At 71.8% G+C, this 57280-nt stretch carries 51 protein-coding genes and 1 riboswitch (1 of these 52 cut by a window edge); of the genes, 34 read left to right on the top strand and 17 right to left on the bottom strand.

Annotation, left to right across the window (positions count from 1 at the left end):
- Both AC07DU_RS23990 and AC07DU_RS23985 read left to right on the top strand, forming a co-directional pair.
- Positions 1-1051, top strand: the 3' portion of a protein-coding gene (locus AC07DU_RS23990) for an RNA polymerase sigma factor (RefSeq protein WP_479113486.1). It extends 539 nt beyond the left edge of the window; the window shows 1051 of its 1590 coding nt (coding positions 540-1590); its start codon lies beyond the left edge, outside the window; it ends in the stop codon at positions 1049-1051.
- 106 nt (positions 1052-1157) lie between these two features.
- Positions 1158-2084 (top strand): serine protease, encoded by a 927-nt coding sequence (locus AC07DU_RS23985; protein ID WP_479113484.1) that lies wholly within the window; start codon positions 1158-1160, stop codon positions 2082-2084.
- Between the two features lie 100 nt (positions 2085-2184).
- On the opposite strand, the gene AC07DU_RS23980 is transcribed toward AC07DU_RS23985, so the two are convergent.
- Positions 2185-2418 carry a DUF7455 domain-containing protein gene (locus AC07DU_RS23980; RefSeq protein WP_030028922.1) on the bottom strand — a complete coding sequence of 78 codons (234 nt, stop codon included), beginning with the start codon at positions 2416-2418 and terminating at the stop codon, positions 2185-2187.
- A 447-nt stretch (positions 2419-2865) separates the two neighbouring features.
- On the opposite strand from AC07DU_RS23980, the gene AC07DU_RS23975 reads away from it, so the two are divergent.
- The 3 genes from AC07DU_RS23975 (at position 2866) to AC07DU_RS23965 (ending at position 7249) form a co-directional block, all read left to right on the top strand.
- Positions 2866-4986, top strand: coding sequence for a DNA gyrase/topoisomerase IV subunit B (locus AC07DU_RS23975; RefSeq protein WP_479113482.1), 2121 nt, complete (start codon positions 2866-2868; stop codon positions 4984-4986).
- A gap of 188 nt (positions 4987-5174) precedes the next feature.
- Positions 5175-5660, top strand: a complete 486-nt coding sequence (locus AC07DU_RS23970) for a DUF485 domain-containing protein (RefSeq protein WP_453286305.1) — start codon at positions 5175-5177, stop codon at positions 5658-5660.
- On the top strand, positions 5657-7249 hold the full coding sequence (locus tag AC07DU_RS23965; protein ID WP_453371871.1) for a solute symporter family protein: 1593 nt from the start codon (positions 5657-5659) through the stop codon (positions 7247-7249). Before AC07DU_RS23970 ends, AC07DU_RS23965 begins: the two co-directional genes overlap by 4 nt.
- A 22-nt stretch (positions 7250-7271) precedes the next feature.
- On the opposite strand, the gene AC07DU_RS23960 is transcribed toward AC07DU_RS23965, so the two are convergent.
- The 3 genes from AC07DU_RS23960 to AC07DU_RS23950 form a co-directional block, all read right to left on the bottom strand.
- Positions 7272-7982, bottom strand: a complete 711-nt coding sequence (locus tag AC07DU_RS23960) for a response regulator (RefSeq protein ID WP_479113480.1) — start codon at positions 7980-7982, stop codon at positions 7272-7274.
- A complete protein-coding gene (locus tag AC07DU_RS23955) occupies positions 7979-9580 on the bottom strand; it encodes a sensor histidine kinase (protein ID WP_479113478.1) in 1602 nt (533 codons plus the stop codon). Before AC07DU_RS23955 ends, AC07DU_RS23960 begins: the two co-directional genes overlap by 4 nt.
- Positions 9581-9744: 164 nt before the next feature.
- Entirely contained in the window at positions 9745-10983 is a 1239-nt protein-coding gene (locus AC07DU_RS23950; protein ID WP_453371868.1) for a citrate synthase, read from the bottom strand.
- Between the two features lie 80 nt (positions 10984-11063).
- Between AC07DU_RS23950 and AC07DU_RS23945 the strand changes: the two genes are divergently transcribed.
- Both AC07DU_RS23945 and AC07DU_RS23940 read left to right on the top strand, forming a co-directional pair.
- On the top strand, positions 11064-12215 hold the full coding sequence (locus AC07DU_RS23945; RefSeq protein WP_479113475.1) for a citrate synthase: 1152 nt from the start codon (positions 11064-11066) through the stop codon (positions 12213-12215).
- A 26-nt stretch (positions 12216-12241) separates the two neighbouring features.
- Complete coding sequence (locus tag AC07DU_RS23940; protein WP_479113473.1) at positions 12242-13351, top strand: CobW family GTP-binding protein; 1110 nt, start codon at positions 12242-12244, stop codon at positions 13349-13351.
- Here the strand turns inward: AC07DU_RS23940 and AC07DU_RS23935 are convergent.
- Positions 13348-15441 carry a restriction endonuclease gene (locus AC07DU_RS23935; protein ID WP_479113471.1) on the bottom strand — a complete coding sequence of 698 codons (2094 nt, stop codon included), beginning with the start codon at positions 15439-15441 and terminating at the stop codon, positions 13348-13350. The genes AC07DU_RS23940 and AC07DU_RS23935 overlap by 4 nt on opposite strands.
- A 108-nt stretch (positions 15442-15549) precedes the next feature.
- Positions 15550-18006, bottom strand: a complete 2457-nt coding sequence (locus AC07DU_RS23930) for a DNA gyrase/topoisomerase IV subunit A (protein WP_479113469.1) — start codon at positions 18004-18006, stop codon at positions 15550-15552.
- Positions 18007-18280: 274 nt separating this feature from the next.
- Between AC07DU_RS23930 and AC07DU_RS23925 the strand changes: the two genes are divergently transcribed.
- From AC07DU_RS23925 to AC07DU_RS23910, 4 genes are all read left to right on the top strand, one after another.
- Complete coding sequence (locus AC07DU_RS23925; RefSeq protein WP_360892655.1) at positions 18281-19660, top strand: M16 family metallopeptidase; 1380 nt, start codon at positions 18281-18283, stop codon at positions 19658-19660.
- Positions 19661-19680: 20 nt separating this feature from the next.
- Positions 19681-21048: a M16 family metallopeptidase gene (locus AC07DU_RS23920; protein WP_479032540.1), complete on the top strand. Its 1368-nt coding sequence runs from the start codon at positions 19681-19683 to the stop codon at positions 21046-21048.
- Between the two features lie 238 nt (positions 21049-21286).
- A riboswitch (cyclic di-AMP (ydaO/yuaA leader) is annotated at positions 21287-21445 on the top strand.
- A 13-nt stretch (positions 21446-21458) separates the two neighbouring features.
- Positions 21459-22259, top strand: a complete 801-nt coding sequence (locus AC07DU_RS23915; RefSeq protein WP_479032365.1) for a M23 family metallopeptidase — start codon at positions 21459-21461, stop codon at positions 22257-22259.
- A gap of 202 nt (positions 22260-22461) precedes the next feature.
- A complete protein-coding gene (locus AC07DU_RS23910; protein ID WP_479113467.1) occupies positions 22462-23139 on the top strand; it encodes a GntR family transcriptional regulator in 678 nt (225 codons plus the stop codon).
- Between the two features lie 310 nt (positions 23140-23449).
- On the opposite strand, the gene AC07DU_RS23905 is transcribed toward AC07DU_RS23910, so the two are convergent.
- The gene (locus AC07DU_RS23905; RefSeq protein ID WP_360892417.1) at positions 23450-23731 is read right to left on the bottom strand and encodes an HPr family phosphocarrier protein; all 282 of its coding nucleotides are present in this window, start codon (positions 23729-23731) and stop codon (positions 23450-23452) included.
- A 183-nt stretch (positions 23732-23914) separates the two neighbouring features.
- Between AC07DU_RS23905 and AC07DU_RS23900 the strand changes: the two genes are divergently transcribed.
- The 6 genes from AC07DU_RS23900 (at position 23915) to AC07DU_RS23875 (ending at position 30855) form a co-directional block, all read left to right on the top strand.
- Positions 23915-26674: a bifunctional acetate--CoA ligase family protein/GNAT family N-acetyltransferase gene (locus AC07DU_RS23900; protein WP_479113465.1), complete on the top strand. Its 2760-nt coding sequence runs from the start codon at positions 23915-23917 to the stop codon at positions 26672-26674.
- 65 nt (positions 26675-26739) lie between these two features.
- A complete protein-coding gene (locus AC07DU_RS23895; RefSeq protein WP_453371860.1) occupies positions 26740-27336 on the top strand; it encodes a DUF5998 family protein in 597 nt (198 codons plus the stop codon).
- Positions 27336-28538, top strand: a complete 1203-nt coding sequence (locus AC07DU_RS23890; protein WP_479032358.1) for an alkaline phosphatase family protein — start codon at positions 27336-27338, stop codon at positions 28536-28538. Before AC07DU_RS23895 ends, AC07DU_RS23890 begins: the two co-directional genes overlap by 1 nt.
- Before the next feature lie 64 nt (positions 28539-28602).
- Positions 28603-29253, top strand: a complete 651-nt coding sequence (locus AC07DU_RS23885) for a thymidine kinase (protein ID WP_453371859.1) — start codon at positions 28603-28605, stop codon at positions 29251-29253.
- A gap of 102 nt (positions 29254-29355) precedes the next feature.
- A complete protein-coding gene (locus tag AC07DU_RS23880) occupies positions 29356-29961 on the top strand; it encodes a DM13 domain-containing protein (protein ID WP_479113462.1) in 606 nt (201 codons plus the stop codon).
- A gap of 267 nt (positions 29962-30228) precedes the next feature.
- Positions 30229-30855, top strand: coding sequence for a hypothetical protein (locus tag AC07DU_RS23875; protein WP_479113461.1), 627 nt, complete (start codon positions 30229-30231; stop codon positions 30853-30855).
- Positions 30856-30897: 42 nt separating this feature from the next.
- Here AC07DU_RS23875 and AC07DU_RS23870 read toward each other — a convergent pair whose 3' ends face one another.
- Positions 30898-31683, bottom strand: a complete 786-nt coding sequence (locus tag AC07DU_RS23870) for a VOC family protein (RefSeq protein WP_479113458.1) — start codon at positions 31681-31683, stop codon at positions 30898-30900.
- A gap of 176 nt (positions 31684-31859) precedes the next feature.
- On the opposite strand from AC07DU_RS23870, the gene AC07DU_RS23865 reads away from it, so the two are divergent.
- Positions 31860-32705, top strand: a complete 846-nt coding sequence (locus tag AC07DU_RS23865; RefSeq protein ID WP_479032345.1) for a sulfurtransferase — start codon at positions 31860-31862, stop codon at positions 32703-32705.
- Positions 32706-32769: 64 nt separating this feature from the next.
- Here AC07DU_RS23865 and sepH read toward each other — a convergent pair whose 3' ends face one another.
- From sepH to AC07DU_RS23850, 3 genes are all read right to left on the bottom strand, one after another.
- A complete protein-coding gene (gene sepH, locus AC07DU_RS23860; RefSeq protein ID WP_479032342.1) occupies positions 32770-33846 on the bottom strand; it encodes a septation protein SepH in 1077 nt (358 codons plus the stop codon).
- A gap of 452 nt (positions 33847-34298) precedes the next feature.
- Entirely contained in the window at positions 34299-35630 is a 1332-nt protein-coding gene (locus tag AC07DU_RS23855; RefSeq protein WP_479113456.1) for a D-arabinono-1,4-lactone oxidase, read from the bottom strand.
- Entirely contained in the window at positions 35578-36837 is a 1260-nt protein-coding gene (locus AC07DU_RS23850; RefSeq protein WP_479113454.1) for an MFS transporter, read from the bottom strand. Before AC07DU_RS23850 ends, AC07DU_RS23855 begins: the two co-directional genes overlap by 53 nt.
- A 168-nt stretch (positions 36838-37005) precedes the next feature.
- Between AC07DU_RS23850 and AC07DU_RS23845 the strand changes: the two genes are divergently transcribed.
- Positions 37006-38160 (top strand): ferrochelatase, encoded by a 1155-nt coding sequence (locus AC07DU_RS23845; RefSeq protein WP_360892384.1) that lies wholly within the window; start codon positions 37006-37008, stop codon positions 38158-38160.
- 11 nt (positions 38161-38171) lie between these two features.
- A complete protein-coding gene (locus AC07DU_RS23840; protein ID WP_453371851.1) occupies positions 38172-38975 on the top strand; it encodes an inositol monophosphatase family protein in 804 nt (267 codons plus the stop codon).
- A gap of 118 nt (positions 38976-39093) precedes the next feature.
- Here AC07DU_RS23840 and AC07DU_RS23835 read toward each other — a convergent pair whose 3' ends face one another.
- The gene (locus AC07DU_RS23835; protein ID WP_361943002.1) at positions 39094-39273 is read right to left on the bottom strand and encodes a hypothetical protein; all 180 of its coding nucleotides are present in this window, start codon (positions 39271-39273) and stop codon (positions 39094-39096) included.
- A gap of 248 nt (positions 39274-39521) precedes the next feature.
- On the opposite strand from AC07DU_RS23835, the gene AC07DU_RS23830 reads away from it, so the two are divergent.
- From AC07DU_RS23830 to AC07DU_RS23815, 4 genes are all read left to right on the top strand, one after another.
- On the top strand, positions 39522-40175 hold the full coding sequence (locus AC07DU_RS23830) for a response regulator transcription factor (protein WP_360892379.1): 654 nt from the start codon (positions 39522-39524) through the stop codon (positions 40173-40175).
- Between the two features lie 5 nt (positions 40176-40180).
- A complete protein-coding gene (locus tag AC07DU_RS23825) occupies positions 40181-41428 on the top strand; it encodes a sensor histidine kinase (protein WP_360892376.1) in 1248 nt (415 codons plus the stop codon).
- Between the two features lie 382 nt (positions 41429-41810).
- Entirely contained in the window at positions 41811-42107 is a 297-nt protein-coding gene (locus tag AC07DU_RS23820; protein WP_030036261.1) for a DUF4193 domain-containing protein, read from the top strand.
- A gap of 10 nt (positions 42108-42117) precedes the next feature.
- The gene (locus AC07DU_RS23815; RefSeq protein WP_479113452.1) at positions 42118-42969 is read left to right on the top strand and encodes a hypothetical protein; all 852 of its coding nucleotides are present in this window, start codon (positions 42118-42120) and stop codon (positions 42967-42969) included.
- Between the two features lie 36 nt (positions 42970-43005).
- Here the strand turns inward: AC07DU_RS23815 and AC07DU_RS23810 are convergent, their stop codons facing one another.
- Positions 43006-43485 (bottom strand): DUF3093 domain-containing protein, encoded by a 480-nt coding sequence (locus AC07DU_RS23810; protein WP_360892370.1) that lies wholly within the window; start codon positions 43483-43485, stop codon positions 43006-43008.
- A 58-nt stretch (positions 43486-43543) separates the two neighbouring features.
- Between AC07DU_RS23810 and AC07DU_RS23805 the strand changes: the two genes are divergently transcribed.
- The 8 genes from AC07DU_RS23805 to AC07DU_RS23770 all read left to right on the top strand — a co-directional run bounded on the left by AC07DU_RS23805 (position 43544) and on the right by AC07DU_RS23770 (position 48554).
- A complete protein-coding gene (locus AC07DU_RS23805) occupies positions 43544-44128 on the top strand; it encodes a PaaI family thioesterase (protein WP_453371849.1) in 585 nt (194 codons plus the stop codon).
- Positions 44128-44664: a dUTP diphosphatase gene (gene dut, locus AC07DU_RS23800; RefSeq protein ID WP_360892364.1), complete on the top strand. Its 537-nt coding sequence runs from the start codon at positions 44128-44130 to the stop codon at positions 44662-44664. The genes AC07DU_RS23805 and dut overlap by 1 nt, the downstream gene beginning before the upstream one ends.
- A 1-nt stretch (position 44665) precedes the next feature.
- On the top strand, positions 44666-45451 hold the full coding sequence (locus tag AC07DU_RS23795; protein ID WP_360892361.1) for a DUF3710 domain-containing protein: 786 nt from the start codon (positions 44666-44668) through the stop codon (positions 45449-45451).
- Between the two features lie 205 nt (positions 45452-45656).
- Complete coding sequence (locus AC07DU_RS23790) at positions 45657-45860, top strand: hypothetical protein (protein ID WP_479113557.1); 204 nt, start codon at positions 45657-45659, stop codon at positions 45858-45860.
- Positions 45763-46638, top strand: coding sequence for a sensor histidine kinase (locus AC07DU_RS23785; protein WP_479113555.1), 876 nt, complete (start codon positions 45763-45765; stop codon positions 46636-46638). The genes AC07DU_RS23790 and AC07DU_RS23785 overlap by 98 nt, the downstream gene beginning before the upstream one ends.
- A complete protein-coding gene (locus tag AC07DU_RS23780) occupies positions 46635-47321 on the top strand; it encodes a response regulator (protein ID WP_479113450.1) in 687 nt (228 codons plus the stop codon). Before AC07DU_RS23785 ends, AC07DU_RS23780 begins: the two co-directional genes overlap by 4 nt.
- A 25-nt stretch (positions 47322-47346) precedes the next feature.
- Positions 47347-47766 carry an OB-fold nucleic acid binding domain-containing protein gene (locus AC07DU_RS23775; RefSeq protein WP_360892353.1) on the top strand — a complete coding sequence of 140 codons (420 nt, stop codon included), beginning with the start codon at positions 47347-47349 and terminating at the stop codon, positions 47764-47766.
- 2 nt (positions 47767-47768) lie between these two features.
- Positions 47769-48554: a DUF3159 domain-containing protein gene (locus AC07DU_RS23770; RefSeq protein ID WP_479113448.1), complete on the top strand. Its 786-nt coding sequence runs from the start codon at positions 47769-47771 to the stop codon at positions 48552-48554.
- A gap of 95 nt (positions 48555-48649) precedes the next feature.
- On the opposite strand, the gene AC07DU_RS23765 is transcribed toward AC07DU_RS23770, so the two are convergent.
- The gene (locus AC07DU_RS23765) at positions 48650-49312 is read right to left on the bottom strand and encodes a potassium channel family protein (RefSeq protein ID WP_360892350.1); all 663 of its coding nucleotides are present in this window, start codon (positions 49310-49312) and stop codon (positions 48650-48652) included.
- A complete protein-coding gene (locus AC07DU_RS23760; protein ID WP_360892347.1) occupies positions 49309-49977 on the bottom strand; it encodes a potassium channel family protein in 669 nt (222 codons plus the stop codon). The genes AC07DU_RS23765 and AC07DU_RS23760 overlap by 4 nt, the downstream gene beginning before the upstream one ends.
- A gap of 222 nt (positions 49978-50199) precedes the next feature.
- Here AC07DU_RS23760 and AC07DU_RS23755 point away from each other — a divergent pair, with 222 nt between their 5' ends.
- Both AC07DU_RS23755 and AC07DU_RS23750 read left to right on the top strand, forming a co-directional pair.
- Positions 50200-52254, top strand: a complete 2055-nt coding sequence (locus AC07DU_RS23755) for an APC family permease (protein WP_479032322.1) — start codon at positions 50200-50202, stop codon at positions 52252-52254.
- A gap of 92 nt (positions 52255-52346) precedes the next feature.
- On the top strand, positions 52347-53684 hold the full coding sequence (locus AC07DU_RS23750; protein WP_479113446.1) for a class I SAM-dependent RNA methyltransferase: 1338 nt from the start codon (positions 52347-52349) through the stop codon (positions 53682-53684).
- Between the two features lie 1069 nt (positions 53685-54753).
- Here AC07DU_RS23750 and AC07DU_RS23745 read toward each other — a convergent pair.
- On the bottom strand, positions 54754-54912 hold the full coding sequence (locus AC07DU_RS23745) for a hypothetical protein (protein ID WP_479113444.1): 159 nt from the start codon (positions 54910-54912) through the stop codon (positions 54754-54756).
- 497 nt (positions 54913-55409) lie between these two features.
- Positions 55410-57158 carry a condensation domain-containing protein gene (locus AC07DU_RS23740; protein WP_479113442.1) on the bottom strand — a complete coding sequence of 583 codons (1749 nt, stop codon included), beginning with the start codon at positions 57156-57158 and terminating at the stop codon, positions 55410-55412.
- Between the last annotated feature and the right edge of the window lie 122 nt (positions 57159-57280).

Below are 57280 nucleotides of genomic sequence, written 5' to 3'. Positions count from 1 at the left end.
AGGGGACGACGAGACCCGCGACGGGGGTCCCGACGCCGTCAAGGCCGAGGCCGACGAAGAGGAGGAGGGCGGCGAGAACAAGGGCTTCGTCATCTCCGACGACGAGGACGACGCCCCCGCCCAGCAGGTCGTGGTGGCCGGCGCCACCGCCGACCCGGTCAAGGACTACCTCAAGCAGATCGGCAAGGTCCCCCTCCTCAACGCGGAGCAGGAGGTCGAGCTCGCCAAGCGCATCGAGGCGGGCCTGTTCGGCGAGGACAAGCTGGCGAACTCCGACAAGCTGGCGCCCAAGCTCAAGCGCGAGCTGGAGATCATCGCCGAGGACGGCCGCCGGGCCAAGAACCACCTGCTGGAGGCCAACCTCCGCCTCGTGGTCTCCCTCGCCAAGCGCTACACCGGCCGCGGCATGCTCTTCCTGGACCTGATCCAAGAGGGCAACCTGGGCCTGATCCGCGCGGTCGAGAAGTTCGACTACACCAAGGGCTACAAGTTCTCCACGTACGCGACGTGGTGGATCCGCCAGGCGATCACGCGCGCGATGGCCGACCAGGCCCGCACCATCCGCATCCCGGTGCACATGGTCGAGGTCATCAACAAGCTCGCCCGCGTGCAGCGCCAGATGCTCCAGGACCTGGGCCGCGAGCCCACCCCGGAGGAGCTGGCCAAGGAACTGGACATGACCCCCGAGAAGGTCATCGAGGTCCAGAAGTACGGCCGCGAGCCGATCTCCCTGCACACGCCGCTCGGCGAGGACGGCGACAGCGAGTTCGGCGACCTCATCGAGGACTCCGAGGCCGTCGTCCCGGCCGACGCCGTGAGCTTCACGCTCCTGCAGGAGCAGCTCCACTCGGTGCTCGACACCCTGAGCGAGCGCGAGGCCGGCGTGGTCTCCATGCGCTTCGGCCTCACGGACGGCCAGCCCAAGACCCTCGACGAGATCGGCAAGGTCTACGGGGTGACGCGCGAGCGGATCCGCCAGATCGAGTCGAAGACGATGTCGAAGCTGCGCCACCCCTCCCGCTCCCAGGTGCTGCGCGACTACCTGGACTGACCGGGAGGGCGGCCGGGGGCCGCACGCCGGTGGCCGCGCGGGTGCGCTCGGCCACCGGGCATCCCACTCTGGGTGGAGTCATGCACACTCGGAGTCAGGAGGCCTCATGCGTCGTCCCTTTGCCCGTGCTCTGGCGGGCGCGCTGACCGTGGCGGCGGGAGCGGCCGCGGCCCCGCTCGCCCAGGTGCCGCAGGCGGCCGCGGACAGTGTGGTGATCGGCGGGAAGCCGGTACAGGTGACCGACAGCCCCTGGGTCGTGGCACTGGCCAGCCGTGACCGGTTCGGGGGTACGCGGGCCGGACAGTTCTGCGGGGGCGTGATCGTCGCCCCGACCAAGGTGCTGACCGCGGCGCACTGCCTGGGCCGCGAGGTGCTGGGCGGCCCGGTCGAGTCCGTGACCGACTTCCGGGTGATCGCCGGCCGTACGGAGCTGCGTGCGGCCGGGGGCCAGGAGATCGCGGTGCGCGGGGCCCGGGTGAACCCGGCCTACGACCCGCAGAGCAACGCGGGGGACCTCGCCGTGCTGGAGCTGGCCGAGCCCGTGCCCGCCCACTACGTGCTGCCCCTCGCACAGACGGGGCACCCCGCCTACGAGGTGGGTACCGAGGCGGCCGTGTACGGCTGGGGCGACACCAGCGGCTTCGGTGACTACGCGTACGGCCTGCGCGCCGCGCCGGTGACGCTCCTGGCGGACGAGGTCTGCGCGCGGGCCTACCCGGGGGACTCGGACGGACAGTACCGAGCCGATTCCATGGTGTGCGCGGGGGACACCGCGGGCGGCAGGGACGCCTGCCAGGGCGACAGCGGAGGACCGCTCGTGGCCCAGGGGCGGCTCATCGGGCTGGTCTCGTGGGGGCGGGGCTGCGGGCGCGCCGACAGCCCCGGCGTGTACACGCGCATCGCCCCGCTGACCGACTTCGTGACGGCCCCGGAGAGGGACGCGCCGTCGGGTGGGGGTCAGGAGGCTCCTTCGGGGGCCCGGAGGGGCTCTGGGCCCGGTACAGGGCCCGTGGAGGGGCATCCCGCGGAATAGAGCGGATGTGAGGACGGGCGGCACCCCTGGGTCTCAGGGGTGCCGCCCGTCGACCGGCCTGGCCGGTCCTGGCTCGTCGGATGCGAGGTGCAGGCCTGTGTCAGCGGTCCTCGGGTTCGGCATGGGCAGCCGGAGCGGACGTGAGCCGCTCGGTCTCATCCTGTATTTCCGCGGCGATCTTCTTGAGTTCCGGCTCGAACTTGCGTCCGTGGTGGGCGCAGAAGAGCAGTTCACCGCCGCTCAGCAGGACGACGCGCAGATATGCCTGGGCGCCGCAACGGTCGCATCGGTCAGCGGCCGTCAGCGGGGTCGCGGGTGTCAGAACAGTAGTCACGTCGCCTCTTCTCTAGCTCGACGAGCTGTCGTACCAGGGTCAACATCCAACCAGGCCGAAAACGTTCCCGCTCGCGGCTTTTCCTCGAAACTTCCTTCCGAAGCTGGCCGGCTGTTGCCGGTTGGCGGCGAAGGAGCCGATTGCGTTGCTTTACGGTTTCGCGTTGTCAGTCCGTGTGCTTGTTGCAGTTCCATCCTCCCCGGCGTGAGTGCCAGGTTGTTCATGAGGACGTGCCCGAACCCTAAATGGTTCATGCGCGGAAGGGAACGTGATGTTTCCTTCACTCCTCCGGTGGATCGAACATCCGTGCGGATCTGGACTAGGCTGAGGATCACGCGAGGGTGGCGTTGCATGGGCTCTACCTGGCCTCGGTACCCTTCGAGCGGCAGCCGAGCCACCCCTGCGCCCCAGCGGGCCAGAAAAGAAATTCAGCGAGGAGCGAACTGCGTGACCGCCGACACGTCCGTGCCTTCCAGCGCGCTGCTGTCCGGAGCAGACCGGGACGGTTCCAACTACACCGCGCGGCACCTGCTCGTCCTCGAAGGGCTGGAGGCCGTCCGCAAGCGCCCCGGCATGTATATCGGCTCCACCGACAGCCGGGGCCTGATGCACTGCCTCTGGGAGATCATCGACAATTCCGTCGACGAGGCCCTGGGCGGCTACTGCGACCACATCGAGGTGATCCTCCACGAGGACGCGTCGGTCGAGGTCCGGGACAACGGCCGCGGTATCCCCGTGGACGTCGAGCCCAAGACCGGCCTGTCCGGCGTCGAGGTCGTCATGACCAAGCTGCACGCCGGCGGAAAGTTCGGCGGTGGCTCCTACGCGGCCTCCGGCGGCCTGCACGGCGTCGGCGCCTCCGTGGTGAACGCCCTCTCCGCCCGCCTCGACGTCGAGGTCGACCGGGGCAGCTCCACCCACGCCATCAGCTTCCGCCGCGGCACCCCCGGCATGTTCACCGAACAGGGCCCCGACAGCCCCTTCGATCCCGCCAACGGCCTGCGCAAGATCAAGCGGGTCCCCAAGGGCCGCACCGGCACCCGCATCCGCTACTGGGCGGACCGCCAGATCTTCCTCAAGGACGCCCGGCTCAATCTGGAGACGCTCTACCAGCGCGCCCGCCAGACCGCCTTCCTCGTCCCCGGGCTGACCCTGGTCGTCCGCGACGAGCGGGGCATCGACGGCGCCGGCAAGACGGAGGAGCTCTTCCGCTTCGACGGCGGCATCAGCGAGTTCTGCGAGTACCTCGCCCAGGACAAGGCCGTCTGCGACGTGCTGCGCCTGACCGGAACAGGCACCTTCAAGGAGACCGTCCCGGTCCTCGACGACCGCGGCCACATGACGCCCACCGAGGTCACCCGTGAGCTCGGCGTGGACATCGCCCTGCGCTGGGGCACGGGCTACGAGACCAACGTCAAGTCCTTCGTGAACATCATCGCCACCCCCAAGGGCGGCACCCACGTCTCCGGCTTCGAGCGCTCGATCACCAAGACCGTGAACGAGGCGCTGCGCTCTGCGAAGCTGCTGCGCGTCGCCGAGGACGACGTGGTGAAGGACGACGCGATGGAGGGCCTGACCGCCGTCGTCACCGTCCGCCTCGCGGAGCCGCAGTTCGAGGGCCAGACCAAGGAGGTCCTCGGCACCTCCGCGGCCAACCGGATCGTCGCCGCGGTGGTCGCCAAGGAGCTCAAGGCCTTCCTGACCTCCACCAAGCGCGACGACAAGCAGCAGGCCCGCGCCGTGATGGAGAAGGTCGTCGCGGCCGCCCGGACCAGGATCGCCGCCCGTCAGCACAAGGAGGCGCAGCGCCGCAAGACCGCGCTGGAGACCTCCTCGCTCCCCGCCAAGCTGGCCGACTGCCGCAGCGACGACGTGGACCGCAGCGAGCTCTTCATCGTCGAGGGGGACTCCGCCCTGGGCACCGCGAAGCTCGCCCGCAATTCGGAGTTCCAGGCGCTCCTGCCCATCCGCGGCAAGATCCTCAACGTCCAGAAGTCCTCCATCTCGGACATGCTCAAGAACGCCGAGTGCGGGGCGATCATCCAGGTCATAGGAGCCGGCTCGGGCCGGACCTTCGACATCGACGCCGCCCGGTACGGCAAGATCGTGCTCCTCGTCGACGCCGACGTCGACGGCGCGCACATCCGTTGCCTGCTGCTCACCCTCTTCCAGCGGTACATGCGGCCGATGGTCGAGGCCGGCCGGGTCTTCGCGGCCGTGCCGCCGCTGCACCGGATCGAGCTGGTCCAGCCCAAGAAGGGCCAGGACAAGTACGTGTACACGTATTCGGACAACGAGCTGCGCCAGACCCTGTTGGAGTACCAGCGCAAGAACATCCGGTACAAGGACGCGATCCAGCGCTACAAGGGCCTCGGCGAGATGGACGCGGACCAGCTGGCGGAGACCACCATGGACCCCCGCTTCCGTACGCTGCGCCGGATCAACATCGGCGACCTGGATTCGGCCGAGCAGGTCTTCGACCTGCTCATGGGCAATGAGGTGGCCCCGCGCAAGGAGTTCATCACGAGCTCCGCGGCGACCTTGGACCGATCGCGCATCGACGCCTGACACCGGGCGGTGCCGGCGGGCGGGACCGGCGGCCCACGGCGGCCGCCCGGCCGCCGCCACGGCACACCGGTGCGCTCCGCTCCCTCACCTATTGGAGTGAAGCGCCCCGGTACACCAGTCCGGAAACCCTCCATTCCGCACATCCTTGTGGGCACGCGGCCAATGCGGCAGCGGACAAGGAGAGTTCGGTGGACAAGCACGAAGGTCGTGATGCCGGAACGATCCGGTTGGACGATCCCTGGTACGACGCGCTGGCCGTGGGCTGGGGGGAGGGCGAGGAGCAGTCCCCGCCGCGCCCGGCCCCCGGCGGCCGCCCCGCGCCCGGCGCATCCGACATCTACCTCGAAGTGCAGCGCAGCGCCGCCTTCCAGGAGGTCCGCAGCCGCTACCGCAGGTTCGTGGTCCCGGCGACCGCCGGATTCTTCCTCTGGTACGTCGCCTACGTGCTCGCCGCGACGACCGCGCCCGGCCTGATGGCCCGGCCCGTCGCCGGGGCGGTCAACGTGGCCATGCTGGCGGGGCTCGGCCAGTTCCTCAGCACCTTCCTGCTGACCTGGGCCTACGCCCGGCACGCACGGCTGCGCCGGGACCGGGCCGCGCTCGACCTGCGGTGGACCGTCTTCGAGCAGGAGCGCGACCAGGAGCGGACCCGGGCGAGGGGAGCCGGCCGGTGACCACCGAACACCAGACCCTCGCGCTGATCCTGTTCAGCGTCTTCATCGCGGTGACGCTGGGCATCACCACCTGGGTCAGCCGCAACCGGCACGGCTCGGCGGAGGAGTTCTACGCGGGCGGCAGACTGTTCTCGCCGTTGGAGAACGGGTTCGCCATCGCGGGCGACTACATGTCCGCCGCCTCCTTCCTCGGCATCTCCGGACTGATCGCCCTCTTCGGCTACGACGGCATGCTCTACTCGGTCGGCTTCCTCGTCGCCTGGCTGGTGGTGCTGTTCCTGGTCGCCGAACTGGTCCGCAACTGCGGCCGGTTCACCCTCGCCGACGTGGTCGCCGCCCGGATGAGCGAGCGGCCGGTGCGGATCGCGGCCGGCACCTCCTCGGTCGTCGTGTCCGTCCTCTACCTCGTCGCGCAGATGGTCGGCGCGGGCAGCCTGGTCGGCCTGCTGCTGGGCAATTCCAACGCCCTGGCGCGGACCCTCGCCGTGGTCGGCGTGGGCGCCCTGATGGTCGTCTACGTGTCCTTCGGCGGGATGCGGGCCACCACCTGGATCCAGATCGTCAAGGCCGTCCTGCTGATGGGCGGGGCGATCGCCCTGACCGGGCTCGTGCTCCTGCGCTTCCACGGGAACGTCGGCGAACTGCTGGCCGGCGCCGCCGAGCGGAGCGGGCACGGGACCCGGTTCCTGGCCCCCGGCCTCAAGTACGGAGGGGACTGGACGGCCCGCGTCGACTTCATGAGCCTGGGCCTCGCGCTGGTCCTCGGGACCGCCGGACTCCCGCACATCCTGTCGCGCTTCTACACCGTGCCCACCGCGCGGGCGGCGCGCCGCTCAGTGGTGTGGGCGATCGGCCTCATCGGCGGCTTCTACCTGATGACCATCGTGCTGGGTTTCGGGGCGGCCGCGCTGGTGGGCCCGGACGAGGTACGGGCGTCCAACGCCTCCGGGAACACGGCCGTTCCGCTGCTCGCGGCCTTCCTCGGCGGGGGCGCCGGAACCACCGGCGGGGCGGTGCTGTTCGCCTTCGTCGCCGCCATCGCCTTCGCCACCATCCTGGCCGTCGTCGCCGGCATCACCCTGGCCTCGTCGGCCTCCGTGGCCCACGACCTGTACGCCTCTCTCAAGCGCCGCCACGCCAGGCAGCGCAGCGAGGTCTCGGTGGCCCGGGCCGCGGCCGTGGGCATCGGCGCCGTGGCGATCGCCCTCGGACTCCTCGCCCAGAACCTCAATGTGGCGTTCCTGGTGGGGCTGGCCTTCGCCGTGGCGGCCTCGGCCAACCTGCCCGTGCTGCTGTACTCGCTCTTCTGGCGTGGCTTCACCACGCGGGGAGCCGTCTGGTCGGTGTACGGCGGCCTGGTACCGGCGGTGCTGCTGGTGCTGGTCTCGCCGGTGGTGTCGGGCAGTGCGGAATCCCTCTTCCCCGGCGTGGACTTCCAGCTCTTCCCCCTCCAGAACCCGGGGATCGTCTCCATCCCGCTGGGCTTCCTGGCCGGCTGGCTGGGAACGGTCACCTCGGGCGAGGAACCGGATGAGGCCAAGCACGCCGAGACGGAGGTCCGCTCCCTGACCGGCGCCGGAGCGGTCTGAGCCCCTCGGGGGTGCCTGTGGATCAGGCCGGCCCCTCCGAGGGGAGCCAGGTGTAGCGGTGCTCCGGCCGGCCGGTCTCGCCGTAGCGCAGGGCCAGGGTGACGCGGGCGGTGCGCTCCAGGAGCTTCAGGTAGCGCTGGGCGGTCTGACGGCTGATGCCGGCGCGGTCGGCGATCTGCTGGGTGGACAGGGGGCCGTCAGCGGAACGCAGGACCTGACGGACCAGTTCCGCCGTGGTGGGGGAGTGGCCCTTGGGCAGCTCGTTCGCGGACCCCGCGGCGGAGAGGGCGCCGAAGATCCGGTCCACCTCGGCCTGTTCGGCCTCGCCGCCCGTGTCCAGGGTGCGGCGCAGGGCTCCGTACGCCTCCAGCCGGGTGCGCAGTCCCGCGAACGTGAAGGGCTTGACCAGGTACTGGAGGGCGCCCAGGCGCATGGCGGCCTGCACGGTGGCGAGATCGCGGGCCGCGGTCACCATGATCACGTCGGTGCGGTGGCCCAGCTGGCGCAGGCGCCGCACGAGGTCCAGGCCGTTCCCGTCGGGGAGGTAGTGGTCCAGGAGGACCAGGTCCACCGGATGCGTGGTGAGGAACTCCAGGGCCTCGGCCGCCGAATGCGCCTGCCCCGTCACCCGGAAACCGGGAACCTTCGCCACGTACGCCGCGTTGATCCGGGCAACACGCACGTCGTCGTCGACGACCAGGACGGCATGAACCATGCTCGGGGTCTCGTTCATCGCAGGGCCTCCGGGAGTACGACGGAGAATTCCGCCCCTCCGTCCGCTGCTTCACAGGCCCGGGCGCTGCCGCCCTGCCGCTCCGCGAGGCGGCGTACGAGGGCGAGGCCGAGCCCGCGCTCGCGGTGGGCCCGGGGCTGCTTCGTCGACCAGCCCTCCGTGAAGATCTCCTCGCGCCGCGCGGCCGGGACCCCGGGCCCGCTGTCGCGCACGTGCAGCACGGCGGTACGGCCTTCGGCGCGCAGTTCCACCTCGACCAGGGGCGCCGTCGAACCGGCGGCGGCGTCCAGGGCGTTGTCCACCAGGTTGCCGAGGATCGTGACGAGGCCGCCCGGGTCCACCAGACGGTCGGGGAGGAGGGTGGCCGCGGCCAGCCGCAGGGGGACGCCCCGTTCGGCCGCCACGGTCGCCTTGCCCACCAGAAGGGCGGCGAGCAGGGGGTCGCGGACCTTCTCCGTCACCTGCTCGGCGGTCGTCCGGTGCACCCCGGCGACCTCCGTCACGAACTCCACCGCCTCCTCGTGCAGGCCCAGCTCCAGCAGGCCGAGGAGGGTGTGGAGGCGGTTGGCGTGCTCGTGGTCCTGGGCGCGCAGGGCGTCGATGAGGCCCCGGGTGGAGTCGAGCTCGCGGCCCAGGCGTTCCACTTCGGTGCGGTCGCGCAGGGTGGCGACCGCGCCGCCGTCCTCGGTGGGCATGCGGTTGGCCACCAGGACGCGGGGGCCCTGCACGGTGAGCAGGTCCCGGCCGGTGACGCGGCCCGCCAGGACGTCGGCGGTACGGCCGGCGGGGAGCACCTCGTCCAGCGGGCGGCCGGCGAAGGCGGCGGTGGAGTCCGGGGTGAGGCCCAGGAGCCGGGCGGCTTCGTCGTTGACCAGCCGGACCCGGCCGTCCGGTGCGAGGGCGATGACGCCTTCGCGGATCGAGTGGAGCATCGCCTCGCGCTCGGCGAGGAGGCCGGCGATGTCGGAGAAGGCCAGGTCCCGGGTCTGGCGCTGGATCCTGAGCGAGAGCAGCCACGCGGCGAGGGCGCCCGCTGCGAGGGCGCCGCCGGCGTAGGCGAGCAGACCGGGGATGGCGCCGAGCAGCCGGTCGCGGACGCTGTCGTAGGCGATGCCGACGGAGACGGCGCCGATGATCTCGCCGTCGGCCGAGAGGAGCGGAACCTTGCCGCGCGCGGACCGGCCCAGGGTGCCCTCGTCGATCTCCATGACCTCGCGGCCCGCCAGGGCCTGGCTCGGGTCGGTCGAGACGGGCAGCCCGATCCGGTCGGAGCTCGGGTGCGAGCGGCGGATGCCGTCCAGGTCGAGGACGACCACGTACTCGGCGCCGGTGGCGCGGCGGATCCGCTCGGCCGAGGCCTGCACCGGGTTGTCCGGGGAGGTCCCGCAGTCCAGCAGGTCGGCGGCCAGGGAGGGGTCGGCCGCGGCGCTCTGCGCGATGGCCAGGGCGCGGCGCATGGCCTGGTCGTCGAGCTGTGCGCTGAGCGGCGCCAGGAACAGTCCGGTCGCCAGGAGGAGGACCCCGGCGGCGATGGCCAGCTGGGTCAGCAGGATCTGGGAGACGGCCCGTCTGGGCAGCCCGAGGCGCCGAGCGCTCATGAGGGGGAACCGCATGGGGAGCTACGTTAGGCCGGTCGGCGCGGCAGCGGAATCTCCAGACGGAAGCGCTCGCTGCTCCGGTGCTGGTGAAGGTGCTGTTGAAGTGCTGCTGGAGGTGCTGCTCCGCACTGCCACCGGGCCGCCCTGCGGGGTGCTCGGACCCGTCAGGGCATCGGCTGCGGCGGGCGGGGCCCGTGGTACTGCCCGCTCGGCCGCATCCGCAGCGGCCGCTCCTGGTACTCCTCCAGGGCGTGGGCGATCCAGCCCGCCGTCCGGGCCACCGCGAAGACCGTCTCCCCGGCCTCGGCCCCCATCCCGCACGACACCGTCAGCACGGCCAGCGCCAGGTCCACGTTCGGGTGCAGGCCGCGGCCCTGCCGCGCCATCACCGCCGCCACCCCGCGTGCCGCGTCCAGCGCTGGACCGGCCTGCTCCAGCCCCTCCAGCCGGGCGAAGAGCGCCGCCGCGCGCGGGTCCTCGCCCTGGTACAGCCGGTGGCCGAGCCCGGGGACGCGGCGCCCCGCCCGCAGGTACTCCGCCACTACCGGCGCGGCCCCGCCCTGTTCCAGCACCTCCACCAGCATCCGGTGCGCGAGCCGCCCGGCCGCGCCGTGCAGCGGCCCTTCGAGCGCGCCGAGCCCGGCCGACACCGCCGCGTACGGATGGGCCCGGGCGGAGGCGGCCACCCGTACGGCCAGGGTCGAGGCGGCCAGGTCGTGGTCGACGAGCAGCGCCAGCGCGAGGTCCAGCGCGGCCAGCGCGTCCGGGTCCGGCTCCCGTGCCGTCAGCCGTGGCCACAGCTCCCGGGCGATCCGGCCGTCGCCCGCCCACTGCGCGCTGCCCCGCACCGGCAACGCGCCGACCAGGGTCGGGATCAGCGAGCGCGCGGACCCGAGCACGGCCTCCTCGGACAGGTCGAAGCGCAGCGGATCGGCGACCGCGGCGGCGGCGACCGCCACGCGCAGCCGGTCGAGGGGGCCGCCGTGCTCCGGCAGTGCGGCCACCGCCCGGCGGGCCGCCGCCAGGGGCTCCGGGGGAGCGGTGAACCGCGCACCGCGGGCGAGCGCCCCCGTCCAGAGCCACTCGGCGACCTCCTCGTAGCGGTAGCGCGAGGCCAGGGCCACGGCGTCGACGCCCCGGAAGTAGTACCGGTCGGATTCGATGAGCGTGAGCCCGGTGCGCACGGAGAGGTCCCCGGCGGGGGCGGCCGCCTCGCGGCGGCTGCGCCGGGCCAGTTCCTCCACCTCGGCCGCGTCGAAGCTGCTGCCCCGCCCGGCCGGATCACGGCGGCTGGCGAGCTGGCCACGGCTGACGTACGCGTACACCGTCGCCGGTTTCACCCCGAGCAGCCGGGCCGCCTCCTGCGTGCTGAGCCTGCGCCCGCCGTCCCTCTCGTCGCTCATGACGCCCACCCTACAGACGGAGAGTCATATTGATTCAATCAACATTGACAAGGATTCAATCCATCATAGATGGTCGATGCATGAACACCGCCGTAGAAGTACCCCGCGGTCTCGCGGGAGTCGTGGTCACCGAAACCGAGCTGGGCGACGTCCGAGGCCGCCAGGGCTTCTACCACTACCGCCAGTACTCGGCCGTCGAACTCGCCGCCGACCGCAGCTTCGAGGACGTCTGGCACCTGATGTTCCGCGGCGCCCTGCCCGCGGACCGCGCCGAGCGGGCCGCGTTCGCCGCCGAGACCGTCGCGCTGCGCCGGCTGCCCGAGGAAGTGCGCGCCGCCCTGCCGGGACTGGCCCGGGCGGGCTCGCCCTCCGGCCCGCTCGCCGGGCTGCGCACCGCGCTGTCGCTGCTCGGGGCCGCGGCCGGCTTCCGCCCCGTGTACGACCTCGACCCCGGCCGCCGGGCCGCCGACGCGCTGGCCGCCTGCGCCGCCGTGCCGACCCTGCTGACCGCCCTGTACCGGCTGGGCCGGGGCCTGGAGCCGGTGGAGCCGCGCGACGACCTGCCGTACGCCGCCAACTACCTCTACATGCTGACGGGCCAGGAGCCCGACCCGGTCAAGGCCCGCGCGGTCGAGCGGTACCTGATCTCCACGGTCGACCACGGGTTCAACGCCTCGACCTTCACCGCCCGCGTGATCGCCTCCACCGGCGCCGACGTCGCGGCCTGTCTGACCGGGGCCGTCGGCGCGCTGTCCGGCCCGCTGCACGGCGGCGCCCCGAGCCGGGCCCTGGACACCCTCGACGCCATCGGCACCGCGGACCGGATCGGGCCGTGGATCCGCGAGCGGGTCCTGGCGGGCGACCGGATCATGGGCTTCGGCCACCCCGTCTACCGCACCGAGGACCCCCGCTCACGCATGCTGCGTGACATAGCCCGCCAGTTCGGCGGCCCCCTCGTGGACTTCGCCGTCGAGGTCGAGAGCCAGGTCGAGGAGATACTCGCCGAGCTCAAGCCGGGCCGCGAACTGCACACCAACGTGGAGTTCTACGCGGGCGTGGTCATGGAGCTGTGCGGGCTGCCGCGCGAGATGTTCACCCCGACCTTCTGCGCGGCCCGCGTGGTCGGCTGGAGCGCGAACATCCTCGAACAGGCCGCCGATCCGAAGATCATCCGTCCGGCCGCCCGGTACACCGGCCCCACCCCGCCCCAGCCGGTGCCGCCGCTCGGCTGACACACCGCCTGACTACCATCGGCCGGGTGAACAGCAGGCAGCCCATCCCCGTCGTCGTCCTCGCCGGTTTCCTCGGATCCGGCAAGACCACCGTGCTGAACCACCTTCTCGCAGGCCGCGGGGGCACCCGGATCGGGGTCGTCGTCAACGACTTCGGATCGATCGAGGTCGACGCGATGTCGGTGGCCGGCCAGCTGGGGGACTCCATGGTCTCCCTCGGCGGCGGCTGCCTGTGCTGCGCCGTCGACGGCAGCGAGCTGGACGCGTACCTGGAGAAGCTGTCCGCTCCCGTCCACCGCATCGACGTGATCGTCATCGAGGCGAGCGGTCTGGCCGAGCCGCAGGAGATGATCCGGATGCTCATGGCCAGCGAGAACCCCGCCGTCCGGTACGGCGGGATGGTGGAGGTCGTGGACGCGGCCGAATTCGACACGACCAGGGCCAAGCACCCGGAGACCGACCGTCACCTCGCCGTCGCGGACCTGGTCGTGCTCAACAAGACCGACCGGGTGGACGCCCGCGAACGGACCCGGATCGAGAGGGAACTCGCCGCGCTCTGCGCCCCGGGCACCCCGGTCGTGGCCGCCGACCACGGACGCATCGACCCGGAACTGCTTTTCGACCGCAGGCCCTGGACCGAGACCCGGGGCCAGCTCTCCTTCGAGGACCTGCTGGCGCAGGCCGAGGGCCACGACCACTGCACCCATGCACACGCCGCCTACGAGAGCACGGAGTTCACCGCCGAACAGGCCCTGTCCCCCCGCCGGTTCATCGACTTCCTCGACCGGCGCCCGGCCGGGCTCTACCGGATCAAGGGCTTCGTCTGGTTCGGGGTCCCCGGCCACGAGGAGAAGTACGAGGTCCACGCGGTCGGCCGCTTCCTGCGCTTCGCCCCGCAGCCGTGGGACCGGGGAGAAGTACGCCGGACCCAACTGGTCATGATCGGCGCGGGCACCGACGGCGCGGAGCTGCTGCGCGAGCTGGAGGCCTGCCGCGCGGAAGCGCCGCAGGAGGCGCGCCCCGAGAGCATGTGGGGAATCCTGCGGTACGTCGCGCGGCCGGCGGAGCCCGGCGAGTCCGGGGATCCGGCCGAGTCCGCAGATCCCGTAGGTCCCGCGGACCCCGAGGCCTACTAGGCGACGTCGACGCCGTACTCGCGCAGCAGGTCCTCCAGGCCGCCCCGGTAGCCCTTGCCGCCGATCACGAAGTCCCAGTCGCCGCTGGCCCGGCGCCTGAACGAGCCCAGCACCAGCGCGGTCTCACCGGCCCGCCCGTCGGAGACCTCCAACTGCCCCGCCTCGGCACCCCCGGCGTCGAGGAGCCGGATCCGGGCGTCCGTGAAACCGGCCAGGTCGGCGTGCGGATCGGCCTCCGGGTCGATCGCGGCCGCGAGGACCAGCCGGTCGGCCTGCGCGGGCAGGGCGTCGAAGGAGACCTCCAGCGCCGCCTTGTCGGGCGCCGCGTGCGCGCGGGCCCGTACCGAACCGTCCGGGGTCCGCGGGTTGTTGAAGAAGACGAAGTGGTCCTCGCTCAGCACCCGGTTGCCCGCGCAGACCAGCGCGCACACGTCCAGGGCGACCGAGCCCGACCAGGACATGCCGAGGACGTTGTGGTCGGCGGAAGGGGCGGCCGGCTCGGGTGCCCGCTGCGCCGGGAGGCTCGTGACGGCGCCGCCCAGGCGGCCCCGCAGCCCGTACTGGTGCAGGAGCTCCACGAGCCTGTCCCCCGGAACCAACTCCAGGGGCTTGCCGTTGGAGAAGGTGTACGACCCGGGGCCGAAGGACGCGGTGGTGACCAGCACCCCCTTGTTCGCCCCCTTGTCCTGGACCGTGCCGTACAAGTCCCGTACCGCCGTGGGCGACACGGTGTTGCGGTAGCGCTTGACCTGTACCACGATCCGCCCGCCCGTGATCGGGGACGGGTCGTTCGCCTCGATGTCCACCCCGCCGTCGCCCGACCGCTGGGTGGTGACCGCCTCCATGCCCATCGCCCGGAAGAGCTCGGCCACCAGGTTCTCGAAGGCGATCGGGTCCATCGCGAAGAGGTCCGGCTCCTCCTCGCCGTCGTCCGCGTGCCCGCCGTGGCTGACGACCTCGCCGCCCACCTCGTCCGGCCTGCGCCCGGGGCGTACGGCGGCGAGCTGGTCGGGCCGGGCCGAGAGCTGCCCGCCCAGCCCCTCCACCAGGCAGTCCACCGCGCTGACCTGCTCCAGCCGCAGCCCCGCGAACGCGGACCGGTCCGCCGACACCGAGGCGAGCACGAGCTGTGCCTCCTGCCCCGTCACCGGATCGTGGTCATCCACGAAGCCGTTGACCACGACCGACTCCAGTGCGCCGAACTCGTCCGCCGCGTACAGGTCGCGCACCACCAGCAGCACGCACTGCGCCAGCAGGTCGCGGTAGACCGCCCGCCGCTGCGTGGCCGGGCGGGCCGTCTCCTTGTCCAGGTCCGTACTCGGCACGTAGCGCACCGACTTGGCCTGCGGCACCACTTCGTAGCGGGGCAGTTCCCAGTCCAGGACCAGCTGGCGCCGCGCCGGGTCGTAGGCGGCCGACACCTGCCTCGGCAGATCCTCCGGCCAGGCCGCCGAGGCGTACAGGGCCGCCGAGAAGTACTCCACCGCGGCCTCCGCGTCACCCGCCCGCAGAGCCCCGGCCAGCTCCGTGAGCCCGCTGTTGTGCCCGCGGATCTGGGCGAGCTGCTCCGCCGCCCACCGGTCGTACTGCTGCCGGTACGCCGCCAGCTGCTGCTGGCGCTGCGTCTCCGCGGCGTGCGCCGCCTGCCAGGCCTGCGTGTACCGGGCGTGGGCCTCGCGCTCGGCCTGCGCCCGCCGGTTCGAGCCGAGCGTCCAGCCCGCGCTCTGCTGCTGGAACTGGTGCAGCTGCGGCATCGGAACCGGGTGCGCCAGGGTGCCCGGGTTGAAGGGCTCCAGCTGCTCGGGCCGGACCAGGGCGGCCATCCGGAACGCCGGTGCCCGGCAGCCCGCGGCCAACAGGCCCTGCAGGGCGGCCACCTCGGCTTCGAGCCGCTCGGTCGCCCGCCGCGCCTGCGCCTCGCGGTGCTGTCTGTAGGCCGCCTGCTGCTCGCGCTGCCCCCGGGCCACGTCCCGTTCGTACGCCCGCTGTCTGCGCTCGGCCTCGCGCTGCTGGATCAGCTGCGTGCGCTGCTGCCGGCGCTGTGCCTCCGCCCAGGTCCCGATCAGTCCGCTGCTCGATCGACGGCTCATCAGCTCTGTTCTCCCCGCCCCACCCACCAGTGCCAAGGGGGAAAACACTAGTCGCCGTTCGGGCGGTACGTCCCCCCTTGGGCGTACCACCCGAACGGCGTCGTCGTCCTACAGGGCGGGCCCCGCCAGCGCCGCCACGCTCGACGGCAGCGCCGTGCCCGAGCCGTCGCGGCGCGGGTCGACCGCCGGCAGCTCGGCCGGAGCGCCGTTCGCCGTGGCCGCGCGGACGGGGGAGCCGCCCGCCCAGGCCAGTACCAGCACGTCCTCGCCCTTCAGGAACCGCTGGCAGCGCACACCACCGGTGGCCCGGCCCTTGCGCGGGTACTGGTCGAAGGGGGTCAGCTTCCCGGACAGCACCGAGTCGTCCAGGGTCCCGTGCGAGCCCGCCACCGTGAACACCACGGCGTCCCGGCCCGGGTCCACGGCCGAGAAGTGGATCACCTTCGCGTTGTCGGCGAGCTTGATGCCCGCCATACCGCCCGCCGGGCGGCCCTGCGGGCGGACCTGGCTCGCCGGGTAGCGCAGGAGCTGGGCGTCGTCGGTGATGAAGACCAGGTCCTCCTCGCCCGTGCGCAGCTCGACCGCGCCCACGATCCGGTCACCCTCCTTGAGGGTGATGACCTCCAGCTCGTCCTTGTTGGCCGGGTAGTCCGGCACGACGCGCTTGACCACGCCCTGCTCGGTGCCCAGCGCCAGCCCCTGCGAGGACTCGTCCAGCGAGATCAGGCAGATCACCTTCTCGTCCGCCTCCAGCCCGGAGAGGAACTCCGAGACCGGGGCGCCGCCGGCCAGGTTCGGGGCGGCATGGGTGTCCGGCAGCTGCGGCAGGTCGATCACCGACAGCCGCAGGAGCCGCCCGTACGAGGTGACCGCGCCGACCTCGGCCCGGGCCGTCGCGGCGACCTGCGAGACGATCAGGTCGTGCTTGGCGCGGGCGCCGCCCTCGGCCTCCGGCAGCGGTTCCCCGGTGACGGTGCGGGCCAGCAGGCCCGTCGAGGACAGCAGCACCCGGCACGGGTCGTCGGCGACCTCCAGCGGAACCGCGCCGACCGCCGTACCCGCCGACTCCAGCAGGACCGTACGCCGCTCGGTGCCGAACTTCTTCGCGACCGCCGCGAGCTCCGTGGAGACCAGCTTGCGCAGTTCGGTGTCGGAATCCAGGATCCCGGTGAGCTCGTCGATCTCGCCGGTCAGCCGGTCGCGCTCGGACTCCAGCTCCAGGCGGTCGAACTTGGTGAGCCGGCGCAGCGGGGTGTCCAGGATGTACTGCGTCTGGATCTCGCTGAGCGAGAACCGCTCCATGAGCCGCGCCTTGGCCTGCGCGGAGTTCTCGCTGTCGCGGATGAGCCGGATGACCTCGTCGATGTCGATGAGCGCCACCAGCAGGCCCTCGACGAGGTGGAGGCGGTCGCGGCGCTTGGTGCGGCGGAACTCGCTGCGCCGCCGGACGACCTCGAAGCGGTGGTCGAGGTAGACCTCCAGGAGCTCCTTGAGGCCCAGGGTCAGCGGCTGCCCGTCCACCAGCGCCACGTTGTTGATGCCGAAGGACTCCTCCATCGGCGTCAGCTTGTAGAGCTGCTCCAGCACGGCCTCGGGGTGGAAGCCGTTCTTGATCTCGATGACCAGGCGCAGACCGTGCGAGCGGTCGGTGAGGTCCTTGACGTCGGCGATGCCCTGGAGCTTCTTCGAGCCGACCAGGTCCTTGATCTTCGCGATGACCTTCTCGGGGCCGACCGTGAAGGGCAGTTCGGTGACGACCAGGCCCTTGCGGCGCGCCGTCACGTTCTCCACGGCCACGGTCGCGCGGATCTTGAAGGTGCCGCGGCCGTTCTCGTAGGCGTCCTTGATGCCCGCGAGCCCGACGATCCGGCCGCCCGTGGGCAGGTCGGGACCCGGGACGAAGCGCATCAGCGCCTCCAGGTCCGCCTGGGGGTGGCGGATCAGGTGGCGGGCGGCCGCGATGACCTCGCCGAGGTTGTGCGGGGGCATGTTGGTGGCCATGCCGACCGCGATCCCGGAAGCGCCGTTGACCAGCAGGTTCGGGTAGGCGGCGGGCAGCGCGACCGGCTCGCGCTCCTGGCCGTCGTAGTTGGCGGTGAAGTCGACGGTGTCCTCGTCGATCGACTCCGTCATCAGTGACGTGGCGTCGGCCATCTTGCACTCGGTGTAACGCATCGCGGCCGGAGGGTCGTCGTTGCCGAGCGAACCGAAGTTGCCGTGGCCGTCGACCAGCGGCAGCCGCATCGAGAAGGGCTGGGCCATGCGCACGAGGGCGTCGTAGATCGACGCGTCGCCGTGCGGGTGGAGCTTGCCCATGACCTCGCCCACGACGCGGGCGCACTTCACGTAGCCGCGGTCGGGGCGCAGACCCATTTCGTTCATCTGGTACACGATCCGGCGGTGCACCGGCTTCATGCCGTCCCGGGCGTCGGGCAGGGCACGGGAGTAGATCACCGAGTACGCGTACTCGAGGAAGGAGCCCTGCATTTCGTCGACGACGTCGATGTCGAGGATCTTCTCCTCGAAATCCTCCGGCGGCGGGGTCTTCGTGCTGCGGCGGGCCATCGCTGCGCGGCTCCTTAACCAATGATGGGGTGTGCTGGGTGTCTGGCGGGGGTTTGGCTGGGTCTGGTCGTGCGGGTCGTGCTGGTGGTACGGGTCGTGCGGGTCGTGCGGGGTCCGGCGGGGGTACGACGCGGACCATTGTGGCCCGAGGCACCGACAACGCCGACTCCGACCCAGGGTGTGACCCGGGAACTTATCCGGCGGCCGACGCGCTTGCATACAGTGGCAGGTCTGACAGAAATCTCTGCATCGCGATCGAAGGGACCACATGCCCATGGGTCACACGGCCACCGCCCAGGCCGGCTCCGGCGGCCTGACAGCGACCGAGCACCGGCTGGCCAACGGCCTGCGCGTGGTGCTCTCCGAGGACCACCTGACCCCGGTCGCCGCGGTCTGCCTCTGGTACGACGTCGGCTCGCGCCACGAAGTCAAGGGCCGTACCGGCCTGGCTCACCTCTTCGAGCACCTTATGTTCCAGGGGTCGGCGAACGTACCCGGCACCGGGCACTTCGAGCTGGTTCAGGGAGCCGGCGGTTCCCTCAACGGCACCACCAGCTTCGAGCGCACCAACTACTTCGAGACGATGCCGACCCACCAGCTGGAGCTCGCCCTCTGGCTGGAAGCGGACCGGATGGGCTCGCTGCTGACGGCCCTGGACGAAGAGTCCATGGAGAACCAGCGCAACGTGGTCAAGAACGAGCGCCGCCAGCGGTACGACAACGTCCCGTACGGCACGGCCTTCGAGAAGCTGACCGCCCTGGCGTACCCCGAGGGCCACCCGTACCACCACACGCCGATCGGGTCCATGGAGGACCTGGACGCCGCGTCCCTGGAGGACGCGCGCCAGTTCTTCCGTACGTACTACGCGCCCAACAACGCGGTGCTGTCGGTCGTCGGCGACATCGACCCGGAGCAGACGCTCGCGTGGGTCGAGAAGTACTTCGGCACGATCCCCGCGCACGACGGCAAGCAGCCGCCGCGCGACGGCACCCTGCCCGAGATCATCGGCGAGCAGCTGCGCGAGGAGGTCGTCGAGAACGTCCCCTCCCGCGCGCTGATGGCCGCCTACCGGCTCCCGCACGACGGGACCCGCGAGTGCGACGCCGCCGACGTGGCGCTGACGATCCTGGGCGGCGGTGAGTCCTCGCTGCTGCACAACCGCCTCGTACGCCGCGACCAGACGGCCGTCGCGGCCGGGTTCGGCATGATGCGCCTGGCCGGTGCGCCCTCACTGGGCTGGCTCGACGTGAAGACCTCCAGCGGGGTCGACGTCGCCGCCATCGAGGCGGCCGTCGACGAGGAGCTCGCGCGCTTCGCCGCCGAGGGCCCGACGGCCGAGGAGATGGAGCGCGCCCAGGCGCAGCTGGAGCGGGAGTGGCTGGACCGGCTCAGCACCGTGGCCAGCCGCGCCGACCAACTGTGCCGCTTCGCGGTGCTGTTCGGTGACCCGCAGCTGGCGCTGACCGCCGTGGAGCGCGTCCTCGACATCACCCCCGAAGAGGTCCAGGCCGTGGCCGCGGCCCGGCTGCGCCCCGACAACCGCGCGGTGCTCGTCTACGAGCCGCTCGCGGCCGACGAGACCGACGGGGACGACGAGTCCGGCCAGGGCGCAGAGTCCGGCGAGAGCGACGAGAACGAGGGGGCGGAGCAGTGAGCGAGACCGCAGCCGTCACGATGACCTTCCACCCGCGCCCGCAGGCCGGCGAACCGCAGCCGTGGGCCTTCCCGGCCCCGGACCGCACGGTGCTGTCCAACGGGCTGACCCTGCTGACCTGCCACCGGCCGGGTCAGCAGGTGATCGCGGTCGAGATCAACCTCGCCGCCCCGCTGGACGCCGAACCCGAGGGCCTGGACGGCGTGTCGACCATCATGGCGCGCGCGTTCTCCGAGGGCACCGACAAGCACTCCGCCGAGGAGTTCGCGGCCGAGCTGGAGCGCTGCGGCGCCACCCTCGACGCGCACGCCGACCACCCGGGCATCCGGGTCTCCCTGGAGGTCCCGGCGTCCCGGCTGCCCAAGGCGCTGGGCCTGCTCTCCGAGGCACTCGCCGCCCCCGCCTTCGCCGACGCCGAGATCGACCGGCTGGTGCGCAACCGGCTCGACGAGATCCCGCACGAGCTGGCCAACCCCCAGCGGCGCGCCGCCAAGCAGCTCTCCAAGGAGCTCTTCCCGGCGTCCCTGCGGATGTCCCGTCCGCGGCAGGGCACCGAGGAGACGGTCGCCCGCATCGACTCCGCGGCCGTGCGCGCCTTCTACGAGGCCCACGTACGCCCCGCCACCGCCACGGCCGTGGTCGTCGGCGACCTGACCGGCATCGACCTCGACGCCGTCCTGGCGGACACCCTCGGCAGCTGGACGGGCGGCACCGCCGAACCCCTCCCGGTGCCGTCCGTGACCGCCGACGACACCGGCAGGGTGGTCATCGTGGACCGGCCCGGCTCGGTCCAGACCCAGCTGCTGATCGGCCGCATCGGGCCGGACCGGCACGACCGCGTCTGGGCGGCGCAGGTGCTCGGTACGTACTGCCTGGGCGGCACCCTCACCTCCCGCCTGGACGCGGTGCTGCGCGAGGAGAAGGGGTACACCTACGGCGTGCGCGCCTTCGGCCAGGTGCTGCGTTCCACGGCCGACGGCAAGGGCGCCTCGATGCTCGCCATCAGCGGCTCGGTGGACACCCCGAACACCGGACCGGCGCTGGAGGACCTCTGGACGGTGCTGCGCACCCTCGCGGAGGGCGGTCTGACCGACGCCGAACGCGACGTCGCCGTACAGAACTTGGTGGGTGTGGCCCCGCTGAAGTTCGAGACGGCCGCCTCGGTGGCCGGCACGCTCGCCGACCAGGTGGAGCAGGAGCTGCCGGACGACTACCAGGCCCGGTTGTACGCGCAGCTGGCTGAAACCGGCACGGTGGAGGCGACTTCGGCGGTCGTGAAGGCCTTCCCGGCGGACCGGCTGGTCACCGTCCTGGTGGGCGACGCGGCGCAGATCGAGGAGCCGGTACGGGCTCTGGGGATCGGCGAGGTCACCGTCGTCACCGACTGACGACCTAGGACGGCCGCCTGAACGTCGTCTGACGCTTCATCGGGCGCTCGGTGTCTCAAGTGCGAGGGGCTCTGGCGGGCTTGACCGCTGGAGCCCCTTTTGTCCGTTTGGTGGTGAGGTTGCTTTTATGTGGTGTGGCGTACGCAACAAAAAGCCGCGTCTGTTTGGCGATTGACTGATGATCCGCCTAGCGTCGTCCGTGCTGTCCGTCAGTTGTGCCCGCCGCACCCGCGGCACCGGACAGCGATCGCCGAGTCCCCGTCAGGCGCGAGCCTGGGGAGCCGGGGACCCACATGTGTCCCTGGGGTGAATCGGGCCGCCTCGCCAGAGGAGGCCCGTAGGAGACCTTCCTGCTCCGAACCCGTCAGCTAACCCGGTAGGCGAGAAGGAAGGAAAGGATCAAACCCTCCATGGCGTTTGGCAGTCGTCCCGCTGGTTCCGGCAAGCACCGTGGATCCAGCCGCCTGAGCCGTAAGACCGCCGGTTACGCCGGTATCGCCGCGATCGCCACCACGGGCGTCGTCGGCTCCCTCGCCGCCCCGGCCTTCGCCGCGGACAACCACAGCAGCTCCGCCCCGGAGAACGGGCTGGGCGCCGTCGTCGTCGCCGAGGACCTCGCGGGTGACATCGCCGACCAGGCCGCGTCCCAGCAGCGCGCCGCCGACCACGCCGCCGCCAAGGCGCAGGCCGAGGCGGACGCCAAGCAGCGGGCCGCCGAGGCCAAGCGCCTCGCCGAGGCCAAGGCGAAGGCCGAGCGCGACGCCGCCGAGCGCGCGGCCCGCGAGGAGGAGCGCAAGCGCCTCAACACCTTCGTCGCCCCGATCGAGGGCTCGTACGTGAGCACGCAGTACCACGCGGGCGGCGGCATGTGGTCCTCCGGCAGCCACACCGGCATCGACCTGCACGCCTCCTCCGGCACCTCGGTCCACGCGGTGGGCGTCGGTGTCGTGGTCGAGGCCGGCTGGGGCGGCGCGTACGGCAACAACGTCGTGATCAAGCACAACGACGGCACCTACACGCAGTACGGGCACATGAACTCGCTGAGCGTCTCCGTCGGCCAGGAGGTCACCGCCGGCCAGGTGATCGGCCTGTCGGGCTCCACCGGCAACTCCAGCGGCCCGCACCTGCACTTCGAGGCCCGCACCGGCTCGCAGTACGGCACGGACATCGACCCGATCGCCTACATGCGCTCGCACGGCGTCGACCTCTGAGCCGTCGTCCCGCACCGTTTCACCGAAGACCCCGGCTCCCCGAGCCGGGGTCTTCGTGTGTCCGCCCGGATCCGATCCGCCCCCCTGTGAATGTTTCGTATTTCCGGCCGCTCTCGGAAATGATCGTGTGTTGCAATAGAGTCGCAGCATGCGCATGTGCGCGCATTGAGGCTGGCAGTCGGAAATAGGCGGAGGTTCGGTCTTGCGTATTCCTGCGCACGCAGTATGCACAGCAATCCGCGACGACATCGTCTCCGGTGTCTTCGAACCGGGGAGCCGGCTGACCGAGGAGGTGCTGGCCCGTCGGTACGGAGTCTCGCGCGTCCCGGTCCGCGAGGCGTTGCGGACCCTGGAGTCCGAGGGGTTCGTGACGACGCGGCGCCACGCGGGGGCCTGCGTCGCCGAACCGACCGAGCAGGAGGCGGCGGACCTCCTGGAGCTGCGGATGCTCCTGGAGCCCCTGGCGGCGGCCCGGGCGGCCCGGCGGCGTACCGAGGCGCACCTCAAGGTGCTGCGCGGGCTGGTCAGGCTGGGCCAGGAGCGGGCCAGGCGGGGCCAGGGAGAGGACCTGAGGTCCCTGGGCGGCTGGTTCCACGAGACGCTCGCCCAGTCCTCGGGCAGCCCCGGGCTGATCGCGCTGCTCACCCAGATGCGGCACAAGATCGCGTGGATGTACGTGGTGGAGGCGCCCATGCGGCCCGTGGAGTCCTGGGCGGAGCACGGTGCGATCGTGGACGCGGTGGCCCGCGGGGACGCGGAGCGGGCCCGGGCGCTGACCGCGCTCCACGCCGACCGGGCGGCGGGGGCGCACCGGCGGCGGGTCCGGCCCGCTGTGAGCAGTTCGCAACCTGCCGTAAACATGTCGAGCGGGCGGCATTAACAGGGGCCGTATACAAAGGACGACATCGTGGCATCGCGCTCATTCATTGTGCGGTGCGCACGGGGTGAATTCGGCGCGCCGGATTCCTGCGGAGTCGAATGCGGGGGGCCGGGATTTCCGCCGGGGTCTGTTTCTTCGGCGAGCTGAATTGACGGGGTTCGATTTCCGCGGCTATCCGCGGCTATCCGCGGCTCTCCGGGGCTCGGCGCGCCCCCGCCGGGCCGGACGTCACAACGGCGAAGCCGCGGGCCCCCGATCGTCCGGGGCCCGCGGCTTCGCGGCGCGTACTGCTCGGGTGGAACCCGAAGGGTCAGACGGTCTCGGGAAGCTCTTCGAGACCCTCGGCGACCAGCTTCGCGAGGCGGTCGAGCGCGACGTCCGCACCCTCGGCCTCGGAGGCGAGGACGATCTCCTCGCCCCCCTGGGCGCCCAGGCCCAGAACCGCCAGCATGGAAGCGGCGTTGACGGGGTCGCCGCCCTTCTTCGCGATGGTCACCGGGACGCCGGAAGCGGTCGTCGCACGGACGAAGATCGAGGCGGGACGAGCGTGCAGGCCCTCGGCCCAGCCGACGTTGACGCGGCGCTCTGCCATGGTGATGCCCTTCAGGTTCTTACGGTTGTCTAGACCAGTCTCTCACGACGCCCTGAATGCTCCGACCGGCCCTCGGCCCGAATCCGCCGTCGCTCGACCTCCCCAGCTTGCACTGATTTGCCCCGTATTACCTCATGCGCCGCGCACGCACCGCCCAGCCCGCCCCGGCCGTAAAGTAGCCCCATGACCATCGAGTCGGACCCCTCGTACCCGGCCCACTGGGAAGCCGACGTCGTCCTGCGCGACGGCGGCACCGCCCGGATCAGGCCCATCACCACCGAGGACGCGGGCCGGCTGGTCAGCTTCTACGAGCAGGTCTCGGACGAGTCGAAGTACTACCGCTTCTTCGCCCCCTACCCCCGCCTCTCCGACCGCGACGTCCGCCGCTTCACGCACCACGACTACGTGGACCGGGTCGGCCTCGCCGCGACCATCGGCGGACAGTTCATCGGCACCGTCCGCTACGACCGCATCGGCCCCGACGGCCGGCCCGCCTCCGCACCCGCCGACGAGGCCGAGGTCGCCTTCCTCGTCCAGGACGCCCACCAGGGCCGCGGGGTCGCCTCCGCGCTCCTCGAACACATCGGCGCGGTGGCGCGGGAGCGCGGCATCCGCCGCTTCGTCGCCGAGGTGCTGCCCGCCAACACCAAGATGATCAAGGTGTTCACGGACGTCGGCTACGAGCAGAAGCGCAGCTTCGAGGACGGCTCCGTCCACCTCACCCTCGACCTCGAACCCACCGCCGAGTCCCTCGCGGTGCAGCGCGCCCGCGAACAGCGCGCCGAGGCCCGCTCGGTGCAACGGCTGCTGACCCCCGGCTCGGTGGCCGTCGTCGGAGTCAGCCGCTCCGGCGCGGGCGTGGGCGCGGCCGCCCTGCGCAACCTGCGCGACAGCGGCTTCCACGGCCACCTCTACGCCGTCAACGAGGCCGTCACGCGCGACCTGCTGGACGGCGTACGGGCCTACCGCTCGATCGAGGCCGTCGGCGCCCCCGTCGACCTCGCAGTGATCGCCGTTCCGGCCGACCGGGTCCCCGGCGTGGTCGCCGCCTGCGGTGAGCACGGCGTGCAGGGGCTCGTCGTCCTGTCCGACGGATACGGGGAGAGCGGCCCGGCCGGCCTCGCCCGCCAGCGCGAACTGGTCCGCCAGGTGCGCTCGTACGGGATGCGCCTGATCGGGCCGAACGCGTACGGGGTGATCAACACCGCGCCGGAGGTGGAGCTCAACGCCTCGCTGACGCCCGCCCCGATGCCGATGCGCGGCCGGATCGGGCTGTTCACGCAGTCCGGGGCGATCGGGATCGCCCTGCTCTCCGCGCTGCTCCGGCGCGGCGAGGGACTGTCCTCCTTCATCTCCGCCGGCAACCGCGCCGACGTCTCCGGCAACGACATCCTCCAGTACTGGTACGACGACCAGGCGACCGACGTCGCCCTGATGTACCTCGAAACCCTCGGCAATCCGCGGAAGTTCACCCGCCTCGCCCGCCGGACCGCGGCCGAGAAGCCGGTGGTCGTCGCCCGGGGCGGCCGCCACACCCCGGCCGGGCACGTCGTCCCCGACACCAGGCTGCCCGAGGCCACCGTCTCCGACCTGCTGCGGCAGGCCGGCGTCATCCGGGTCGACACGGTGACGGAGCTGGTGGACGTCGGTCTGCTGCTGGCCTCCCAGCCGCTGCCCGCCGGGCCGAGGGTCGCGATCCTCGGCAATTCCGAGTCCCTCGGGGTCCTCACCTACGACGCCTGCCTGACCCAGGGCCTGCGGCCGCTGGCGCCACTGGACCTGACGACGGCGGCCTCGCCGCAGGACTTCCGGGCGGCGCTGGTCTCGGCGCTGGCCTCCGAGGACTGCGACGCGGTCGTCGTCACGGCGATCCCCTGGGTGAACGAGCGGGCACTGGCGGACGAGCTGGCCGACGCGCTGCGCGAGGCCGTGGCCGAGGTGCCGGGCAAGCCGGTCGCCGTCGTCCATGTGGAACTCGGCGAGCTGGTCGACGCGCTGTCCGCCGAGCGCGGCCCCTGGGCCCCCGGCCCCCGCCCGCCGGACGGCCCGGGCACGCCGGACGGGCCGACGGCCGACCGGATCCCCAGCTACCCCGCCGCCGAGCGGGCCGTACGGGCCCTCGCCGAGGCCGTGCGGTACGGGCAGTGGCGGCGGTCCCTCGCCGAGGTCGGGCACGTCCCGGAGTACGAGGACATAGACGAGGCCGGGGCGGCCGCGCAGCTGGCCGGGCTGCTGGCCGACGTCGACGGCGGGGCCGTGCTGACCCTGGCGGAGTGGGACGCGCGCGAGCTGCTGGGGCGCTACGGGATCCGCGTCCTGCCCGCCCTGCCCGCGCCCAGCCCGGACGCGGCGGTCCGCGCCGCCGGGATCCTGGGCTATCCGGTGGCGCTGAAGACCACCGCCCCGCACCTGCGCCACCGCGCGGACCTGGGCGGCGTACGGCTCGACCTCAGGAACGAGGCCGAGCTGAGGCGCTCGTACGAGGCCCTCACCGGGCTGCTCGGCAAGCCCTCGGAGCTCCAGCCGGTGGTTCAGGCGATGGTGCCGCGCGGCGTCGACACCGTCGTGCGCTCCGTCATCGACCCGGCGGCCGGCGCCGTCCTGTCCTTCGGGCTCGCCGGCGTCGCCTCCGAGCTGCTGGGCGACACCGCGCACCGGCTCGTCCCGGCGACCGACCGGGACGCCGCGGGCCTGATCCGATCCATCCGGACCGCACCCCTCCTCTTCGGCTGGCGGGGCAGCGCCCCCGTGGACACCGCAGCCCTGGAGGAGCTGCTCCTGCGGGTGTCCCGGCTCGTGGACGACCACCCCGAGGTGATCGGCGTCTCCCTGGAGCCCGTCGTGGTCGCCACCGAGGGGCTGTCCGTGCTCAGCGCCACCGTCCGCGTCGCCCACCCGCCCGCCCGGGGCGACCTCGGCCCGCGCACCCTGCCCAGTTACTGAGGCTGCTCACGCGGTGCCGTCGCGGGGAGGCCGGGGCGCCCCGTACGGGCCTTAGGATGGACCTCATGGCGAAATCCGGTACGACGACCCAGGGGCTGCGCACGGCGATCGAGCGCAGCGGCTACTACCCGGCCCTCGTGGCCGAGGCCGTGGAGGCCGCGGTGGGCGGCGAGCCGATCTCGTCGTACCTGGTCCACCAGGAGACGACCTTCGACTCCAACGAGGTGCGCCGCCACGTCACGGTGCTGGTCCTGACCGGCAACCGCTTCATCGTCAGCCACACCGACGAGCAGGCCGCCGACGCCGGTTCCCCCTCCCCGTACGCGACCACCTCCACCGAGTCGGTCAAGCTGTCCAGCATCTCGTCCGTGGTGCTGAGCCGCGTCGTCGCCAACCCGGAGTCCTACACCCCCGGCACCCTGCCCCGCGAGGTCGTCCTGACCATCGGCTGGGGCGCGGTCTCGCGGATCGACCTGGAGCCCGCCGCCTGCGGCGACCCGAACTGCGACTCCGACCACGGCTACACCGGCAACTCCACCGCCGACGACCTCAGCCTGCGCGTCAGCGAGGCCGGTGACGGCCCGGAGGCGGTGCGCCAGACCCTGGTCTTCGCCCAGGCGCTCTCCGAGGCCACCGCGGCCACGTCCACCCCCTCGCGCTGATGGCGTACTCCGCGCCGCAGAGCTGGGACGAGCCGGAACTGCTGGACCTGGCAGGCGCCCCCGTCCCCGAGTACGGCGCCGGCTCCCTCGCCGACCTGCTGCCCACGCTCGTGGCCGGTCAGGGCGTGCCCGGCTTCACCGCCTCCCTCGCGGAGCTCACCCCGGCCGACCGGAACTGTGTGTTCCTGGTCGACGGCATGGGCTGGGAGCAGATCAAGGCCCACCCGGACGAGGCCCCGTACCTCACCTCCCTCCTCGCCGGCTCGCGCGGCGGCACCGGCCGCCCGATCACCGCGGGCTTCCCGGCGACCACCGCCACTTCCCTGGCCTCGGTCGGCACCGGCCTGCCGCCCGCCCGGCACGGCCTGCCCGGCTACGCCGTGCGCAACCCGGCCACCGGCGAGCTGATGAACCAGCTCCGCTGGCACCCGTGGACCCAGCCGAAGGCGTGGCAGCCGTACCCGACCGTCTTCCAGCAGGCCGACAAGGCGGGCGTGGCGACGGCGCAGGTGTCCTCGCCCGCCTTCCAGACCACCCCGCTCACCAAGGTCGCGCTCAGCGGCGGGACCTTCCTCGGCCGGATGACCGGCGAGGAGCGGATGGACCTCGCGGCCGACCGCCTCGCGGCGGGTGACCGCTCGCTCGTCTACACGTACTACAGCGAGCTCGACGGGGCCGGCCACCGACACGGCGTGGACTCCGACGCCTGGCGCGGCCAGCTGATGTACGTGGACCGGCTCGTCCAGCGGCTCGCCGAGCAGCTGCCGCCGCGCACCGCGCTGTACGTGACCGCGGACCACGGCATGGTCGACGTCCCCTTCGACGAGGACTCCCGGATCGACTTCGACGAGGACTGGGAGCTGGGCGCCGGAGTGGCCCTGCTGGGCGGCGAGGGCCGCGCCCGGCACGTGTACGCGGTCCCGGGCGCGCAGGCCGACGTACTGACCGTGTGGCGCGAGGTGCTCGGCGACCGGTTCTGGGTCGCCAGCCGCGAAGAGGCCCTGGAACTGGGCTGGTTCGGCGTGCCGGGGGAGTGCGACGAGCGCGTGCTCGGGCGCATCGGGGACGTGGTCGCCGCCGCCCAGGCGGACGTCGCGATCACCGCCTCGCGGCGCGAGCCCAACGAGTCCGCGCTCGTCGGCATGCACGGCTCCATGACGGCGGCGGAGCAGCTCGTACCGCTGCTCGAAGTCCGCACCTGATCCTTGGCCGGACGCGCGACGTCCGCCGCCCTTCGCCCCCGACCCGAAAGGTCCTGTACTTCCCATGCCCGAGCTGGTGTTCTTCTCCGGAACGATGGACTGCGGAAAGAGCACTCTGGCGCTCCAGATCGCCCACAACCGCGACGCGCGGGGACTGCAAGGCGTCATCTTCACCCGTGACGACCGGGCGGGCGAGGGCAAGCTGTCCTCCCGCCTGGGCCTGGTGACCGAGGCGGTCGAGGCGCCGGAGGACATGGACCTGTACGCGTACCTGGTCGCGCAGCTGTCCAAGGGCGGCAGGGCGGACTACGTGATCGTGGACGAGGCGCAGTTCCTGACCCCCGCCCAGATCGACCAGCTGGCCCGCATCGTCGACGACCTGGACATGGACGTCTTCGCCTTCGGCATCACGACCGACTTCCGCACCAAGCTCTTCCCTGGATCGCAGCGCCTGATCGAGCTGGCGGACCGTCTGGAGCAGCTCCAGGTGGAGGCCCTGTGCTGGTGCGGCGCCCGCGCCACGCACAACGCCCGTACGGTGGGCGGGGAGATGGTGGTCGAGGGAGCCCAGGTGGTGGTCGGCGACGTGAACCGCCCGGCGGGGGAGGTCGGCTACGAGGTCCTGTGCCGCCGCCACCACCGCAAGCGGATGACCTCGGCCGCGGCTCACGCGGGCGCCCTCTCCCCGGACGTCCTCCCGGTCAACCACGCCTGACCGGCCGCCCGCCTGCCCGGCCAGGCGGTGGCGGAGGCGGTCGCGGACGTAAGGGTTTCGTCATCCGTGTGGGGCTGGCGTCCGTCCGGTGCACCGCATTGAATGCGGGGGACGGGATTGGCGAGAAACGGGGCATCGGTGAGTGCAGGAGTGAAGCGGCGGCGCGGCGGGATCGTGATCGGCGCGGCGATCGCGGCGCCGGTGGTGCTGGGCGCCGGGCTGTACTGGTTCCAGCCGTGGAAGATCTGGCAGGACGACACGGTGCGCGAGGCGCTGCCGTCCGCGTCCGCGTCCGCGTCCGCTTCCGCGGCCCCGTCCGCCGCGTCCTCGGGCACTGCCGCCCCGGCGGCCGGGCCCCGGACCGTCGCCCAGGGCGGTCTCATCAGCCACGAGCACACCACGACGGGTACGGTGAAGCTCGTCCGCCTGCCGGACGGTTCCCACATCCTGCGGCTGGAGAACCTGGACACCAGCAACGGCCCGGACCTGCGGGTCTGGCTCACCGACGCCCCCGTCAAGGAGGGCGTGGCCGGCTGGCGCGTCTTCGACGACGGCAAGTACGTCAGCCTCGGCAAGCTCAAGGGCAACAAGGGCGACCAGAACTACGAGATCCCGGCCGGGGTGGACCCCGCCGCCTACAGCAGCGTCACCATCTGGTGCGACCGCTTCGACGTCTCCTTCGGTGCGGCGGGCCTCACGCAGGTGTGACGCCGTCCGCGGTGCGGTGGTGTCCGGATGCTGACCGTTGTGGCCAACCGCACACGAGGGCGAGTGGCGGGTGACGGTCATTCAATTCTCTTGGTCAGGTGGGCCGATCGTCTCCGGCGTCCGTTTTGTGAGGATGGTCGGATGGCGAGACGACTTGACGCACGACTCGATGGTCGCTTAGGTACGCCTTACCTAAGCTTCCATCGAAGGTTTTCAGCCATGCCAAGACCCGTCCTGCGCCCGCTCCCGAAGACCGAGGGCTGACCCGTGGCCCTCGTCACCGACCTGCCGCCGGCCGCCATGTCCGCGCCTGTGCCCGCGTCCGTGCCTGTGCCGGCGCCCGCGTCCGGGCCCGCGGCCGCCGACGGGCCGGAGCGGCTCACCCCCGTGTGGATGCTCGTCTTCCTCGGCCTCCTCGGCTCGGCCGCTCTCGCGGGTGCCTGCTGGCTGTCCGGCCACGTCCACGCGGACACCACGCTGCAGACGGCGGCCCGTTTCTTCCACGTGGCGGCCCTCGTCGTCGGGCTGGGCGCCGTGCTCGCCGTCGACTGGTTCGCCGTCCTGTGGCTGCTGGGCCGGCGCGGCCTGTCCGACATCACCAGCACCGCCTGTGCCTTGCAGATACCCATCTGGTTCGGACTGGCCGGCCTGACCGTCACCGGCCTGTTCCTGCGCCCGGACCTGAACTCGCCCCTGACGCTGGTCAAGCTCGGCCTCGTCCTGACCGTCACCGTCAACGGCCTGTACGCGCACTGGCTCGGCCAGCGCCTCGACCACTACCGGGACACGCCGGTCCCGCGCGCGCTGCTCGTCCAGTCGGGCGTCGCCGCCGGCGTCAGCCAGTGCGGCTGGTGGGGCGCCACCTTCATCGGCTTCCTCAACAGCCAGTCCTGACCCGCTCCGGGCGCGCCCCGCGCACCCGGACCACCGCCGGGACTACCGCCGGGACCGCACGAGGGCGAACACCGCGCCCTCCGGGTCCGCGACCGTGGCCACCCTGCCGGTCGGCCCCTCCCGCGGCGGGTCCACGACGCGCCCGCCGAGCTCGGTCACCCGCTGCGCGGCCGCGTCGGTGTCCGCCACCTCGAAGTACGCCATCCAGTGCGGGCCCCGGTCGTGCGGCAGCGCCCGCCCGACGCCGTGCACGGCGGCCACCGGGCGGCCGTTCAGACGCAGGGTCAGGTAGTCGAAGTCGCCGGAGGCCGCCTCGTGCGCCAGCGCCTCGTGGCCGAAGACGTGCTCGTAGAACTTGCCGACCGTCGAGGTGTCCTGGGTGACCAGCTCGTTCCAGACCGGGGTGCCGGGCGCCCCGTGCAGCCGTGTGCCCATGCGCGTCTGCGCCTGCCACAGCCCGAAGATCGCCCCCAGCGGGTCGGAGCAGATCGCCACCCGGCCCGCGACGCCCGCGTCCAGGGGGCCCACCGCCACCGTGCCGCCGCACGAACGGACCGCCTCCGCGGTCGCGTCGGCGTCGTCCGTGGCGAGGTAGGTCGTCCAGGCCACCGGGAGATGCCGGTCAGGGGGCATCTCGCCGATCCCGGCCACCTCCTCGCCGTCCAGCACGGCGCGGACGTACGGGCCGAGCTGCTCGGGACCCGGAACGTACTCCCAGCCGAACAGATCGGCGTAGAAGTCCTCGGTGGTCCCGAGGCCGTGCACCATCAGACTCACCCAGCACGGGGTGCCGGGCGTGCGCCGGGTTGCTTCCGCTGCCTCGGTCATGTCAGCCGTCTCCTCCGTCGTGCCGCTTACCGGTGCTGATGCTTCCACTCCGCAGCACCCCGCGCGTCCCGACCGCGCCGCAAAGCCGCGCCCCGGGACGGAGATGTCCGGATCGGTGCGCCGCCCCGTTGACGGGCCTGTGACGCGGGTGCCGGACGGGGAGGAAGATGGCCGGCATGACAGCGAAATCTGCGATCCTCTCCGCCGCCGAACTCCAGCGCGAACTGGCCGGTCCGCGGCCGCCGGTGCTGCTGGACGTCCGCTGGCAGCTCGGGGGCCCTGACCAGCGGCCCGCCTACGAGGCCGGACACCTGCCCGGCGCCGTGTACATCGACCTCGACCGCGAACTGGCAGGTCCGCCCGGGCCGGGCGGACGGCACCCGCTGCCCGACCCGGAGGCCTTCGGCGCGGTCATGCGGAGGGCCGGGGTCCGCGCCGACGTGCCCGTGGTCGTGTACGACGGCGGCCAGGGCTGGGCGGCCGCCCGGGCGTGGTGGATGCTCAGCTGGACGGGTCACCCGGACGTGCGAGTGCTGGACGGGGGACTGGCCGCGTGGACGGCTGACGGGGGCGAGGTGACGGCCGACGAAGCGACACCCGTGGAGGGCGATTTCAAGCCAAATCCGGGTGCGGTCGGACTCCTGGACGCGGACGGGGCGGCCGCGCGGGCGCGTGCGGGGCTGCTCCTGGACGCCCGGGCGGGGGAGCGGTACCGCGGCGAGGTCGAGCCGATCGACCCGGTCGGGGGCCACATCCCGGGCGCGGTGTCCGCCCCGACGGTGGAGAACGTGGGGCCGGACGGCCGTTTCCTGCCGGCCGGGGCGCTGCGGGCGCGGTTCGAGGCCCTGGGTGCGAGCGAGGGGACTCCGGTGGGCGTCTACTGCGGCTCGGGGGTGTCCGGAGCCCATGAGGTCCTCGCCCTGGCGGTGGCGGGGATCGAGTCCGACCTCTACGCGGGCAGTTGGTCGCAGTGGTCCAGCGACCCGGCCCGCCCCGTGGCCACCGGCCCGGATCCGCAGTAGCCCCGGACCCGCAGCACGGACCCGGAGCATGGAGGGCCGCCGCCGGGTCACCCCGGCGGCGCCGCTACTCCTGCTTCTTGCGGCGGGTGCCGAAGACGATCTCGTCCCAGCTGGGCACGGCCGCCCGGCGCCCGGGGCGTACCCCGTCCGCCTCGGCCTGGCGGTCGGTGGTGCCCGTCAGGCGGTCGCGGTGGCCCGCCACCGTGCGGGGCATCAGGACGTCGGCGTACGCGGACCCCGCGCCCGCCGAGGCGGCCGGGGCCGGCGGCTCCTCCGCCTCCGGTTCCGTCTCCGGGGCTTCGGCGGTGGAGCGGTCCGGGACCACCATGTCGCCACGGAAGCTCGGAACGGCCTCCAGCAGGCTCGTCAGGGTGTCCCGCTCCTCCTCCGGGTCGGGCGCGGGCGGCGCGTGCCCGGTGGAGCGCTCCTGCTGGCGCTCCAGCTGCCGGTCCAGGGCGCGGTCCAGCGGCCGGTCGCGCGGCAGCCGCGCGATCCTCGGTACGAAGGGGAAGCTCGGCTCCGGCGTGGCCGGCAGGTCCTCGGACTCGCCGATCAGCGAGCGGGCCTCGTCGTCCACGGCCACGACCAGCCGGCGCGGCGGGTCGTAGGTCCAGCTCGCCGAGTGCGGCTCACCGGCCACCAGGTAGACGAGGAGGACCTCCCAGGTCCCGTCGTCGCGGCGCCAGGAGTCCCACTGGACGGATTCCTTCTCGGCCCCGCGCAGGGTCAGGCGCTCCTGCACGGCCTCGCCGAGCTGGGGTCCGGCGTTCTCGCCGGGACGGCGCACGGGGGTCTTGCGGGCCCGCTCGGCCATGAACGCGCGCTCGGCGAGCACCGGGCCCTCGAAGCGGCGTACGCGGTCGACGGGGATGCCGGCGAGTTGAGCGACCTCCTCAGCGGAGGCACCGGCTCGTATGCGGGCCTGGATGTCGCGGGGGCGGAGGTGGCTCTCCACCTCGATCTCGATCTGGTTCAGGCGGGCGCGGTCGTTGCGCACGGCAGCCCGCAGCCGCTCGTCGATCGGAAGCGTGTACTCCGTGCTGTCCCCAGCCTTGAGCACCAGTCGTGTGCCGTCATTTGAGACGGCCACGACACGCAGTTCGGGCATGGGGACCTCCCGGGTGGTGCCTGCCGACGTCACGTGCGTCGCTGCTTCCGCTAGTCGAGTGTGGCCTGCCCGGGTGCAGCCTGCCACAACCTTGCCGAGTTAAACCGGCGTGTCGGGCATGCGCCCTTGATCGCCGTTATGGCACGGTTACCTGTTGGGTACGCACAGTGACCGACTGATTACTGTGCGCAGCAGGAACCCGTGCAATACCGCGGCATCACCGGTCTTTGAGCGCCGTTTTCCATCTACCGGCCCCCTCTCCCGAGTCCGGACATCCGTAAGGAAGGACAGCCCCAGGGCTCGCCACAGTACTCCATTCGGGCCACCTGGGTGGACCGCCGCGCCGCCGAAGTTGTCCCGGACGGCGGGAGTCGTGCTGCCCTGCGTCCGGCCCGCGGCGCACCCGTGTCCGTTTCGGGGTGTCCTGGCGCGCGGAATCCGCGGAGGCGGAACTCTTCGCGCCGCGGGCCGGACCCGACGGGTGCTCAGTCCCCCAGCACCCGCCGCAGGTAGTCGTTGCCGAAGAGCCGGTCCGGGTCGAGACGGTCGCGCAGCGCGGTGAACTCCCCGAACCGGGGGTAGACCTCGGCGAAGTACGTCGCGTCGCGCGTGTGCACCTTGCCCCAGTGCGGACGGCCGCCGTGCGCGGTGAAGATGCGCTCGGCTGCCGTGAAGTAGGCCTGGTACGGGGTGCCCTTGTACAGGTGCACCGCGATGTACGCCGTCTCGCGCCCCGAGGCCGTGGACAGCGTGATGTCGTCCGCCGGCGCCGTCCGCACCTCCACCGGGAAGCTGATCCGCAGGCCGGAGCGGTCGACCATCGCGCGCAGCTCCCGCAGCGCCTCGATGACCCGCTCGCGCGGGAGCGCGTACTCCATCTCCACGAACCGCACCCGGCGCGGACTGGTGAACACCTTGTACGGGATGTCCGTGTAGGTGCGGGCCGACAGGGCGCGGCTGGCCACGCGGGCGATGGCGGGAATGGTGGCCGGCAGGGCGCGGCCCAGCGAGTTGGCCGCCTGGAAGACGCCGTTGGAGAGCAGCTCGTCCTCGATCCAGGCGCTCACCGGGCCGGGCGGGGCCGCGGGGCCCTGGCTGCGGTTGTTCCGCTTGGTGTTGCAGTTGCCGGTGTGGGGGAACCAGTAGAACTCGAAGTGCTCGTTCTCCGCGACGTGCTCGTCGAACTCGGCGGCCACCCGGTCGAAGCCCATCGGCTCCTCACGGGCGGTCAGGAAGAAGAGCGGCTCCACGGCGAAGGTGATCGCGGTGACGATGCCGAGCGCGCCGAGCCCGAGCCGGGCCGCGGCGAAGACGTCCGGATTCTCCTTCTCGGAGCAGGTGATGAGCCGGCCGTCCGCCGTGACCATGTCCAGGCCGCGTATCTGGGCGGCGATGGAGGCCGAGTCGCGGCCGGTGCCGTGGGTCCCGGTACTGGTGGCGCCGGAGACCGTCTGCTCCATGATGTCGCCCATGTTGGTGAGCGACAGGCCCTCCCGGGCCAGCGCCCGGTTCAGGTCCTTGAGGACCGTGCCGGCCCCCACCGTGACGGTGCCGGCGGCCCGGTCGATCCCCCGGATCCCGGCCAGCGCCTGGGGCCGCACGAGCACGCCGTCGCTGGCGGCGGCCGAGGTGAAGGAGTGGCCGGTGCCGACCGCCTTCACCCGCAGTCCCTCCTCGGCGGCCCGGCGGACCGCCTCCTGGAGCTCCCCGACCGAGGCCGGGGTCACCACGCGGGTGGGCGTGGCGGTGACGGTCCCCGCCCAGTTACGCCACGTGGCCGGCCCGTTCTTCCCTGCCGTCTGTGCTGTGTCCGCCATCGCTAGAGGGCCCCTCCCCTTGCGCCGGCCTCGTCAGCCGGCGGTATCCCGCGAACGCCACCGCCGCCGCGGTCGCTCCCGCCGAGATGGAGACGACGTACCCGCTGCGCGCCCCGGCGGCGTCGATGACCAGACCGGTCACGGACGAACCGACGGCGACGCCGACCGCGAGGCCGGTGCTGATCCAGGTCATGCCCTCGGTCAGCTTCGCGCGTGGTACGTGCGCCTCGATCAGGGCCATCGTGGTGATCATCGTGGGAGCGATGGCGAGGCCCGAGACGAAGAGCGCCACGGCCAGAAACGGAAGGTTCCCGGCCAGTAGGAGGGGGATCATACTCACGGCCATCGCACAAATGCCCAGTACCCAGCGAGGTTCCGTCCGGCCCTTGAGATGCAGCAGGCCGAAGACGATTCCGGCGATACAGGACCCGAACGCCCAGATGGCCAGGATGAGACTGGCGGTGGACTTGTGGCCCTGCTCCTCGGCGAAGGCCAGGGTGGACACGTCGATGGAGCCGAAGATCGCGCCGGTCGCCACGAAGGTGGCGGTGAGCACCTGGAGGCCGGGGGAGCGCAGGGCCAAGGTGCGCCGGGCGTGCGCGTCGCGCGGGTGCGGCTCGGGCTCGGTGGAGCGCTGCGCGGTGAGCAGCCAGACCCCGACCAGCAGGCAGACGGCGGCGATCAGCGGGCCGGCCTCCGGGAACCAGGTCGTCGAGAGTCCGATGGCGATGATCGGGCCGAAGATGAAGCAGACCTCGTCCACCACGGACTCGAAGGAGTACGCGGTGTGCAGCTCGCGGGGGGAGTCCCGGTAGATCACGGTCCAGCGGGCGCGGACCATCGAGCCGACGCTCGGTACGCAGCCCGCGACCGCGGCGAAGACGAACAGCGTCCAGTCGGGCCAGCCGTTCGCCGCCGCCACCAGCAGTCCGCTGACCGCCGCGACGGAGATCAGCGTCGCGGGGCGCAGGACCCGCCGCTGGCCGTACTGGTCCACCAGGCGCGACACCTGCGGGCCGACGACCGCCGCGGCGAGCGCGAGGGTGCCGGTGAGGGCGCTGGCCATCGCGTAGCGGCCGGTGATCTCGGAGATCATCGTCAGGATGCCGACGCCGACCATGGAGATCGGCAGGCGGCCTATCAGGCCGGCGGCGCTGAATCCCTTGGTGCCGTGGGACGCGAAGATCGCGCGGTAGGGACTGGGCAAGGGCCCTCCGTAAGGGACGTGACGGGCCCATACAGGTTACGACCGCCTACGGGCACCCGCACGGGGAAATTCGGACCGGGAAAGTTAGGTTTACCTTACCTGCGCGGGAGGGCCGGTCCCCGCCGGGCCGCTTCTCTCCCGAGGATCCCGGGTGGCAGGATTCGAGGCATGTCAGACCAGCTCCTCCCGCCCGCCGGCGGGACCGCCGCCCCCTACGACGCCCTTCTGCTGCTCTCCTTCGGCGGCCCCGAGGGACCCGACGACGTCGTGCCGTTCCTGGAGAACGTCACGCGCGGGCGCGGCATCCCGCGCGAGCGGCTCAAGGAGGTCGGACAGCACTACTTCGGCTTCGGCGGGGTCAGCCCGATCAACGCGCAGAACCGCGCGCTGCTGGAGGCGCTGCGCAAGGACTTCGCCGACCACGGCCTGGACCTCCCGGTCTACTGGGGCAACCGGAACTGGGCCCCGTACCTGACCGACGTCCTGCGCGAGATGACCGCCGACGGCCGCCGCCGGATCGCCGTGCTCACCACGAGCGCGTACGCCTCGTACTCGGGCTGCCGGCAGTACCGAGAGAACCTCGCCGACGCGCTGGCCGCCTTGGAGGCCGAAGGCCTGGAACTGCCGCGCGTGGACAAGCTGCGGCACTACTTCAACCACCCCGGCTTCGTCGACCCGATGATCGAGGGCGTGATCGCCGCCTTGGACACGCTGCCAGAGGAGACCCGGGCGGGCGCCCACCTGGCCTTCACCACCCACTCCATCCCGACGGCCGCCGCCGACACCTCCGGGCCCGTCGAGGACCACACCGAGGGCGGCGCGGGCGGCGCGTACGTCAAGCAGCACCTGGACGTCGCCGAGGTGATCGCGGACGAGGTGGCCGTACGCACCGGCGGGGACCACCCCTGGCAGCTCGTCTACCAGTCCCGCAGCGGCGCCCCGCACACCCCGTGGCTCGAACCGGACATCTGCGACCACCTGGAGGCCCTGCACGAGGCAGGGGCGCCGGCCGTGGTCATGGTGCCGATCGGCTTCGTCTCCGACCACATGGAGGTCCTCTACGACCTCGACACCGAGGCCACCGCCAAGGCCGCCGAACTGGGCCTTCCGGTCGCCCGTTCCGCGACCGTCGGCGCCGACCCGCAGTTCGCCGGGGCCGTACGGGAACTCGTGCTGGAGCGGGCCGCCAGGGAGCGCGGCGAACCCGCCGACGAGTGCTGGGTCGGCATGCTGGGCCAGAGCCATGACCTGTGCGCCGTGGGCTGCTGCCCGGGGCGGGCGCCCCGGCCGGCGGCCGCGGGCGAGGACAGTCCGTACGCCTAGGAAGGGCAACCGTGATCTCCGAAGAGCTGAAGGCCGAACTGCTGGACGTGGGGCTGGAGGCCGCCCGGCAGGCCGGAGCGCTGCTGCGCGACGGCCGGCCGGCCGATCTGGCGGTGGCCGCGACGAAGAGCAGCCCCATCGACGTGGTGACCGAGATGGACATTGCGGCGGAGAAGCTGATCACCGGCATCCTCGCGGAGCGGCGGCCCGAGGACGGGCTGCTGGGCGAGGAGGGCGCGGACACCCCCGGGACCAGCGGGGTGCGCTGGGTCGTCGACCCGCTGGACGGCACCGTGAACTACCTCTACGGCCTCCCCAGCTGGGGCGTGTCCATCGCGGCCGAGTACGAGGGCGAGGCCGTGGTGGGCGTCGTCGCGGCGCCGATGCGCGGGGAGACCTACCACGCGGTGCTCGGCGGCGGGGCGTGGCTGGGCACGACGCGGCTCGCGTGCCGGCCGGCGGCGCCGCTGGACCAGGCGCTGCTGGGGACCGGCTTCGCGTACGTCCAGACCCGGCGGGTCCGGCAGGCCGAGGTGGTGGCGCGGATCATTCCGCTGGTGCGGGACATCCGGCGGGGCGGCTCGGCGGCGCTGGACCTGTGCGACGTGGCCGCCGGGCGGCTGGACGGGTACTACGAGCGCGGGCTCAACCCGTGGGACCTGGCGGCGGGCGACCTGATCGCCCGGGAGGCGGGGGCCGTGACGGGGGGCCGGACCGGCGAGCCGGCCTCGGGGGAGCTGGTACTGGCCGCGACCCCGTCGGTGTTCGCCTCGCTGCAGCCGCTGCTGGACGAGGCGGGGGCCTGGCACGACTGAGGCGGTGGGGTGCGGCGGAGGCCGCGGGCACGGCGGGGCTGAGCCCGCGCGGGCGGGGCCGCAAGCACGCGAACCCCGGCCGCCCTCTCGGGCCGCCGGGGTTCGCGCAGGTGCGGGATCAGCAGGCGGGCACGGTGGCCGAGACCGGGACACCGTGCTCGGCGGCAAGGCGCTGGAGGTCCTCCAGCTCCGCCAGTTCCACTTCCGCGAGGAAGTCGTCGCCGGCCTCGCGGGCTTGCCTGAGGTCCGTCTGCGTGGCCCTGATGCGCTGCAGGAGACCCGCGGTGAATGCGTCCATGGTGGGTTCGCCCCCTCTTCGTGGGTCGGCGGCGGCACGTGGCTGTCCGCCGTCAGGGAGTGGATGGGGTGTTCTGTCGTCCTCCCCGGCACCCTGGGCCCAGAAACCTCGCAGGACGAAGGAATCCTCACTTCCGTCGTGCCGACCCCGTCCACCAGCCGCCTTACAGCCGGTTTACGGCTGAAAAGGGCAGGATGGGCGACGCCCTACACACGTGTGCCCTTCTGGGCTCGAAGGAAGGAAACGACGTGCGCGTACTCGTCGTCGAGGACGAGCAGCTGCTCGCCGATGCGGTGGCCACCGGACTGCGCCGGGAGGCCATGGCCGTGGACGTCGTGTACGACGGCGCCGCCGCCCTGGAGCGGGTCGGCGTGAACGACTACGACGTGGTCGTGCTCGACCGGGACCTCCCGCTCGTGCACGGTGACGACGTGTGCAGGAGGATCGTCGAGCTCGGCATGCCCACCCGGGTGCTGATGCTGACCGCCTCCGGCGACGTCAGCGACCGGGTGGAGGGCCTGGAGCTCGGGGCGGACGACTACCTGCCCAAGCCCTTCGCCTTCACCGAGCTGACCGCCCGCGTGCGCGCCCTCGGGCGGCGCACCACGGTGGCGCTGCCGCCCGTGCTGGAGCGGGCCGGGATCAAGCTGGACCCGAACCGGCGCGAGGTGTTCCGCGAGGGCCGGGAGGTGCAGCTGGCACCGAAGGAGTTCGCGGTGCTGGAGGTCCTCATGCGCAGCGAGGGGACCGTCGTCTCCGCCGAACAGCTGCTGGAGAAGGCCTGGGACGAGAACACCGACCCCTTCACCAACGTCGTGCGGGTGACCGTCATGACCCTGCGGCGCAAGCTCGGTGAGCCGCCGGTCATCGTGACCGTGCCCGGTTCCGGATACCGGATCTGACGCGCGTGGCCTCCGCTCCCGCGCCACCGGCGGCGCCACCGAAACCGACCTGGGACCCCGGTCAGCCCGAAGGTCCCTTCCCGTGGCTGCGGCCGACGATCCGCATACGCCTCACGCTGCTGTACGGCGGGATGTTCCTGATCGCGGGCATCCTGCTGCTGTCGATCATCTACCTGCTGGCGGCTCAGGCCCTGCGCGAGGGCAACGCCCTCCCGTTCGAGATCGTCGGCGGGCAGCAGGTGAAGGTGTCCAGCACGACCTGCCCCGGGGTGGTGGGCGTCGAGCAGCCGTACAGCCAGTTCAACGCCGCGATCAGCCAGTGCGTCCTCGACCAGCGCAGGCACGCCCTGGACGACCTGCTGAGCCGCTCGCTGATGGCCCTGCTGGGGCTGAGCATCATCGCCTTCGCCTTCGGCTACGCGATGGCCGGCCGGGTGCTCTCGCCCCTCGGCAAGATCACCCGGACCGCCCGCCGGGTGGTCGGCTCCGACCTGACCCGGCGCATCGAGCTGGACGGGCCGGACGACGAGCTCAAGGAGCTCGCCGACACCTTCGACGAGATGCTCGACCGGCTGGAGCGGGCCTTCACGGCCCAGCAGAGGTTCGTGGCGAACGCCTCGCACGAGCTGCGCACGCCGCTCGCGATCAACCGGACCCTGCTGGAGGTCCACCTTTCCGACCCCGGAGCCCCGGTCGAGCTCCAGCAGCTCGGCAAGACCCTGCTCGCCACCAACGAGCGCAGCGAACAGCTGGTCGAAGGCCTGCTGCTGCTGGCCCGCAGCGAGAACCAGATCGTCGAACGCAAGCCCGTGGACCTGGCGGAGGTCGCCTCGCGGGCGGTGGACCAGGTGCGCTGTGAGGCCGAGGCGAAGGGCGTGGAGATCCGCGGCGAGCGCACGCCGGCCGTCGTCCAGGGCAACGGGGTGCTGCTGGAGCGGATCGCCCTCAATCTGGTGCAGAACGCCGTGCGGTACAACGTTCCGGAGGGCGGCTGGGTGGAGGTCACCGCCGAGGCCCAGCACGGTCAGGCGGTCCTCCTGGTATCGAACACGGGTCCCGTGGTTCCCGCGTACGAGGTGGAGAACCTCTTCGAGCCCTTCAGGCGGCTGCGTACGGAGCGAACGGGCAGTGACAAGGGTGTGGGGCTCGGCCTGTCGATCGCGCGCTCCGTGGCGCGCGCACACGGCGGACGGATCCAGGCGATGCCCCGGGAAGGCGGTGGCCTCGTGATGCGTGTCACTCTTCCTCTGTGAGACGCACCCGCCGTGTTCGCTGCTGGCTGAATACTTGTCCCAGGAAGACAACCTCGTCTGTGTGATCGATCACAGGGGCGAGTGTCGGGCCATGTGCGTTCAGTGACCCGGGGGCGGCCGGTACGCCCGGGAAGTCCGGGTTTCCGGCCCCCCGAATGGCGGGAAATACACGGGGTGGCGTTTGTGCAAGACCGCCCCCGGACCGTGTACGGTCCCGGTCGTCATCCCAGCCAATCGCCCCTCCCGGCGGGCGGCTGGGTGTCGATTGAGTAACAGACCTTGATGTGAGGCAAAATCTCCGCCTCAGGTCGGGCACAAGTCCGGCCTCTCGTGCGTTACGTGCGCTGAGACACCGCTAACACCCAGAGGGGGAGAGCGAACAATGGCAACGGACTACGACACCCCGCGCAAGACCGACGATGACGTCGACAACGACAGCATCGAAGAGCTGAAGGCCCGACGTAACGAGAAGTCGTCTTCGTCCGTCGACATGGACGAATTCGACTCGGCCGAGAGCCTTGAGCTTCCCGGTGCGGACCTCTCCAATGAGGAGCTGGCCGTCCGGGTCCTGCCCAAGCAGGCCGATGAGTTCACCTGCATGAGCTGCTTCCTGGTGCACCACCGCAGCCAGCTGGCCCGCGAGAAGAACGGTCAGCCGATCTGCCGCGACTGCGACTGAGGCGTCGGTCGTGACCGGCTCGGCACCCTTTCGGAAGCGCCGCTTCCGGAAATCAGGTGATCCGGCGGAGACGCAGGTGGCCACCACGGACCCGGAAACGGGTCCTGTAGCCCCCGGCGGCTCCGCCCGTGGGACCAGTCGGCTGCACGCCGTCAGGAACGGCGTGCGCAAGGGCGGTGAAGGCGTCAGGGACGCCGCCCTGTTCGTCGCCGACAGGATCATCGAGAACGCCCCGCGCGTTCCGGTTCGGGACCTCGCGACCCTGCGCGCGCAGTTCCCGGGCCTCGGCCCCGATCAGCTTGCCGACAAGCTGATCTCGGGCGCCGCCAACGCCACGTCGACCGTCGGAGCGGGTATCGGCGCGGCGGCCATGCTGCCCGTTCCGCCCGCGATGCCGGCGGAACTGGCGGCCGAGATCACCGGGATCGCGGCGATCGAGCTCAAGCTCGTCGCCGAGCTCCACGAGGTCTACGGCCAGCGGCCGCCGGGCACGCTCAAGGACCGCAGCCTCGCCTACCTCTCCGCCTGGACGCAGGAGCGCGGGGTCGACCTGACCAAACCGACCACGCTGAACGCGGCGCTCGGCGGTCAGATGAAGCGCGAACTGCGCCAGCAGATCATGAAGCGGATGTTCCGCAATCTTCCGAACCTCATGCCCTTCATGGTGGGCGCGGTGGTCGGGGCGGTCATGAACCGCCGGGACACGCGCAAACTCGCCGAGAAGGTCCGTGGTGACCTGCGGGGCCGCGCCGTGGCCTGGGAGGCGCTGGCGCAGCTGCCGCCCCTGGAACAGCCCGCCCAGCCCCTTCCCGGGGTCGCCAGGGGTGAACTCGAGGGTCCGCCGCCGGACGGGCGAGGCTGAGCGCCGCCCGCGGGACTCAGCCGCGGACCCCGCGCCTCACGCGCCGGCGGATGCGGCGGGGCTGGACTTGGCCGCGAGGATGGCCGCCCGCAGGGCGTGCGGCTCGCGGGTGGAGACGTAGACGTACGGGGTCGGGTCCGCCGGGTCGGTGATCTCGACGCGGACCGCCGTCGGCACGTAGCTGCGCATCAGCATGAAGGCGCGGGTGTCCGCCTTGTGCGTCCGCCAGGCCCGCGCCTCCCCGGCGTCCAGGATCTCGGGCTCGCCGAGCGCAGTCACCGGGATCCGCGCCTCCCCGGCCGCCAGCGCGCCGTTCACCACGCGCACGCGCGCGGAGCCGTACGAGCTCACCAGCAGCCCGGCCAGCGCGGTGCCGCCGACCAGTCCGGCCAGCAGGGGCAGCGTGCCCAGCGGCAGCAGCATCAGCGCGCACGCGAGGCCGATCATGGCGGCGATGCCCCACCAGGAGCGGGGGGCGGTCAGGCGTTCGTCGTACTGCGCGGTGGAGAGCTGCATGCCGTCAAGCCTGCCACGGGGCGACCGGTGCCCGGCCGCGCGGGTAAGGTTCGCGGCTGTGAGTGGACGAAACACAGCCTTGACGCCGCCGGCCGATGCCACGGCGCCGGTCCGGCACCCCGATGCGCCGGCGCCCGGCGAGCTCCTCGGTGCGCACTACGAGCACTGTTTCGGCTGCGGCGGGGGCCAGCCCCACGGACTCCACCTGGAGGCGCGTGCGGGTGAGGGCGTGCGCATCAGCGCCGAGTTCACCGTCAAGGCCGCCCACCAGGGTGCCCCCGGTCTCGCCCACGGCGGGGTGCTCGCCACCGCGCTCGACGAGACGCTCGGGTCCCTGAACTGGCTGCTGCGCGTCATCGCCGTGACCGGGCGGCTGGAGACCGACTTCGTGCGGCCGGTGCCCGTGGGCACCGTGCTGTATCTGGAGGCCGAGGTCACCGCCGTCGCCGGACGCAAGATCTACTGCCGTGCGGTCGGCCGGATCGGCGGGCCCGAGGGTCCGGTCGCCGTGCGGGCGGACGCGCTCTTCATAGAGGTGAAGGTCGACCACTTCATCGACAACGGTCGGCCCGAGGAGATCCAGGCGGCGATGGCCGACCCGGACCAGGTCAGGCGCGCACGCGCTTTCGAGGTGAACCCCTGATGTCCCTGAACAACCACGCCCCCGTGGACGTACTGATCCGCCGTCTCGACCCGGAGGTGCCCATTCCGGCCTACGGGCACCCGGGCGACGCCGGCTGCGACCTGGTGACCACCCGGGCCGCCGAGCTGGCGCCCGGCGAGCGGGCCGTGCTGCCCACCGGGGTGTCCATCGCCCTGCCCGACGGGTACGCCGCCTTCGTGCACCCGCGCTCCGGCCTGGCCGCACGCTGCGGGCTCGCGCTCGTGAATGCCCCGGGGACGGTGGATGCCGGGTACCGTGGGGAGATCAAGGTGATCGTGGTCAATCTCGACCCTCGCGAGAGCGTCCGGTTCGAGCGTTTCGACCGCATTGCCCAGCTGGTTGTCCAGCGGGTCGAGAAGGTGCGCTTCCACGAGGTGGCGGAACTTCCCGGCTCGGCCCGGGCCGAGGGGGGCTTCGGCTCCACCGGCGGTCATGCGGCCGTGGCCGGATCGGGGGCTGGTCAGCAGGGTGGGAATGGCTACGCTTCGGTCGTAACCGACCGGGAAGGACAGTGACGTGTTCGGACGTCGCAAGAAGAACGACTCCGCCAAGGACGGCGGCGCGGCCGAGCAGGTCGTAGACGGCGTCGGCTCCGCTGAGCAGGACGATGCGGCGGAGCAGGAGGACACCGCCCGGCCCCGCCGGGTGAACCTGCCGCCGGCCCCGCGGCCCGACGGCCCCTGGGACGTCTCCGAGGTGCTCGGCAACCCGGCCGACGGCCGGGTCGACCTGGGCGGCATCCTCGTACCCGGTGTCGAGGGCATGGAACTGCGGGTCGAGGTCGCCGGTGACGCGATCGTGGCCGCGACCGTGGTGCTGGGCGACAGCGCCGTGCAGCTGCAGGCCTTCGCCGCGCCCAAGAAGGAAGGCATCTGGGGCGAGGTCCGCGAGGAGATCGCCGCGGGCATCACCCAGCAGGGCGGCATCATCGACGAGGTCCAGGGTTCCCTGGGCTGGGAGCTGCGCGCACAGGTGCCCGTACCGCTCCCGGACGGGCAGACCGGCGCGCAGCTGGTCCGCTTCGTCGGCGTCGACGGCCCGCGCTGGTTCCTGCGCGGCGTCATCTCCGGCCAGGGTGCGGTGCGCCCCGAGTCGGCGGGCGTGCTGGAGCAGATCTTCCGGGACACCGTCGTCGTCCGCGGCGACGGCCCGATGGCCCCCCGTGACCCGATCGTCCTGAAGCTGCCGAACGACGCGCAGATGGTGCCGGACGGCGTGCAGACGGAGGAGCAGGAAGGCTCCCGCTTCGGCGGCGGCATGGGGCAGCTGGAGCGCGGCCCGGAGATCACCGAGGTCCGCTGACGGGCCCGCAGCCCTCGGCCGACCCCGCGCACAGGGGGTCGCGTCATGTTCTCGGCCGGTGGGCCCTACTCCTTCGGAGTGGGGCCCACCGGCCGTTTCCGTGTCGGACCGGGGTCCGCCGGGTGCGCGTCAGGGATCCGTGAGGGATGTCCGCTCGGGCCCCGATCGGTGCGTGAACAGCGCGGACGTTCCGGAGAATGGGCGCATGGGACGCGGCAGGCTCAGGATCTATCTCGGCGCGGCGCCCGGTGTGGGCAAGACCTACGCGATGCTCTCCGAGGGCCATCGCCGAGTGGAGCGGGGCGCGCGGACTGCGCCGTCGGTTTCGTCGAGCACAGGCCGAGGAGGCCCGCCGGCTGGCCGAGGGCAACCGGATCCGGACCGCGCTGCTGGCCGCCGTCAGCCATGACCTCCGTACGCCGCCGGCCTCCATCAAGGCCTCCGTCAGCTCCCTGCGCTCGGCCGACGTGGAATGGTCCGAGGAGGACCGGGCCGAGCTCCTCGAAGGCATCGAGGACGGCGCCGACCGCCTCGACCACCTGGTGGGCAACCTGCTGGACATGTCACGGCTGCAGACCGGCACCGTCACCCCGCTGATCCGGGAGATCGACCTCGACGAGGTGGTCCCGATGGCGCTGGGCGGCGTACCCGAGGACAGCGTGGCGCTGGACGTGCCCGAGACGCTGCCCGTGGTGGCGGTGGACCCGGGGCTGCTGGAGCGGACCGTGGCCAACGTGGTGGAGAACGCCGTCAAGTACGGCCCGCCGGGGCTGCCGGTGCTGGCGGCGGCCAGCTTCCTCGGCGACCGGGTCGAGGTGCGGGTCGTCGACCGCGGCCGTGGCGTGCCCGACGAGGCCAAGGACCGGATCTTCGCCCCCTCCAGCGGTACGGAGACGCCCCGCGCGGGGCCGGCGTGGGCCCTCGGGCTCGCGGTCGCCCGCGGCTTCGCCGAGGCCATGGGCGGCACCCTGACGGCCGACGACACCCCCGGCGGCGGGTTGACCATGGTGCTCACCCTGCGTGCGGCGGCCCGCAGCCGGGCGCCGGCGGCGGTCACGGCGGACGGCGCGGGCCGAGGCACCGTGCCGGGCGCGGACGGGGAAGCGGACGCGGACGGTGCCGCGGACATGATGGAACGTGATCACGACCGTGATCGCACGGCGCGACAGAAGGCAGGACCTCAATGACCCGGGTGCTCGTGGTGGAAGACGAGCCGCAGATCGTCCGAGCCCTCGTGATCAATCTCAAGGCACGCAAGTACGAGGTCGACGCCGCCGCCGACGGAGCGAGCGCACTGGAGCTCGCGGCGGCCCGCCACCCGGACGTGGTCCTCCTCGACCTCGGTCTGCCCGATATGGACGGCATCGAGGTGATCAAGGGCCTGCGCGGCTGGACCCGGGTGCCGATCCTCGTCCTCTCGGCCCGCCACACCTCCGACGAGAAGGTCGAGGCCCTGGACGCGGGCGCGGACGACTACGTCACCAAGCCCTTCGGCATGGACGAGCTGCTGGCCCGGCTGCGCGCCGCCGTCCGCCGGGCCGAGCCCCCGACCGGATCCGGCGGCGGCGGGGTGATCGTGGAGACCGAGGGCTTCACGGTGGACCTGGCCGCCAAGAAGGCCGTGCGCGAGGGGCGCGACGAACGGCTGACGCCCACCGAGTGGCACCTGCTGGAGGTCCTGGTCCGCAACGGCGGCAAGCTGGTCAGCCACAAGCAGCTCCTCCAGGAGGTGTGGGGGCCCTCGTACGGCACCGAGACGAACTACCTGCGGGTCTACATGGCCCAGCTGCGGCGCAAGCTGGAGGCGGACCCCTCCCACCCGCGGCACTTCATCACCGAACCGGGCATGGGATACCGCTTCGAGAGGTAGTGGGCGCGCCGGTACGCTTCCCTGTATGAGTGCTGAACCGCGTCCCGAGAAGCCCGCCAAGCCGACCAGGCCGGCGGGCCGGTTCCGCCGGATGATCGAGCGGCTGTCCACCTCGCAGGAGGAGCTGCATTCGGCTGAGCTGCAGGAGGACGCAGAAGCCGCAGGGTGCACGCGGATCTGCGACTGCGACGACCGCCAGATAGTCAAGGTGACCGGGACCCTGCGTACGGTCACCCTGCGGCCGCGGGCGGGCGTCCCCGCCCTGGAGGCCGAGCTGTTCGACGGCTCGGCGGCGCTGGACGTGGTCTGGCTCGGGCGTCGCTCGATCGTGGGAATCGAGCCCGGTCGCCGCATGATCGCCTCCGGGCGCATCTCCATGACCCACGGCCGTCGGGTGCTCTTCAACCCGAAGTACGAACTCCGACCGCTCGGACAGGAGCACTGACGGTGACGTCACTCGACAAACGGAACACCCCGGAATCGGACGCCACGCCTTCCCCGGGCGCCGCCTCCCAGGCCTCTGCCGCCGCGTACCCGGCCCCGGCCCCCGCCTCGCAGGCCTCTTCCGAGGACCAGAGCGCGGTGACCCAGGCGGCGCTCTTCGACGCCTTCGGCGGCATCCGCGGCACCGTGGAGACGATGCTCCCCGGGCTGCTCTTCGTCATGATCTACACGATCACCAAGGACGTGAAGATGTCCGCCATCGCCGCGGGCGCGCTCGCGGTCCTGCTGGTGATCGCGCGGCTGCTGCGCAAGGACACGGTGAAGCACGCCTTCAGCGGGGTCTTCGGTGTGGGCGTGGGCGTGGCCTTCGCCCTCTTCACGGGTGACCCGAAGGGCTTCTACCTGCCGGGCATGATCTACGGCGCCGGCCTGGGGGTGGCCTTCACGGTCTCGGCCCTGGTGGGCTTCCCGCTCCTGGGCGTGATCCTGGGCCCGGTGTTCAAGGAGAACCTCTCCTGGCGCACCCGCAACCCGGGCCGCAAGAAGGCGTACACCAAGGCCAGTCTGGCCTGGGGGCTCATCTTCCTCGCCAAGTACGCGATCCTGTTCCCGCTGTACTGGTGGGGCGACGCGACGCAGCTGGGCTGGGTGCTGATCGCGCTGAAGCTGCCGCCGATGGTGCTCGCGGTGTACTTCACCTGGGTGTTCCTGGCGAAGGCGCCGCCGCCGATCGATGTGATCGCGGAGTGGGAGGCCAAGGAAGCCGCCGCCGGGAAGCAGGGGGCCTGAGCCGTCCGCCGCCTACGGGTGCGGCGGCGGGCCTGAAGCCGCATGCGAAGGGGGCGGGGCGACCGACCGGTCGTCCCGCCCCCTTCGGCATGCCGTCAGCTACGGGCCTGGAGGAGGTCCTCCAGCTGTTCCTCGCGGGCCTGGGCGGCCACGAAGAGGAGTTCGTCGCCCGGCTCCAGGGTCTCCTCCGCGTGCGGGGTGAGGACCCGGTTGCCCCGGATGATCGTGACCAGCGAGGTGTCCTCGGGCCAGGTGATGTCGCCGATCTGGGTACCCGCGACCGAGGAGTCGGACGGCAGGGTCAGCTCGACGAGGTTGGCGTCACCGTGGCTGAAGCGCAGCAGCCGTACCAGGTCGCCGACGCTGACGGCCTCCTCGACCAGGGCCGACATCAGGCGCGGCGTCGAGACGGCGACGTCGACGCCCCAGGACTCGTTGAAGAGCCACTCGTTCTTCGGGTTGTTGACGCGGGCCACCACGCGCGGCACCCCGTACTCGGTCTTGGCGAGCAGCGAGACGACGAGGTTGACCTTGTCGTCACCGGTCGCGGCGATGACCACGTTGCAGCGCTGCAGCGCCGCCTCGTCCAGCGAGGTGATCTCGCAGGCGTCGGCCAGCAGCCACTCCGCCTGCGGCACCCGCTCCACCGAGATGGCGGTCGGCGCCTTGTCGACCAGCAGCACCTCGTGGCCGTTCTCCAGCAGTTCGCCCGCGATGGAGCGGCCCACCGCGCCTGCCCCGGCGATCGCGACCCTCATGCTTGTGCCTCCTCAGGCCCCTCGGCGAACGCCGCCTCGACCTTGTCGATCTCGTCCGTACGCATCATCACGTGGACGAGGTCGCCCTCCTGCAGGACCGTCGCCGACGTGGGCAGCATGGCCTCGCCCAGGCGGGTGAGGAAGGCGACGCGCACGCCGGTCTCCTCCTGGAGCCGGCTGACCTTGTGACCGATCCAGGCGGGGGAGGTGTGCACCTCGGCGAGCTGCACGCCGCCGCTCGGGTCGCGCCACAGCGGCTCGGCGCCCGACGGCAGCAGCCGTCGCAGCATCTGATCGGCGGTCCACCGGACGGTGGCGACGGTGGGGATGCCCAGACGCTGGTAGACCTCGGCGCGCTTGGGGTCGTAGATGCGCGCGGCGACGTTCTCGACGCCGAACATCTCCCGCGCGACGCGCGCGGCGATGATGTTGGAATTGTCACCACTGCTGACGGCGGCGAAGGCGCCCGCGTCCTCGATGCCGGCCTCCCGCAGGGTGTCCTGGTCGAAGCCGACCCCGGTGACGCGGCGGCCGCCGAATCCGGCGCCGAGCCGGCGGAATGCGGTGGGGTCCTGGTCGACGACTGCGACCGTGTGCCCCTGCTGTTCCAGGGTTTGCGCGAGGGCGGAGCCCACTCTTCCGCAGCCCATAATGACGATGTGCACGGCCGTCCTTCCGGCTGTCAGCGACTCGCTGGTTTCCAGCCTCATTGCATGCTCTGGATGAACAGGGTCTCAGACCGTGGCCCAAGCTACACACGGGCGGTCACCGGTGTGGCCACTTGGGACGCAGTCGTGTGGTGCGCCCGGGGAGGAAATGCGACGGGATTGCAGTGTGTGGGGGTGGAGGGTTCGTCAGGCTGATTTCGAACGCTTACGATCCTGTGCGTGTCCAAACTGACCGACGTGCCCAAACGGATCCTGATCGGCCGGGCGCTACGCAGCGACCGCCTCGGAGAAACCCTCCTCCCCAAGCGGATCGCACTTCCCGTCTTCGCGTCCGACCCGCTCTCGTCGGTGGCGTATGCCCCCGGCGAGGTCCTGCTGGTCCTGTCGATCGCGGGCGTGTCGGCGTACCACTTCAGCCCGTGGATCGCCGCCGCGGTCGTCGTGCTGATGTTCACCGTGGTGGCCTCGTACCGGCAGAACGTCCACGCCTATCCGAGCGGCGGCGGTGACTACGAGGTCGCCAACACCAACCTCGGGCCCAAGGCCGGTCTCACCGTCGCGAGCGCCCTGCTCGTCGACTACGTCCTGACCGTGGCCGTCTCGATCTCCTCCGGCGTCGAGAACCTCGGCTCCGCCGTCGATTTCGTCATCGAGCACAAGGTGCTCTCGGCGATGATCATGATTCTGCTGCTCACGCTGATGAATCTGCGCGGGGTCAAGGAGTCCGGGAACCTCTTCGCCATCCCGACCTATGTCTTCGTCGGCGCCGTATTCGTGATGATCGCCTGGGGCGCCTGGCGGGGCATCGTCGTCGGCGACACGATGAAGGCCCCCACCGCGGACCTGGTGATCAAGGCCGAACACCAGGGCCTGGCCGGTTTCGCACTGGTCTTCCTGCTGCTGAGGGCCTTCTCCTCCGGCTGCGCCGCGCTGACCGGCGTCGAGGCCATCAGCAACGGCGTACCCGCCTTCCGCAAACCCAAGAGCAAGAACGCGGCCACCACCCTCGCCCTCATGGGCGCCCTGGCCGTCACCATGTTCTGCGGGATCATCGCCCTGGCCATGACCACCCACGTGCGGATGGCCGAGAAGCCGGCCACCGACCTCCTGGCGGACGGCGTCGCCGTCGGCGAGGGATACGTCCAGAACCCGGTGATCTCCCAGGTGGCCGAAGCCGTCTTCGGCAAGGGCAGCTTCCTGTTCATCGTGCTCGCCGCGGCCACCGCGCTCGTGCTGTTCCTGGCCGCCAACACCGCGTACAACGGCTTCCCGCTGCTCGGCTCGATCCTCGCCCAGGACCGGTACCTGCCGCGTCAGCTCCACACGCGGGGCGACCGGCTGGCCTTCTCCAACGGCATCGTGCTGCTCGCGGGCGCCGCGATGCTGCTCGTGTGGATCTACGACGCCGACTCGACCAAGCTGATCCAGCTCTACATCGTCGGCGTCTTCGTCTCCTTCACGCTGAGCCAGATCGGCATGGTCCGGCACTGGAACCGCCATCTGAAGGCGGAGCGGGACCAGGCCGCCCGGCGCAGGATGCACCGCTCCCGGGCCATCAACACCTTCGGCGCCTTCTTCACCGGCATGGTGCTGGTCGTCGTCCTCGCCACCAAGTTCACGCACGGCGCCTGGGTCGCGCTGCTCGGCATGGTGATCTTCTACGCCACGATGAGCGCGATCCGCAAGCACTACGACCGGGTCTCCGCCGAGATCGCCGCGGCCGAGGGCCCGAGCGACGACAGCGTGCGGCCCTCCCGGGTCCACTCGATCGTCCTGGTCTCCAAGGTCCACAAGCCCACGCTGCGCGCCCTGGCCTTCGCCAAGCTGACCCGCTCGGACACCCTGGAGGCGCTCAGCATCAGCGTCGACCCGGTCGAGACCAAGGCGCTGCGCGAGGAGTGGGAGCGCCGCGGGATCAACGTCCCGCTGAAGATCCTCGACTCGCCGTACCGGGAGATCACCCGCCCGGTGGTGGAGTACGTGAAGGGCCTGCGCAGCGAGAACCCGCGCGACGCGGTCAGCGTCTACATCCCGGAGTACGTCGTCGGCCGCTGGTACGAGCACCTGCTGCACAACCAGAGCGCGCTGCGCCTCAAGGGCCGGCTCCTGTTCACCCCCGGTGTGATGGTCACCTCGGTGCCCTACCAGCTGGAGTCCTCGGAGCTCGCCAAGAGGCGGGCGAAGAAGCGCCAAGAATGGAACGCCCCGGGCTCGGTGCGCCGCGGTCCCGTGGACACCCCGCGGCCGCCCAGGGAGCCCAGCGCGAAGGGCTGAACCGGTTGGTGAACGGCCGGACGAGATCCACGTAAACTGGTGGGTCGGTCGTCCGGCCGTTCCCCGTTTCAGTTTTTTGGAGTCTCCCCACCATGACGAGCGCCGAGCAGAACGAGAAGCAGTCACTGGTCGGGGAGGAGTACGAGGTCGAGGTCGGCCCCGTCGCGCACGGCGGGCACTGCATCGCCCGCACCGAGGACGGCCGGGTCCTGTTCGTCCGGCACACCCTGCCCGGCGAGAAGGTCGTCGCGAAGGTGACCGAGGGCGACGCGGACTCCCGCTACCTGCGCGCCGACGCGATCACCGTGCTGGAAGCCTCCAAGGACCGCGTGCCGGCCCCCTGCCCGTACGCCGGGCCCGGCAAGTGCGGCGGCTGCGACTGGCAGCACGCCAAGCCCGGCGCCCAGCGGCGGCTCAAGGGCGAGGTCGTCGCCGAGCAGCTGAAGCGGCTCGCCGGGCTCACCCCGGAGGAGGCCGGCTGGGACGGCACGGTCATGCCGGCCGAGGGCGACAAGCTGCCCGCCGGCGAGGTCCCCCAGTGGCGCACGCGCGTGCAGTTCGCCATCGACGAGGACGGCATCGCGGGCCTGCGCAAGCACCGCTCGCACGAGATCGAGCCGATCGACCACTGCATGATCGCGGCGCCGGGCGTCAGCGAGCTGGGCATCGAGAAGCAGGACTGGCCCCAGATGGCCACCGTCGAGGCCATCGCCGCCTCCGGTTCCGGCGACCGCCAGGTCGTCCTCACCCCGCGCCCCGGCGGCCGCCTGCCCCTCGTCGAGCTGGACAAGCCCGTCTCGGTCCTGCGGGTCGAGGAGAAGGACGGCGGGGTCCACCGCGTCCACGGCCGCCCCTTCGTCCGCGAGCGCGCGGACGGCCGTACGTACCGCGTGGGCATGGGCGGCTTCTGGCAGGTCCACCCGCAGGCCGCGGACACCCTGATCAAGGCGGTCATGCAGGGCCTGATGCCGCGCAAGGGCGAGATGGCCCTCGACCTCTACTGCGGCGTCGGCATCTTCGCGGGCGCGCTGGCCGAGCGGCTCGGCGACACGGGCGCGGTGCTCGGCATCGAGTCGACGAAGCGCGCGGTGGAGGACGCCCGCCACAACCTCGAGGACTTCCCCCGGGTCCGGATCGAGCAGGGCAAGGTCGAGCAGATCCTGCCGAAGACCGGGATCACCGAGTGCGACCTGGTCGTCCTGGACCCGCCCCGCGCGGGCGCCGGCAAGCAGACGGTCCGCCACGTCGCGGGCCTGTCCGCCCGCCGCATCGCCTACGTGGCGTGCGACCCGGCGGCACTGGCCCGCGACCTGGGCTACTTCAAGGAGAACGGCTACAAGGTGCGCACGCTGCGCGTGTTCGACCTGTTCCCGATGACGCATCACGTCGAGTGCGTCGCGATCCTTGAGCCTGCTGAAAAGGGCCGCTGACCTGCTGTTTCTCCGGGTGTGCGTTATGGGCGTTACGTGCGGCAGGTGCGATATCTTGACGTATATCTGACGCACGTGACGCACGTTTGACGCATGAACGGCGCACTCTCTGATGGGTCGTCATGCGTGATTGGCGACCGCCGGGCGGAGCCCTCAGCTGTATGGCGGTGGGCACCTTGAAGGGGCGGGGGGACCGGCTGTCGAGCTGTTGGCCGCACCCGCCCATCCGCTTCTCGCTACGTTCCGTGACGCCGAGTGGGTGTCCGGTGCGTGTTGTGTCAGGGGCCGTAGGGGCTCCAGTGCCCGAGGAATGTCCTGAGGTCGTCGGCTCGTGTTCGGGGACGTCGGGCAGCCGGGGCGGTGTGTTCAGCTCGAAGACCAACTCGCCCAGATCGCCCAGGAGGTCACCCTTCGCGGCGAAGCCGCCGAACGCAGACGTCTCGACGAGATCGAAGCAGCGCGTCAGAAGCGCGTCCGCTGGGAAGCTTCCTGCGCCTCGAAGTGCCTGACGCGGTACGCCTCGGCGTACTGGACGCGCGCTTCTTCCATGGCGGGGGACGGTTGGGGGTGTCGGCCCATTCGCTTGGCCGGTGCGGCTGGCCGCCGCTGAGGACGATGCGGGGGCCGTTCGGACGGGGTGAACGACGGTCTGGGCAACGCCGTCCTGGACATCACCTTCGAGGTACAGCCTATGGACCCGCTCCGGAATCGCGTGTCGTGGAGCATGCGTACTGGCCCGGGCGGAAAGAGCCCGCCCTCGATGGGGCGGCGCGTGAGCTCCTCAAGGCCACCTACCTCCGCCCACTCCGAGACGCCGAAGCTGAACTCCGGTCGGGCGGGGGTCTCGGCTGTCGCGGATCCTCGCCAGCTATCCCGCGATGAAGGACCAGGACAAGCACGACTTCGACGCGAAGAACGACTCGGCTTCCACACTCGTGGGAATCCTCAGCCGTGCCGAACACCACATCGGGCAGAACGCCGCCGTCGCCGCGGCCCGAGAAGACATCAACACGGCGTCTCTGCAGGAGTTTGCGATTGGCGGAGACGTGCTCCGAGCGAAGATTCGGGGTCACAGGCGACGCAGATCGACATCCTGGCCCGCTGCGCCGAGGTCGAGCCCCGTTTCGCCGATGCCCGCGTCCCGGAACATCGGATCGGCGACAGGCCGGCCCGGCCCGCAGTCCGTGTGGAGGCGGAGCGGCAGCAGGACGGCACCGTGGTCGTACACACCTACGGCATGGAGGTGCCAGCGTCACGCTCTCCTGGGGATGCGCCGAAGAAGCCGCAAGCACCCTTGCCGCGCGGGACGAGGGAGACAGGCGGTGAACAACCAGTAAGGTGCGCTCGCCCTTGCCGTCGCGCACGTGCAGCCGGGCGAGATTGACGGGCGGTTCGAGGGCAGGTCGGGCCGCCACCGCGTCCAGGAGGCGGGCGCGCAGGTTCGCGCCCGCCAAACGATGGCACCAGATCGCGCCTGGTCTGACAGGCCGCGGTCCCGGGCGAGCAGCGCGGCCAGGTTGTGCACGTTGGCCCCCCGCCGCGTGGTCGCGTTCCTCGGCCGCGCGGGCGCGCTCGCACAGCTTCGCCACCCACTCGTCCAGCGACGGGGAGGCCGGGCGTGGGCGGGAGACCAGGGGGAAGCGCCGGACTGTCGGTCCGATGGCGTGCATCCCGATCACGCCCGGGCGTCGGAGACGGAAGGGCGGAGCCGGCCCGGCACGGGCCTCAGACGAGGAGCCGCGGCTTCCCCGTCGCCAGGTGTTTGGTGGCCTCGGTGACCACCACGAGTGCGGGCGCGGCGTCGTCGAGCATGTACGTGATGCGTTCGCCCGGGTAGTTGGGGTCGATCGGCAGGTATGCCGCGCCGGTCTTCAGCACGGCGAGCATCGACGCCACCATCTCTACGGAGCGGGGCACGGCCAGCGCCACGAGTTGTTCGGGGCCGACACCGAGGGCGCGCAGGGTGCGGGCCAGGTCGTCCGCCTGCGCGTTGAGCCGGGCGTACGACACCTCCTCGTCCTCGAACGCGACGGCGGTCGCCTCGGGCGAGCGCCGCGCCTGCTCCTCGAAGAGTTCGTGGACCGCGACGGCGGGCACCTCCCGGGCGGTGTCGTTGAACTCCGCCACGGCCTGCCGCTGTTCCTCTGGTGTGAGGAGGCCGACGTCGCGGGTGAGGAGTCGCGGGGTGGCCTCGGCGACGGTGGTGAGGACCCGGGTGAACCGCTTGACCAGGTCGTCGATGTCGCTCTCGCCGTACAGGTCCGGGCGGTAGGTGAAGTCCAGCGTCAACCGGTCGCCGGGAAGAACGATGAGGGCCAGCGGATAGTGCACGTCGTTGTGCGTGTGGAGACCGGTGACCCGCAGGCCGTGCACCTCCGAGAGCGCCTCCGGGCTCAGCGGGTAGTTCTCGAACACCACCAGCGTGTCGAAGAGTTCGCCGCCGATGTCCGTCAGGCGCTGGATGTCGGCCATGCCCAGGTGCTGGTGCGCGGACAGTTCGGCCTGTTCCTGCTGGAGGCGTGCCGCCAGGTCCAGCAGCGGCTCGGACGGATCGAGCCGGACCCGTACCGGCAGGGTGTTGATGAACAGACCGATCATCGACTCGATGCCGGGCACCTCCGGCGGGCGGCCCGACACGGTGGCCCCGAAGACGATGTCCTCCCGTCCGGTCAGACGCGCCAGCAGCAACCCCCAGGCCACCTGCAACGCCGTGCTCAGCGTCAGCCCGTGCCGGCGCGCCTGGCCGGTCAGGGCCTGTGTCAGCTCCAGCGGAAGGCTGACGACACGATGGTGCGGCGTGACGGACGCGTGGCTGTCGGCGTGGGGGGTGAGGCGGGTGGGTTCGTCGAGGCCGGTGAGTGCTGTGCGCCAGGCGTTTTCGGCGGCGGGGGTGTCCTGTGTGGTGAGCCAGCGGAAGTAGTTCTCGTAGGGAACGGCGGGGGGCAGGCTGTGGCTGTCTGCGTGGTTGCCGTAGAGGGTGAAGAGTTCCTGCATCACGAGGGGCATGGACCAGCCGTCGAGCAGGAGGTGGTGGGTGGTGAACAGGAAGCGGTGGCGGTCCTGGCCGAGGCGGACGAGTGTGAACCGCAGCAACGGTGCCGTCGAGAGGGTGAAACGCCGCTCCCGGTCGGCACGGGCGATCGCGTCCGCCTCCACCTCACTGCCGGCCACCGCCTCGGTCCACGGCAGCACCACATGGGACTGCACGACCTGCACGCTGTCACCCTGCGGACGACGGCGCACACTGATGCGGAGGTTGCCGTGGCGGTTCAGCAGCGCCTCGGCGGCGGCGCGCAGCGCGCCGGTGTCCAGCGGGCCTTCCAGGTCGATGCCCAGCTGGACGTTGTAGACGTCGGGTGCCCGGTCGTCGTACGCGGCGTGGAACACCAGCCCTTCCTGCAACGCCGTCAGCGGCAGGACGTTCTCGATCCTGGGCTTGCTCCGGAGGGTCTTCTCCACCGTCAGATCTCCCATGCTTCGTCGAGCTCCTCTTGGAACTGGTCTATGTCGTCTTGGGTGAGGGTCACGAAGGGGAGGTCGGAGGGGCTGTGCCCGCCGGTGCCGGGCGTCCGGGCGTGCGTGGCGAGGGTTTCGAG

Source organism: Streptomyces sp. NPDC045695 (assembly GCF_056432025.1).
The sequence above is the reverse complement of the archived record's forward strand: the minus strand, read 5'-3'. Positions and strand labels throughout refer to the sequence as shown.

Excerpts from the sequence above, each read along its gene's own strand:
- AC07DU_RS23900 (WP_479113465.1), top strand. The coding sequence starts at position 23,915 with ATGACCATCGAGTCGGACCCCTCGTACCCGGCCCACTGGGAAGCCGAC.
- AC07DU_RS23865 (WP_479032345.1), top strand. The coding sequence starts at position 31,860 with ATGACAGCGAAATCTGCGATCCTCTCCGCCGCCGAACTCCAGCGCGAA.
- AC07DU_RS23740 (WP_479113442.1), bottom strand. The coding sequence starts at position 57,158 with ATGGGAGATCTGACGGTGGAGAAGACCCTCCGGAGCAAGCCCAGGATC.
- AC07DU_RS23855 (WP_479113456.1), bottom strand. The coding sequence starts at position 35,630 with ATGGCGGACACAGCACAGACGGCAGGGAAGAACGGGCCGGCCACGTGG.
- AC07DU_RS23835 (WP_361943002.1), bottom strand. The coding sequence starts at position 39,273 with ATGGACGCATTCACCGCGGGTCTCCTGCAGCGCATCAGGGCCACGCAG.
- AC07DU_RS23790 (WP_479113557.1), top strand. The coding sequence starts at position 45,657 with ATGGGACGCGGCAGGCTCAGGATCTATCTCGGCGCGGCGCCCGGTGTG.
- AC07DU_RS23935 (WP_479113471.1), bottom strand. The coding sequence starts at position 15,441 with ATGAGCCGTCGATCGAGCAGCGGACTGATCGGGACCTGGGCGGAGGCA.
- AC07DU_RS23960 (WP_479113480.1), bottom strand. The coding sequence starts at position 7,982 with ATGAACGAGACCCCGAGCATGGTTCATGCCGTCCTGGTCGTCGACGAC.
- AC07DU_RS23810 (WP_360892370.1), bottom strand. The coding sequence starts at position 43,485 with ATGCAGCTCTCCACCGCGCAGTACGACGAACGCCTGACCGCCCCCCGC.
- AC07DU_RS23775 (WP_360892353.1), top strand. The coding sequence starts at position 47,347 with ATGAGTGCTGAACCGCGTCCCGAGAAGCCCGCCAAGCCGACCAGGCCG.
- AC07DU_RS23915 (WP_479032365.1), top strand. The coding sequence starts at position 21,459 with ATGGCGTTTGGCAGTCGTCCCGCTGGTTCCGGCAAGCACCGTGGATCC.
- AC07DU_RS23870 (WP_479113458.1), bottom strand. The coding sequence starts at position 31,683 with ATGACCGAGGCAGCGGAAGCAACCCGGCGCACGCCCGGCACCCCGTGC.
- AC07DU_RS23945 (WP_479113475.1), top strand. The coding sequence starts at position 11,064 with ATGAACACCGCCGTAGAAGTACCCCGCGGTCTCGCGGGAGTCGTGGTC.
- AC07DU_RS23895 (WP_453371860.1), top strand. The coding sequence starts at position 26,740 with ATGGCGAAATCCGGTACGACGACCCAGGGGCTGCGCACGGCGATCGAG.
- AC07DU_RS23885 (WP_453371859.1), top strand. The coding sequence starts at position 28,603 with ATGCCCGAGCTGGTGTTCTTCTCCGGAACGATGGACTGCGGAAAGAGC.
- AC07DU_RS23950 (WP_453371868.1), bottom strand. The coding sequence starts at position 10,983 with ATGAGCGACGAGAGGGACGGCGGGCGCAGGCTCAGCACGCAGGAGGCG.
- AC07DU_RS23750 (WP_479113446.1), top strand. The coding sequence starts at position 52,347 with ATGACGAGCGCCGAGCAGAACGAGAAGCAGTCACTGGTCGGGGAGGAG.
- AC07DU_RS23845 (WP_360892384.1), top strand. The coding sequence starts at position 37,006 with ATGTCAGACCAGCTCCTCCCGCCCGCCGGCGGGACCGCCGCCCCCTAC.
- AC07DU_RS23890 (WP_479032358.1), top strand. The coding sequence starts at position 27,336 with ATGGCGTACTCCGCGCCGCAGAGCTGGGACGAGCCGGAACTGCTGGAC.
- AC07DU_RS23930 (WP_479113469.1), bottom strand. The coding sequence starts at position 18,006 with ATGGCCCGCCGCAGCACGAAGACCCCGCCGCCGGAGGATTTCGAGGAG.
- AC07DU_RS23820 (WP_030036261.1), top strand. The coding sequence starts at position 41,811 with ATGGCAACGGACTACGACACCCCGCGCAAGACCGACGATGACGTCGAC.
- AC07DU_RS23905 (WP_360892417.1), bottom strand. The coding sequence starts at position 23,731 with ATGGCAGAGCGCCGCGTCAACGTCGGCTGGGCCGAGGGCCTGCACGCT.
- AC07DU_RS23925 (WP_360892655.1), top strand. The coding sequence starts at position 18,281 with ATGGGTCACACGGCCACCGCCCAGGCCGGCTCCGGCGGCCTGACAGCG.
- AC07DU_RS23880 (WP_479113462.1), top strand. The coding sequence starts at position 29,356 with ATGCGGGGGACGGGATTGGCGAGAAACGGGGCATCGGTGAGTGCAGGA.
- AC07DU_RS23955 (WP_479113478.1), bottom strand. The coding sequence starts at position 9,580 with ATGAGCGCTCGGCGCCTCGGGCTGCCCAGACGGGCCGTCTCCCAGATC.
- dut (WP_360892364.1), top strand. The coding sequence starts at position 44,128 with ATGTCCCTGAACAACCACGCCCCCGTGGACGTACTGATCCGCCGTCTC.
- AC07DU_RS23920 (WP_479032540.1), top strand. The coding sequence starts at position 19,681 with ATGACCTTCCACCCGCGCCCGCAGGCCGGCGAACCGCAGCCGTGGGCC.
- AC07DU_RS23780 (WP_479113450.1), top strand. The coding sequence starts at position 46,635 with ATGACCCGGGTGCTCGTGGTGGAAGACGAGCCGCAGATCGTCCGAGCC.
- AC07DU_RS23985 (WP_479113484.1), top strand. The coding sequence starts at position 1,158 with ATGCGTCGTCCCTTTGCCCGTGCTCTGGCGGGCGCGCTGACCGTGGCG.
- AC07DU_RS23765 (WP_360892350.1), bottom strand. The coding sequence starts at position 49,312 with ATGAGGGTCGCGATCGCCGGGGCAGGCGCGGTGGGCCGCTCCATCGCG.